This is a genomic window from Psychrobacter sp. Pi2-1 (assembly GCF_904846645.1).
GTDB lineage: Bacteria > Pseudomonadota > Gammaproteobacteria > Pseudomonadales > Moraxellaceae > Psychrobacter.
Genome location: NZ_CAJHBO010000016.1, coordinates 1 through 57,671, shown reverse-complemented (window position 1 = coordinate 57,671; position 57,671 = coordinate 1). Strand labels below are relative to the sequence as shown.

48 protein-coding genes, 2 tRNA genes and 1 other RNA gene (1 of these 51 running past the window's edge) are annotated in these 57,671 nt (G+C 43.2%); 27 read left to right on the top strand and 24 right to left on the bottom strand.

The genetic code is table 11. The annotated features are described in order from the left end of the window. From JMX91_RS09830 to mrdA, 5 genes are all read right to left on the bottom strand, one after another. Positions 1-882 carry the 5' portion of a lipid A biosynthesis acyltransferase gene (locus JMX91_RS09830; RefSeq protein WP_201548879.1) on the bottom strand. The gene continues 207 nt to the left of window position 1, outside the view, so 882 of the gene's 1,089 nt are visible here — the first part of the coding sequence; the start codon lies at positions 880-882; its stop codon lies off the left edge, out of view. 332 nt (positions 883-1,214) lie between these two features. After that, positions 1,215-1,601 (bottom strand): 30S ribosomal protein S9, encoded by a 387-nt coding sequence (gene rpsI / locus JMX91_RS09825; RefSeq protein WP_021813618.1) that lies wholly within the window; start codon positions 1,599-1,601, stop codon positions 1,215-1,217. Between the two features lie 10 nt (positions 1,602-1,611). Beyond that, the gene (gene rplM / locus JMX91_RS09820) at positions 1,612-2,040 is read right to left on the bottom strand and encodes a 50S ribosomal protein L13 (protein ID WP_057761004.1); all 429 of its coding nucleotides are present in this window, start codon (positions 2,038-2,040) and stop codon (positions 1,612-1,614) included. A 210-nt stretch (positions 2,041-2,250) separates the two neighbouring features. Beyond that, entirely contained in the window at positions 2,251-2,937 is a 687-nt protein-coding gene (gene rsmD / locus JMX91_RS09815) for a 16S rRNA (guanine(966)-N(2))-methyltransferase RsmD (protein ID WP_201548878.1), read from the bottom strand. Positions 2,938-3,036: 99 nt separating this feature from the next. Next, positions 3,037-5,022 carry a penicillin-binding protein 2 gene (gene mrdA, locus JMX91_RS09810; protein WP_201548877.1) on the bottom strand — a complete coding sequence of 662 codons (1,986 nt, stop codon included), beginning with the start codon at positions 5,020-5,022 and terminating at the stop codon, positions 3,037-3,039. Between the two features lie 493 nt (positions 5,023-5,515). On the opposite strand from mrdA, the gene JMX91_RS09805 reads away from it, so the two are divergent. The 6 genes from JMX91_RS09805 to adk all read left to right on the top strand — a co-directional run bounded on the left by JMX91_RS09805 (position 5,516) and on the right by adk (position 12,659). Continuing rightward, entirely contained in the window at positions 5,516-6,850 is a 1,335-nt protein-coding gene (locus JMX91_RS09805) for a hypothetical protein (protein WP_201548876.1), read from the top strand. A gap of 280 nt (positions 6,851-7,130) precedes the next feature. Beyond that, complete coding sequence (locus JMX91_RS09800) at positions 7,131-9,161, top strand: heme lyase CcmF/NrfE family subunit (RefSeq protein ID WP_201548875.1); 2,031 nt, start codon at positions 7,131-7,133, stop codon at positions 9,159-9,161. 1 nt (position 9,162) lies between these two features. Further along, positions 9,163-9,840, top strand: a complete 678-nt coding sequence (locus tag JMX91_RS09795; protein WP_201548874.1) for a DsbE family thiol:disulfide interchange protein — start codon at positions 9,163-9,165, stop codon at positions 9,838-9,840. After that, complete coding sequence (locus JMX91_RS09790; protein WP_201548873.1) at positions 9,837-10,394, top strand: cytochrome c-type biogenesis protein; 558 nt, start codon at positions 9,837-9,839, stop codon at positions 10,392-10,394. Before JMX91_RS09795 ends, JMX91_RS09790 begins: the two co-directional genes overlap by 4 nt. Continuing rightward, entirely contained in the window at positions 10,391-11,671 is a 1,281-nt protein-coding gene (gene ccmI / locus JMX91_RS09785; RefSeq protein WP_201548872.1) for a c-type cytochrome biogenesis protein CcmI, read from the top strand. Before JMX91_RS09790 ends, ccmI begins: the two co-directional genes overlap by 4 nt. 334 nt (positions 11,672-12,005) lie before the next feature. Then, positions 12,006-12,659: an adenylate kinase gene (gene adk / locus JMX91_RS09780; protein ID WP_180952604.1), complete on the top strand. Its 654-nt coding sequence runs from the start codon at positions 12,006-12,008 to the stop codon at positions 12,657-12,659. Between the two features lie 194 nt (positions 12,660-12,853). Here adk and secB read toward each other — a convergent pair whose 3' ends face one another. The 4 genes from secB to rsgA all read right to left on the bottom strand — a co-directional run bounded on the left by secB (position 12,854) and on the right by rsgA (position 15,902). Then, entirely contained in the window at positions 12,854-13,306 is a 453-nt protein-coding gene (gene secB, locus JMX91_RS09775; protein WP_057760989.1) for a protein-export chaperone SecB, read from the bottom strand. Positions 13,307-13,498: 192 nt separating this feature from the next. Further along, a complete protein-coding gene (grxC, locus tag JMX91_RS09770) occupies positions 13,499-13,762 on the bottom strand; it encodes a glutaredoxin 3 (RefSeq protein WP_201548870.1) in 264 nt (87 codons plus the stop codon). 359 nt (positions 13,763-14,121) lie between these two features. Continuing rightward, positions 14,122-14,577, bottom strand: a complete 456-nt coding sequence (locus JMX91_RS09765; protein WP_057760987.1) for a rhodanese-like domain-containing protein — start codon at positions 14,575-14,577, stop codon at positions 14,122-14,124. Between the two features lie 221 nt (positions 14,578-14,798). Further along, positions 14,799-15,902 carry a ribosome small subunit-dependent GTPase A gene (gene rsgA / locus JMX91_RS09760; RefSeq protein WP_201548868.1) on the bottom strand — a complete coding sequence of 368 codons (1,104 nt, stop codon included), beginning with the start codon at positions 15,900-15,902 and terminating at the stop codon, positions 14,799-14,801. 229 nt (positions 15,903-16,131) lie between these two features. On the opposite strand from rsgA, the gene orn reads away from it, so the two are divergent. Further along, the gene (orn, locus tag JMX91_RS09755) at positions 16,132-16,719 is read left to right on the top strand and encodes an oligoribonuclease (RefSeq protein ID WP_201548866.1); all 588 of its coding nucleotides are present in this window, start codon (positions 16,132-16,134) and stop codon (positions 16,717-16,719) included. Between the two features lie 128 nt (positions 16,720-16,847). Here orn and JMX91_RS09750 read toward each other — a convergent pair whose 3' ends face one another. Next, positions 16,848-17,735, bottom strand: a complete 888-nt coding sequence (locus JMX91_RS09750) for a UDP-2,3-diacylglucosamine diphosphatase (RefSeq protein WP_201548864.1) — start codon at positions 17,733-17,735, stop codon at positions 16,848-16,850. Between the two features lie 123 nt (positions 17,736-17,858). Beyond that, positions 17,859-18,374, bottom strand: coding sequence for a peptidylprolyl isomerase (locus JMX91_RS09745; RefSeq protein WP_058025915.1), 516 nt, complete (start codon positions 18,372-18,374; stop codon positions 17,859-17,861). Between the two features lie 314 nt (positions 18,375-18,688). Here JMX91_RS09745 and JMX91_RS09740 point away from each other — a divergent pair, with 314 nt between their 5' ends. The 4 genes from JMX91_RS09740 to JMX91_RS09725 all read left to right on the top strand — a co-directional run bounded on the left by JMX91_RS09740 (position 18,689) and on the right by JMX91_RS09725 (position 23,647). Further along, positions 18,689-20,428, top strand: coding sequence for a glutamine--tRNA ligase/YqeY domain fusion protein (locus tag JMX91_RS09740; protein WP_201548862.1), 1,740 nt, complete (start codon positions 18,689-18,691; stop codon positions 20,426-20,428). Positions 20,429-20,863: 435 nt separating this feature from the next. Next, entirely contained in the window at positions 20,864-21,502 is a 639-nt protein-coding gene (locus JMX91_RS09735; protein WP_201548860.1) for a peroxiredoxin, read from the top strand. Between the two features lie 218 nt (positions 21,503-21,720). Beyond that, positions 21,721-22,383 (top strand): glutathione S-transferase family protein, encoded by a 663-nt coding sequence (locus tag JMX91_RS09730; protein ID WP_201548858.1) that lies wholly within the window; start codon positions 21,721-21,723, stop codon positions 22,381-22,383. Between the two features lie 313 nt (positions 22,384-22,696). Beyond that, on the top strand, positions 22,697-23,647 hold the full coding sequence (locus JMX91_RS09725) for an META domain-containing protein (protein WP_201548856.1): 951 nt from the start codon (positions 22,697-22,699) through the stop codon (positions 23,645-23,647). Positions 23,648-23,808: 161 nt separating this feature from the next. Here JMX91_RS09725 and ruvC read toward each other — a convergent pair whose 3' ends face one another. Next, positions 23,809-24,393: a crossover junction endodeoxyribonuclease RuvC gene (ruvC, locus tag JMX91_RS09720; RefSeq protein ID WP_057760973.1), complete on the bottom strand. Its 585-nt coding sequence runs from the start codon at positions 24,391-24,393 to the stop codon at positions 23,809-23,811. A gap of 259 nt (positions 24,394-24,652) precedes the next feature. Between ruvC and JMX91_RS09715 the strand changes: the two genes are divergently transcribed. After that, entirely contained in the window at positions 24,653-25,285 is a 633-nt protein-coding gene (locus JMX91_RS09715; RefSeq protein WP_201548854.1) for an FxsA family protein, read from the top strand. A gap of 109 nt (positions 25,286-25,394) precedes the next feature. Here the strand turns inward: JMX91_RS09715 and ssrS are convergent. Beyond that, positions 25,395-25,590, bottom strand: a non-coding RNA gene (gene ssrS, locus JMX91_RS09710) — 6S RNA. A 247-nt stretch (positions 25,591-25,837) separates the two neighbouring features. On the opposite strand from ssrS, the gene gpmI reads away from it, so the two are divergent. Continuing rightward, positions 25,838-27,496 (top strand): 2,3-bisphosphoglycerate-independent phosphoglycerate mutase, encoded by a 1,659-nt coding sequence (gpmI, locus tag JMX91_RS09705; RefSeq protein ID WP_201548852.1) that lies wholly within the window; start codon positions 25,838-25,840, stop codon positions 27,494-27,496. Between the two features lie 234 nt (positions 27,497-27,730). Next, positions 27,731-29,200 (top strand): S41 family peptidase, encoded by a 1,470-nt coding sequence (locus JMX91_RS09700; protein WP_201548851.1) that lies wholly within the window; start codon positions 27,731-27,733, stop codon positions 29,198-29,200. A 74-nt stretch (positions 29,201-29,274) separates the two neighbouring features. Here JMX91_RS09700 and JMX91_RS09695 read toward each other — a convergent pair whose 3' ends face one another. The 3 genes from JMX91_RS09695 to JMX91_RS09685 all read right to left on the bottom strand — a co-directional run bounded on the left by JMX91_RS09695 (position 29,275) and on the right by JMX91_RS09685 (position 33,505). Next, entirely contained in the window at positions 29,275-30,999 is a 1,725-nt protein-coding gene (locus JMX91_RS09695; protein ID WP_201548850.1) for a sigma-54-dependent transcriptional regulator, read from the bottom strand. Positions 31,000-31,077: 78 nt separating this feature from the next. Beyond that, positions 31,078-32,835: a sensor histidine kinase gene (locus JMX91_RS09690; protein WP_201548849.1), complete on the bottom strand. Its 1,758-nt coding sequence runs from the start codon at positions 32,833-32,835 to the stop codon at positions 31,078-31,080. A 34-nt stretch (positions 32,836-32,869) separates the two neighbouring features. Then, on the bottom strand, positions 32,870-33,505 hold the full coding sequence (locus JMX91_RS09685; RefSeq protein ID WP_101206382.1) for a response regulator: 636 nt from the start codon (positions 33,503-33,505) through the stop codon (positions 32,870-32,872). 393 nt (positions 33,506-33,898) lie between these two features. Here JMX91_RS09685 and JMX91_RS09680 point away from each other — a divergent pair, with 393 nt between their 5' ends. Then, positions 33,899-34,981 (top strand): serine hydrolase, encoded by a 1,083-nt coding sequence (locus JMX91_RS09680; protein ID WP_057760963.1) that lies wholly within the window; start codon positions 33,899-33,901, stop codon positions 34,979-34,981. Between the two features lie 87 nt (positions 34,982-35,068). Next, positions 35,069-35,737 carry a thiamine phosphate synthase gene (locus JMX91_RS09675; protein ID WP_201548848.1) on the top strand — a complete coding sequence of 223 codons (669 nt, stop codon included), beginning with the start codon at positions 35,069-35,071 and terminating at the stop codon, positions 35,735-35,737. Positions 35,738-35,802: 65 nt separating this feature from the next. Here JMX91_RS09675 and JMX91_RS09670 read toward each other — a convergent pair whose 3' ends face one another. Next, entirely contained in the window at positions 35,803-36,132 is a 330-nt protein-coding gene (locus tag JMX91_RS09670; protein WP_102090459.1) for a TraR/DksA family transcriptional regulator, read from the bottom strand. Between the two features lie 504 nt (positions 36,133-36,636). Here JMX91_RS09670 and JMX91_RS09665 point away from each other — a divergent pair. The 5 genes from JMX91_RS09665 to ruvB all read left to right on the top strand — a co-directional run bounded on the left by JMX91_RS09665 (position 36,637) and on the right by ruvB (position 41,803). Next, positions 36,637-37,851 carry a phosphoglycerate kinase gene (locus JMX91_RS09665; RefSeq protein ID WP_201548847.1) on the top strand — a complete coding sequence of 405 codons (1,215 nt, stop codon included), beginning with the start codon at positions 36,637-36,639 and terminating at the stop codon, positions 37,849-37,851. Between the two features lie 257 nt (positions 37,852-38,108). Continuing rightward, positions 38,109-38,495, top strand: coding sequence for a hypothetical protein (locus JMX91_RS09660; protein WP_201548846.1), 387 nt, complete (start codon positions 38,109-38,111; stop codon positions 38,493-38,495). A 412-nt stretch (positions 38,496-38,907) separates the two neighbouring features. After that, positions 38,908-39,945 (top strand): class II fructose-bisphosphate aldolase, encoded by a 1,038-nt coding sequence (fba, locus tag JMX91_RS09655; RefSeq protein ID WP_201548845.1) that lies wholly within the window; start codon positions 38,908-38,910, stop codon positions 39,943-39,945. Between the two features lie 78 nt (positions 39,946-40,023). After that, positions 40,024-40,644, top strand: coding sequence for a Holliday junction branch migration protein RuvA (gene ruvA, locus JMX91_RS09650; RefSeq protein WP_201548844.1), 621 nt, complete (start codon positions 40,024-40,026; stop codon positions 40,642-40,644). 175 nt (positions 40,645-40,819) lie between these two features. Then, the gene (gene ruvB, locus JMX91_RS09645) at positions 40,820-41,803 is read left to right on the top strand and encodes a Holliday junction branch migration DNA helicase RuvB (protein ID WP_057760949.1); all 984 of its coding nucleotides are present in this window, start codon (positions 40,820-40,822) and stop codon (positions 41,801-41,803) included. A gap of 99 nt (positions 41,804-41,902) precedes the next feature. Here ruvB and JMX91_RS09640 read toward each other — a convergent pair whose 3' ends face one another. From JMX91_RS09640 to JMX91_RS09620, 5 genes are all read right to left on the bottom strand, one after another. Next, complete coding sequence (locus JMX91_RS09640) at positions 41,903-43,330, bottom strand: FAD-binding oxidoreductase (protein ID WP_201548842.1); 1,428 nt, start codon at positions 43,328-43,330, stop codon at positions 41,903-41,905. Between the two features lie 96 nt (positions 43,331-43,426). Then, positions 43,427-45,088, bottom strand: coding sequence for an ABC1 kinase family protein (locus JMX91_RS09635; RefSeq protein WP_201548841.1), 1,662 nt, complete (start codon positions 45,086-45,088; stop codon positions 43,427-43,429). Positions 45,089-45,192: 104 nt separating this feature from the next. Then, entirely contained in the window at positions 45,193-45,897 is a 705-nt protein-coding gene (locus JMX91_RS09630; protein ID WP_201548840.1) for an SCP2 domain-containing protein, read from the bottom strand. Between the two features lie 118 nt (positions 45,898-46,015). Continuing rightward, complete coding sequence (ubiE, locus tag JMX91_RS09625; RefSeq protein WP_413786791.1) at positions 46,016-47,119, bottom strand: bifunctional demethylmenaquinone methyltransferase/2-methoxy-6-polyprenyl-1,4-benzoquinol methylase UbiE; 1,104 nt, start codon at positions 47,117-47,119, stop codon at positions 46,016-46,018. An 87-nt stretch (positions 47,120-47,206) separates the two neighbouring features. Further along, on the bottom strand, positions 47,207-47,920 hold the full coding sequence (locus JMX91_RS09620; protein ID WP_201548839.1) for an FFLEELY motif protein: 714 nt from the start codon (positions 47,918-47,920) through the stop codon (positions 47,207-47,209). 320 nt (positions 47,921-48,240) lie between these two features. Between JMX91_RS09620 and JMX91_RS09615 the strand changes: the two genes are divergently transcribed. Together JMX91_RS09615 and JMX91_RS09610 are read left to right on the top strand one after the other, a co-directional pair. Further along, the gene (locus JMX91_RS09615) at positions 48,241-49,932 is read left to right on the top strand and encodes an ATPase (protein WP_201548838.1); all 1,692 of its coding nucleotides are present in this window, start codon (positions 48,241-48,243) and stop codon (positions 49,930-49,932) included. 572 nt (positions 49,933-50,504) lie between these two features. Beyond that, complete coding sequence (locus JMX91_RS09610) at positions 50,505-52,112, top strand: inorganic phosphate transporter (RefSeq protein ID WP_201548837.1); 1,608 nt, start codon at positions 50,505-50,507, stop codon at positions 52,110-52,112. 116 nt (positions 52,113-52,228) lie between these two features. Here JMX91_RS09610 and JMX91_RS09605 read toward each other — a convergent pair whose 3' ends face one another. Further along, the gene (locus JMX91_RS09605) at positions 52,229-53,881 is read right to left on the bottom strand and encodes an aminotransferase class I/II-fold pyridoxal phosphate-dependent enzyme (RefSeq protein ID WP_201548836.1); all 1,653 of its coding nucleotides are present in this window, start codon (positions 53,879-53,881) and stop codon (positions 52,229-52,231) included. Between the two features lie 443 nt (positions 53,882-54,324). Here JMX91_RS09605 and msrB point away from each other — a divergent pair, with 443 nt between their 5' ends. The 4 genes from msrB (at position 54,325) to JMX91_RS09585 (ending at position 55,786) form a co-directional block, all read left to right on the top strand. Continuing rightward, the gene (gene msrB, locus JMX91_RS09600) at positions 54,325-54,750 is read left to right on the top strand and encodes a peptide-methionine (R)-S-oxide reductase MsrB (RefSeq protein ID WP_201548835.1); all 426 of its coding nucleotides are present in this window, start codon (positions 54,325-54,327) and stop codon (positions 54,748-54,750) included. A gap of 137 nt (positions 54,751-54,887) precedes the next feature. Continuing rightward, the gene (locus JMX91_RS09595) at positions 54,888-55,373 is read left to right on the top strand and encodes a glutathione peroxidase (RefSeq protein ID WP_201548834.1); all 486 of its coding nucleotides are present in this window, start codon (positions 54,888-54,890) and stop codon (positions 55,371-55,373) included. A gap of 223 nt (positions 55,374-55,596) precedes the next feature. Continuing rightward, a tRNA-Val gene (locus JMX91_RS09590) sits at positions 55,597-55,672 on the top strand. A 37-nt stretch (positions 55,673-55,709) separates the two neighbouring features. After that, positions 55,710-55,786: transfer RNA gene (locus tag JMX91_RS09585), tRNA-Asp, on the top strand. A 371-nt stretch (positions 55,787-56,157) separates the two neighbouring features. Here the strand turns inward: JMX91_RS09585 and JMX91_RS09580 are convergent. Beyond that, positions 56,158-57,507, bottom strand: a complete 1,350-nt coding sequence (locus JMX91_RS09580) for an MBL fold metallo-hydrolase (RefSeq protein WP_201548832.1) — start codon at positions 57,505-57,507, stop codon at positions 56,158-56,160. Between the last annotated feature and the right edge of the window lie 164 nt (positions 57,508-57,671).

Genomic DNA, 57,671 nt, shown 5'->3' with positions numbered 1-57,671 from the left:
AGGCGTCTGCCGATAAGTATGCAGTGCCATGACAGCTGGTGGCTGTGCTTTGCTACCCAGTTTTGCCATGCGACGCGATGCAGTAATCGTTGCGGCAGGCACACCGAAAAATGGCGCCATCACCCCTTGCTTGAGACCGTAGTCTTGGTCAGGAGAGTACCAGATGACATGTCCGGCTTTGATAGAGGTAACTAAGCTACGCATATCACGACTAGAGATTTGCTTACCAAAAATATTGGTACGGCCATTATAAATAAACCAGTCTAATAAAGGGTTGTTTTGCGTACGATACATACAATCTACTGGGAAAAACTGCGCACATAATAGGCCACCCAAATCTAGCATCGTATAATGCGCACCGAGCAAGATAACTGGCCGCTGCTCATTTTGCGCATTAACAATATGCTGTAACCCTGAGATGGATACAGTTCTAGTAAATATATTGGGCCGGAACCAAGCGCATAACGTTTCAAACACACCAATGCCTTGATTGACAAATACTTGCTTGGCCATTAATTCACGTTCAGCTTCGGGCTTCTCTGGAAATGCCAACTTCAGGTTGATTAATGTATCGCGTCTACGTGAGCCAGCAACTTTATAAATCAATATACCAAGCTTACGACCTAGCCAAAACTGCCAACGTAACGGCAGATATATCATCGGTAGCATTATTAAGAATAATAACCAAATGCCCCAATTCTTTGGTGATAAAAACTGCCACTGAAATGGTTTGTGCTCTGCTTGCGCTGTACGCTTATGATTTTGGGTAATTGTCGGTGTGCCAGCCGGTATCGCAGGCGACTTAGCCGACTGTTTCATACTAGGCGGCACGCTGCTATTGGCAGATGGCTTGCTAGGGTCGAATTGTTCTGGCGCTTTCATAATATCCTTCTGCGGCACGGTTTGAGGCATCATGGCTAATAATAAAAAGTTACTGATATGATGGGGTAGCGTTTAATGCTTTGCAAGTTAGAATTTCTACAGACGCTCTATTTTGTAGTGTCGAAACAAGGTGCTCATGTTAGTTATTGCCGTAAAACGAAACTTGTTTGATGAAGACAATCAGATAATCAACACGCTATCAGTAGGCATAAAAAAACCTTATAAGCTGTGACCAGCTTATAAGGTTTTGCAAAACCAGACTCTTATTTAACTTTACTACTGAAGCTCTGAGAAAAAGACAACAGCAGCAAAAATATAAGAGATAGTTTTGATTAACGTTTTGAGAACTGTGGACGTTTACGTGCTTTACGTAGACCCAGTTTCTTACGTTCAACTTGACGTGAATCACGAGTAACAAAACCAGCTGCTTTTAGAGCAGGTTTTAAAGTTTCGTCAGCTTCGATTAATGCACGTGTGATGCCGTGGCGGATTGCGCCAGCTTGACCACTAATACCACCGCCTGCAACAGTTACATATAAATCATATGCGTTAGCAGAGTCTAGTAGTTCTAATGGCTGACGTACAACCATGCGTGAAGTTTCACGGCTGAAGTATTCGTCAAGTGGCTTACCGTTAACAACGATACTACCAGTACCTTTTGATAAAAATACACGAGCAGTAGACGTCTTGCGGCGACCAGTTCCGTAATTGCGTTCCATAAGTATATCCTTAGATGTCTAGTTCTTTAGGTTGCTGTGCAGTATGTGGATGATCAGTACCCGCATAAAGTTTCAGCTTCTTGATCATCGCATAGCCAAGAGGGCCCTTTGGAAGCATACCCTTAACTGCTTTGTGTAGAACATCTTCAGGCTTATGTGCAAGCAACTTATTGAAGTTGGTTTCTTTAATACCACCTGGGTAGCCACTGTGACGATAGTACTTTTTGTCTTGTGCTTTTTTACCCGTTACCGTGATTTTGTCAGCATTGATGACAACAATAAAGTCACCAGTATCAACGTGCGGAGTAAAAGAAGGCTTGTGCTTGCCACGTAAGCGAGTTGCGATTTGAGTGGCTAAGCGACCAAGGGTTTTGCCGTCAGCATCTACGACATACCAGTCATGGGTCACTTCAGCTGGTTTTGCACTAAGTGTTTTCATGATAAAACCTTAAAATTAGAATTCGTTGAGAGTTTAGCTGGGAACGGGGCTCTCAAAAAACAGACTGCACATTATAAGCAGTAGCGCCTACGCTTGCAAGCTGCATTGGGGTTTATTTTCGCCTTATATACATTAAACTGCAGCGTCGGCCAGTTTTTAGCGGTTCTAAACATTTGTAAAATACGTTAACGGCTTTCATTAACCCGACAATTATGACGATGATAGACGATAAAGTCCAGCGACAACTTGTCCGACTTTGGTTTGTTTCAGACATTCAAAAGCGATTGATTGCTGAGTAACGCTCGATTGGAGGTCTAGATTCTCATTTAGCGACGCTTCCAATTGCTTAAGCTGTGCTGACAAATCTTTATCAGCTTCTAAATAAATCAGTGTTTCAGTATTTATTAAGGTATTGGTAATAAGCGCAGTCAAAATAGGCTGCCATAAATCCTGAGCATAAGGCGGATCGATAAATACAATGTCAAAGGGGCGCGCAGTCAGATGCTTTTGACGCAATACTTGCTCAGCAGTGCCAGTGATAATTTGATAAGCAGCAGCCTCAATGTGCAATTGCTCAGCACTCTGACGTAGCATGTTGCTTTGTGCTGGATTGATTTCGATAAATGTCGTGCGGGCAGCGCCGCGAGATAGCGCTTCAAATCCTAGTACGCCACTGCCAGCGCAGCTATCGAGTACATGGGCGTCATGAATGTCAGCGAGTAGCCAGTTAAATAAAGTCTCCCGCAAACGATCTGGGGTCGGACGCAGGCCGTCTGCATCAATGAAACTTACAATACGGCGCTTAAACTGACCACCAATGATGCGCACATCACCCGCTGCCGTACTTTTCGCCTTACGGTTATTCTTTGGTGCGCGTCCATTTGAGGCTTTTTTCATTATCGTGTCTCGCTTACCAATTCTTTGCTGGGTTTTACTTTACTAGGCTTCTCTTTGTTAGGTTTTGCTTTTTATACTGTTAACTACTTAAACGTCTAGTTACTCAGATGTCGCTGCTGCCGCTTCGGCTTCCTCGGCTTCTTTCTCTTCCAATGCTTTTGCTTCTTTATCACGAATGGCATCACGCATCGCTTTTTCAAAAGCCTTTTGGCGTTTAATGACTTTTAGCTCATCAGCAGAAGGTGGCAACACAGGATCTGTCTTACGTTGTAATACCCAGTAGTCAAATAGAGCACGGCCAATAGGCGCTGCAACAGCACTACCACCGCCGCCATTTTCAACCAATACCGCAAGGGCAATCTGCGGGTCTTCTACTGGGGCAAAACCATTAAACCAAGCATGATCCCAGTGACGCTTATCAATCGCTGACTTGTCATAGCGTTTGCCCTGCGCGATAGATTTCACCTGTGCAGTACCTGTTTTACCAGCGATACGATAGCGCGGGGTATAGATACCGCGTCCTGTACCGTTTTCTACCACGCTTTCCATTGCATCATGCATACGCAACCAGTCAGACGGCTTACCGTTATAGTCGATTTTGCCATCTGGCTTAGTAATGACTTTGACGTCCGCGGCGCCGTCACTGCTCTTTAATAAGTGCGGGGTAATGTGCTGTCCTTTACTGGCAGTCATGGCTGTAGCGTTGGCAATCTGTAGCGGCGTTGCCAAGAAATACCCTTGTCCAATACTGACAGAGATCGTTTCGCCTGGTAGCCAGTCTTTATCGTAAGTATCTTTTTTCCATTTTGGCGATGGCATGATACCTGATTTTTCGTTAGGTAAATCAATACCAGTATCTTCACCAAAACCAAAGCGTACCATCCAATCGTGCAGACGCTGAATGCCCATCTCGTAAGCCAACTTATAATAATAAGTATCGACCGACATCGCGATGGATTTTTTTAGATCTACCGTGCCATGACCACCACGTTTCCAGTCGCGGAATCGATGGCTATCTCCAGGTAAGCTAAAATAACCAGGGTCATAGATAGTGCTGTTCCAATCGCGTAGACCATAATGAATACCGCCTAGACCCTCGAATGGCTTGATAGTAGAGCCAGGTGGGTAGGTACCTTGTAGCGCACGGTTATACAGTGGTTGATCCAAATCTTCACGCAGATCGTCGTAGTCTTTAAAAGAGATACCTGATATAAAAGGGTTAGGGTCGTAGCTTGGATTACTAACAAACGCCAAGACATCACCGTTTTTTGGGTCTATCGCGACGATTGCACCGCGGCGTCCATCAAGTTGCTGCTGGGCGATGGTTTGCAAACCATAATCCAAGCTCAACGTAATATCGTTACCCGCTATCGGCGGCTTGGTATCTAATTGGCGTAAGATATTACCATGTGCGTCTGTTTCTACCGATTGATAACCCGGTTGCCCAAGCAAAATATCTTCATAGTAGTCCTCGATACCGATTTTACCAATCAAGTCAGTACCAGCGTAACGGTCTTTATCAATACGCTTTGACTCTTTGTCATTGATACGTCCGACATAGCCAATGACATGGGCAAACAGCTCATCATAAGGATAAGAGCGCGTAAGCTTGCTTTGGATAGATACCCCGCGGAAGAATGGCTTACGTTCACTAAACTGAGCCAACTGTGCTTCTGTTAAATCAATCTTAATCGTTACCGGGTCGTTTTTATTTTTACTTAGACGCGCCAAGATATCAGTAATATCTGTATCGGTTAAATCAAAAATCGGCGCGAGTAGATGCAACGTGCGCTCAGGGTTTTCGACCTCATCAGGGCTGAGCATCGCTGTAAATACAGGCTGGTTGTCTGCCAGTATTACTCCGTTACGATCATAAATATACCCACGACTAGGCGGCGCAGATATCAGTTTGATACGGTTGTTATCGGCTTGCGTTGTGTACTGATCATAAGCGTAGACTTGCAAATACCCATAACGTGTTATCAAACCGCCCAAACCAATCAATATTATAATCCCAAAGATGATAATACGATTGGTAAAGGTACTGTTGACCTGTTCGGTATTGGGAGTTATCGGTTTATTCATAGAAGATCAGAGCCCAAACGGTCAGTGAGTCAATAAAAGAAAAATAAGAGGGCAGGTTGGTTAACCAAAGTGCGGTGAGTTTAAAAGATAATGCAAATGGTTTCAATCACATAGAAGGGTATGGGGTGAAATCGTTATGCAGTCATTTATACGCAGGTAGTCTTTGTTATTGCACTACAAATTATAACAGAACAAATGAGCAGGCGCAGTACTCAGTCATATATTTTGTCCTGATTATCTACCGACCAAGAACTGGCTTATATTTAGGTTTTTATTGGGGAGCAGACGATATGAACCATGTCATCTTTAGTCACAACTTGTCGCTGGTCTATATGTGCTAATAAATGGCAAGTATGCTAAAATCAGGCGATTTATTTTATAGTAGTTATTATGGGCGGAGCGTCTTTTGAAACGTTCTCATTTTGCTAAAGCCTCGCTATCAGTAGCGACAATATTAGCAACGACAACCAACCTGTCAGGGACTAGATAAGTCATGGACGTAAATTCATTATGGCAGACGATAGCTGAACACCCAGAGTTCTTTGCCATGCTGACCATTCCACCAGTGACGGCATTCGTCACTTGGGTACATGTGTGGATGGCGCTCAAGATGCTGTTTTACCCGGTCAAGTTTTGGGGTATTCGTATTCCTAATTTCCCATTTTTTGGGCTGCCAGGTATTGGTTGGCAAGGTATCGTTCCGCGCAAAGCGGGCAAGATATCAGGGGTTATCGTTGACCAGACGCTCTCAAAACTCGGTTCGCTTGATGAGTTTTTTAAGGCGATGGAGCCTGAGCAAATGGCGATATTTGTCACTGATACGGTAGACAAAAACCTTGAGCCATTGATTGATGAGATTATGTTGGATCACTCGCCAGCACTGTGGGGCAATCTACCTTACGCCCTAAAGCGCCGTGTCTATGCGCAAGCTCATAAAGAGCTACCCAGTATTATGCAGTCGCTTGTGACAGATTTGACTTATCATGTCGAAGATTTGGTCGATATGCGCAAAATGATTGTCAACACCATGGAAAACGATCGTCGCCTGATGGTCAATATGTTTTTAAAGGTCGGTCAAAAAGAGATCGACTTTATCTGGCACGTCAGTGCTTTGATTGGTCTGGTATTTGGTATTATCCAGATGTTTATATTTTTGGTGGTGCCGCAGCATTGGACCGTACCGTTCTTTGCTGCAATTTGGGGTTTTCTCACCAATTGGATTGCTATTTGGATGGTGTTTAATCCAGTAGAGCCGCACTTCATCCCTTATTTGAAGCTGTTTTCGGTGCAGAGTCGCTTTCCATTTATCAAACCCGTCATACCGCATATCGCAAAGTATCGTTTGCAAGGCGGCTTTATGAAGCGCCAAGAGGAAGTTTCTGAGGTTTTTGCTGAGATTGTGGTAAAGGATTTGGTCACTTTAGAAAACATCATGAGTGAAATGATGTACGGTGACCGCTCAGCGCAAACGCGTGATTTGATGAAATCGCATCTATATACGGTGCTAGAGTCACCAGTGATTAGCACGACATTACGTGTGGGATTGGGTCGCCGTGATTATGGACAGCTCAAAAATACTATTATCGACAAATCTATTGTCGCAACGATGGTGCCACTGCGAGATCCTGAGCTAAATGAAAGTCGAGCCAGTAAGATATTTGGTCTGTTTCGCGATAGAATACGTGCGCTCACGCCAAATGAGTTTCAGAACTTGTTGCGTCCCGCTTTCCGAGAGGATGAGATGACGTTGATTGTTTTGGGCGGTTTGACTGGTTTTCTAGCAGGTTGGTTGCATTTAGTGTTAGTATTTTTCCCCTCGATGCAATAATGCATGAATAAGTATTTTTAATTAGTCATGAACGGCTGTATTGAATAAGCTTTGAATAACTAAAAAATGTAAAATTAACACCAGATAAGCATTTTGTATCAATCATTCATATTGGTACGTCACAATGATAGTAGCGGGTTTTATGTGCTTCTACAGCAATTGAAACCTCAGTTTTTAACCGTAAACTATGACCGCATAAAGGACTATTAGCGTTTGCCAGTGGCTAGCAGTGCCATCGGTGAACCCTTAATTGTATCCAAGGTAAACAAGGTTAGACCGTATGTTAATCACAGAATTGGGTTATTTTGCCTTGCTGGCCGCTTTTATATTGGCGATTTTGCAGGTGGTACTACCAACCATTGGCGTCATGCGTGACCACGTCGCTTGGCAGCGTTTGGCGCCAAGTCTGGCATGGGCGCAATTTGCGGCAATGATTACCTCATTTGCAGCATTGATGGCAGGCTTTTATTACAACGATTTTAGTCTCGTCTATGTCACTCAGCATTCCAATACATTGCTGCCTTGGTACTACAAGCTATCGGCGACATGGGGCGGGCATGAAGGCTCGCTGCTGCTTTGGATGACCATCATGGCCACTTGGTGTGCGCTGGTCTCTTACTTCAGTCGTGGGTTACCGTTGTCGATGCGTGCGCGAGTGCTGGTGATACTGGCAGGCGTGCAGATGATGATGCTAGCGATGCTTATCTTTACCTCATCACCGTTTGATCGCACATTACCCAATTTACCTGTCGATGGCGCGGATCTAAACCCTGTATTGCAAGATTTTGGTTTGATTATTCACCCGCCGATGCTCTATATGGGCTATGTGGGTATGGTTGTGCCATTTGCGTTTTGTATGGCAGCACTGTGGGAAGGGCGTTTGGATGCGGTATGGACACGTTGGTCGCGTCCATGGGCATTGGCGGCTTGGGGTTTCTTAACAGTCGGTATCGCGCTTGGTTCTTGGTGGGCTTATTATGAGCTTGGCTGGGGCGGTTGGTGGTTCTGGGATCCAGTAGAGAACGCCTCATTGATGCCATGGTTGGCGGGGACGGCGCTACTGCATTCACTTGCTGTCACCGAAAAACGCGGTGTGTTTAAAGCATGGACTATTATGCTCGCAATCTTTGCTTTTGCGCTTAGCTTGCTTGGTACGTTCTTAGTACGTTCAGGTGTCATCACCTCAGTACATTCATTTGCCGCTGATCCAACGCGTGGTCTAGTGATTCTAGTCATCCTCGGTATCATCGTCGGCGGTGGTCTGTTGATGTTTGCGGTACGTGGCTGGCGTTTGACGGTCGAGAGTCAGTATCGACTCATCTCACGTGAATCATTTTTGGTAATTAACAACGTTATTATTCTAATTTCAACCTTAGTGGTACTACTTGGTACGCTATATCCTATTATTGCTGATGCCTTTAACTTAGGTCAGGTATCTGTTGGCCCTCCATACTTCAACGCTCTATTTGTGCCGTTGACATGGCTGCTACTGGTGGCGATGGGTATGGGCTCTAATATCCGCTGGAAACAAGACAGCCGCCCGTTATTGGGTGCTGGTATGGTTATCGCGGTGAGCAGTTTGGTATTAGCCGCTATTATCACCTATTTCACCAGTCCATCAGCGATGTTAAATATCGGTGTCACATTGGCCGTGAGCTTTTGGGTGTTGTTATGGATGGTTGTCGATTTCAAAGACAAGACCAAAAATGCACCAAGTCGTTTAAACGGCTTACGTCAGTTGCGTCTGAGTTATTGGGGGCAGCAAACCGCTCATATTGGCGTCATCATTGCGGTCATCGGCGTGGCATTTACCACTACGTTGAGCATTGAGCGCGATGTGGCATTAGGGCCTAATGACAGTGTCAATGTGCAAGGCTATGACTTTATGGTAAAAGGCTTTAGTGAAGTAAAAGGCAGTAACTTTGACGCTACGCAAGCAGAAGTAACAGTCAGTAAAGACGGTCAAGAAGTGACCACGTTATATCCTGAAAAGCGTAACTATATTATCAGTATGATGCCGATGACAGAAGCTGCGATTGATGCCAATTTGATGCGTGATGTCTACGTAGCACTTGGTGAGCCAATTGCTGAAGATAGCAATGAATGGGCTTTCCGTATCTATGTCAAACCGCTTATCCGCTGGATATGGTTGGGTGCGCTTATCATGGCGTTTGGCGCATTGCTCAGTATGCTAGACAATCGTTACCGTATCAAAAAAACCAAAACACCTGCGCAAATCGCGGCCAAAAAATCAGGCTTTGCGACGGTTGCAGATTTGGATACGTCAGCTACAAAGATAGGGGAGCGTTAATATGACTACCTCAAACAATGAATCTGATAAAAAAGCTCAGCAAGAGGCTGTCAACGACCCTAAAGTTGCGAGCAGTAATAAAGTAAAAACTAAGAAAAAACTTAAAATCGGATTTTTGATTCCGCTGGTTGTCTTTATTGGTTTGGTCGCTATGCTCTATATGCGTTTGGGCAAGCCGACTGATATCGTGACCAATACAGCGCTTGAGCGTCCAGTACCTGCTTTTGAGTTGCCATTATTATCAGATACCAGTCGTATCATGACCAATGACAACTTGCCAGATAAGCCATTCCTCATGAATATTTGGGGCTCTTGGTGTCCAACTTGTATCATTGAGCATCCTTTTTTGATGAAGTTAGAAGAGCGCGGTGTAAACTTGGTAGGCGTAAACTACAAAGATGATATTGGTGATGCGTTAGGGTATCTTAATCGCGGTGGCGACCCATTCTCTATGTCTATTCAGGACTTGTCAGGACAGTTCGCTCTAGACTTAGGTCTGACTGGTGCACCTGAGACTTTTATCGTCGATGGTGATGGGATTATTCGTCAGCATATCATCGGTGAGATCAATGAGAGCAATTGGCAAAGTCGTATCACGCCTTGCTTGATGGTGCTCAATGACGCTAGTAATAATGGTGTCAGTCCAGATCCGAGCCAAGTTTTGGAGGCGTGCAAATGATAGCCTACCAAATAAGAAAGGCGACCATAAAGTTAGCAAGCTTGTTAATTGCTTGTCTATTCAGTATGGCAAGCTTTGCTGCCATTGATGTCTACGATTTTGATTCTGTGCAACAAGAAGCCCAGTACCGCGGTCTCATCGAAGAGCTGCGCTGCCCAAAATGCCAAAACCAAAACTTGGCAGGGTCTGATGCGCCAATTGCCCAAGACTTAAAGCAAAAAACCTATGATTTGATAAAAGATGGTCGTAGTGATGGCGAGATTCGAGCCTATATGCAAGAGCGTTATGGCGACTTTATCAGTTATAAGCCACCAGTACGTCCTTCAACATGGATTTTATGGTTTTTCCCACCGTTATTATTGATCGTTTTATTGGTCGGTTGGTTTTGGCAAAGTAAACGCCGTCAGCTTGTCGCCAGTGGCGAGAGTGGTGTGGCAGTAGACAACCATGTCAAAGCGTTGTCTGCCGCTGAAAAAGCAGAACTTGATCGCTTATTGTCACAAGCTAACAGTGATGACAAAGACGACACTACAAGCCTTGGGGGCAAAAAATGACCATATTTTCTACTGTTGGCTTATTTATTGCGCTAAGTTTACTTGTCGCTTTGTTGTTGGGCATTATCACCATTAAGCCGTGGTTAAGAGCACCGCGTTCGCATAGTAAGCCTGTGGACAATCAACTGCTGGATATCAACGTTGCTGTGTTTCGTGAGCGACTAGCAGAGCTGAAAACAGATAAAGACAGTGGTATCATTGATGACCATCACTATCAAAACCAAAAGCTTGAGCTTGAACGTCAGCTTTTGGACGCTCAGCGTGAAGTGTCACCGATGATCACGCCAGGTATCAAAAGCCGATTGATTATTATGGTTTGGGTGCCTGTATTGACCGCCATGGCATATCTGATGGTCGGTGATCGCACACCTGTCTTTGAGCTGTGGGCTGCTGAGGACAAAGTCGGTCAAGTGGCGGACGATCTATTAACAGGTAGAATCGATCAGCCACCTGCTTGGGCAATTGAAGATGGTAATCAGCTGATCAGTGCCATGCAGACTAACGTCTATCGTCATGCCAGTGACTACAATCGCTGGATGCGCCTATCAGAGCTATTCTTGTCATTAGAGGCGACTGATTCGGCACTAGAAGCGTTGTCGCGCGCTTATCGTCTATCGCCTGACAACGAAGAAATTGCGACCACTTATGCGCAGATTAGTTTCTTTGCTAATAAGGGTCAGTTAGATGCCAATAGCCGCCGAGTGTTAGAAAACATACTGGCCAAAAACCCAGAGCATGAGGGCGCACAAATGCTTATGGCGATGGGTGAAGCCCGTGCTAGTAACTTCGATCAAGCGCAAGGCTGGATTAAACGTCTGCGTGACAGTATCGCGGCCAAACCAGGTGATCATACGCAAGCGCTATCAAGTCTAGATGAGCTTAGCGCTAATGTGGTAATGCAGCAACAGCAAGCCTCTGAAGGCGTCGAAGTGACAGTCAAAATAAATGCTAGTCTGTTACCATTGGTAAAAGCTGACGATACGCTGTTTGTAGCGATACGTGACGTGAAAGGTGGTCCACCATTTGCGGCTAAGCGTCTACCGATTAGCAATATCAAACAAGGCGAAGCGGTTATTAGCCTAAGTGATCTTGATGCTATGATGCCAGAGCGTACCCTAGGGTCGGCTCGTTCTGATAAAGTACAGCTAGCGGTCATCGCTCGTATCAGTCATAGTGGCAATGCTACCGCAGAGTCAGGCGACCTCTCGGGTAATCCAGTGGTTATCAGCGCAGAACAAAATCAGGTCAACGTGGAAATAAATCAGCAAGTTCCATAGCCATAGTAGTAATATAAATACTGGACGCTAATGGTATTTATTATATAGACGCTGTTGCTCAGTATGGACGCGAGCAGCAGTGTTATGATTGACTTGATTAAAAGAGATATAAAGGTAACCCAGATATATAAATGGGCACTCCAAACGCAGTCAATACTGCTGCTTTTTATCTTTAATTGACCATGTATGAACAGATAAGTCATGCCAACTTGTCACATCAATAATGAAAATACTTGAGCTTTGCAGGGCCACAAGGTAAGGTAGCTTTGCAAACAACTAATCCCAGAGTTTTATTAATCCCAAAATCCTATCTATTAAGGAGAGTCGTGTAATGATGCGTATTATTTTACTAGGACCACCAGGCGCCGGTAAAGGTACCCAAGCCCAGTTTATTTCTAAAGAATATGATATTCCACAGATCTCAACTGGCGACATGCTACGTGCAGCAATTAAAGAAGGTAGCGAGCTTGGCAAAAAAGCCAAAGATATCATGAATGCTGGTGGTTTGGTTTCTGATGACCTCATTATCAACCTAGTGAAAGAGCGTATCGCTAAGCCTGATTGTGTGAATGGTTGTATCCTAGATGGTTTCCCGCGCACTATTCCTCAAGCGCAAGCACTTGCAGACGCTGATGTTGCTATCGACCATGTTATCGAAATCAGTGTACCTGATGACGAAATCGTGAGCCGTTTGTCTGGCCGTCGTCAGCATCCAGGTTCAGGTCGTGTTTATCATGTCGATCACAATCCACCAAAGGTTGAAGGCATCGATGACGTTACTGGTGAAGCGCTTATCCAGCGTGAAGATGACCAAGAAGCGACTATCCGTGACCGTCTATCGACTTATCATGAGCAAACATCAGCATTGGTTGGTTTCTACCAAGACAAAGCCAAAGAAGGCGATGATGCGCCTAACTATGACAAGTTTGATGGTACGCAAGGTATCGATGACGTTAAGCAGCAAATTTTGTCTGCACTAAAAGGCTAATTATCGAGGTTAGCTAAGTAATTTAGCCAGTCGATGTAGTCGTTGAAGACCCTGTTTAATAGCAGGGTTTTTTTATGGCTGATGATTTTATGCCTTATAAAAACATACCCACAAAAAAACCGCTTACTCATTATAAGTAAACGGCCTTTTATCAAATATACGACTGGTAGAGCTCATATATTTTTGGTTAGCGCTTAAGCATTACCTTGAGCATCAACTTGTGCTTGCTGCTGGCTCTGTGCATACGCTTGATCAAAGTTCACAGGTGCTAGTAGCAATTGTGGGAAGCTGCCACGTGTCACGATGTCACTGATGACTTCACGAGCATATGGGAACAACACGTTAGGGCAGTATGCACCCAAGATTTGACCGATTTGATCTTCTGGAATATCTTTTAGTAAGAAGATACCTGCTTGATGCACTTCAGCGATAAATGCTGCTTCTTCCGCATTTTTGGCAGTAACGCTCACAGTTAGGATGATTTGATAATGATCGTCATCTAGTTTTTCAGCGTTGCTAGACAAATTGATATCAAGCTCTGGGTTCCACTCTTTAGTGAATACGCTAGCGCCTGGGACTTCAAGTGACATGTCTTTTACGTAGATGCGTTCTAGTGCCAATTGTGGTTGTGCTTGTTCTTCAGCCATGGTAAATCCTCTAAAATTAAATCAAATGATTGGGCAAATCGTCATTTTAATAAAAGTTCATTGTAATATAAATCGAGACTATTTTTTGGTGTTGTCTCGATATTTTTTATTATTACTTCTTACTGCTCTATTAAAACGTGCCACTGCCTATCTTTACATAAATAAAGACAGACAGTAAAGAAAGGTAGCAGATTAACCAGCCAATAGCTCGTCAAGTTTGCCTTGTTGGTTTATTTGGTTGAGTTCATCAAAACCACCAACAAAGGTTTCACCAACGAAGATTTGCGGCACAGTGCGGTAGTTATTAGTCTTTTTCATCAACGCTTGGCGCTCTTCGCTGCTCATATCGTGCATGCCGATTTCTTCATAATCAACGCCTTTGGTTTTTAGTAGTTGTTTGGCGTTTGAGCAGTATGGGCAGATAGGGGTAGTGTAAACTTTCACAGATACAGTCATGGTAAATCCTTATTTATAAATTTATGGGATAACAAACATATTATAAAGAGCATGATAAATTATCATAGTCTAAGCGTTGGTATAGTCTGTTATCAATGAGTAAAGCAAAAATGCATTCGGTGATGCTCATTACTAAAGTGGGGATGGGCATAGCAAATTCAAGCCGTTTTGGCTCAAAACGTATCTTAGGGCTGTAAAACATAATAAATAGAACATGAAAAATGAACCACAAAAAAAGACACCCAATAAAAAGGTGTCTTCTTGATAGCATTAGTAGCACTGATAACGTTAGTCAGGTCACACAAACATCAGCTAAGTGCTGTGTATAAACGCTTCACTTAAGTGCCTATACAGGTCTATTACTTGCTTAGACTTGGTTTTGTTTTACCTTTAGCCTTTGCCTTGGCGTCTTTTACACCAACCAATGGCATGCCAGCGCCTTGCCAGCCGCCAATACCGCCCTCTAAGCGATAGACACTATCTTTACCAATCATCTGAATCGCAGCACCTGCTTGTACGCCCATGTCGCAGATGATAATCACTGGCTGCTCAATCGCGCGAATCTCTTCTAAGCGGTCTTTAAGGTCAGTGAACGGTATGTTACGGCTGCCTTGAATATAGCCTGATTCAAACTTCTTCTTAGCGCGAATATCGATAAGTTGCGCGTTTTGAGAATTGACCATCATGCCAAGCGTGTTAGGCGATATTTTTCTACCGCTACGTTTGTTTTCAATCGTAAAAAACAGTATAGCAAGTACGGCTAATATACCAAATAAAAACGGGTGGTTGCCCACAAATTCCAGCGCACGATCCAAACCATACCTCCAAAAAAATAAGTGTTCTATTAAGCTGAGAAGACAGCCCAATGATAGTGAACAAGGCGCTATTATACCGATAAGGCCATCTATAGTAAACGGGCGATAACATAGGCAATAATTGGGCGGTTATTGTACCTATTTATGGATCTTCTCAGCCTAATAAAAGTATCTACTCACAAGACCGTTTTTAATTAGAGCGGACACTAACAAGCCAAATATTAATAAGGCTTCGTATCTGCCTCTTCTCGTAGCGTGACGAGGTTTTCAACGCGGCGCTGCAATACCTCACCATCAGCTACCGCTTGCCATAGTGCACAGCCTTTGCTGTTGTGAGTATGGCGACAGTCACGGAATTGGCAGTCACCGGCCAATGGTGCTAGCTCAACGAAGCCTGAAATAATATCGTCAGGAGTAAGGTGCCAAATACCATACTCACGAATCCCTGGTGTATCAACGATACCGCCTTGAGTGAGGTCTTCTGGGTTAAATGGCAGCAGTCGACTGGTCGTCGTGGTGTGCTGACCGAGCTTGGAGTTTTGTGAGATGATATTGACACTCTGTCCAGAGTCAGGCAGAAGTGCATTGATTAGGCTGCTTTTGCCGACGCCAGATTGACCCGCGAAGATCACCAGCTTTTTATCTATGTAGCGTTTTAGTTCATCAAGGCCTTCTTGCTCATCGCTCTCAGCGATATTTTCAGGGCAATCGACCGAAGTCAGAACACTTTCATAGCCAAGCGCGGCATACTGCGCCAATAATTCATTGGTATCTACGCCATTTTCTTCTGCTAATAAATCAGCTTTATTGAGTACCAATAGTGGTTTGACACCTGCATGATGGCATACCACGAGATAGCGATCAATCAACGTTGGCGCGGCGGCAGGTAATGGCGCAAAAACAATCGCCAAAATATCGACATTGGCGGCAACAGGTTTGAGCTTATGATAGCGGTCAGGACGAGAAACTAGCGATGTACGCGGTTTGACCGCTTCGATACGACCAAAGCCAGTATTAGAGTCGGCATTCCAGCGTACTTGATCACCAGCAGCTAGCATCGGTAGATTGGTACGCACATGACAGCGCCAAATATCATTCAATTCAAGCGCTTGCCAAAATGGCTCTGGATCATCAGGCGCAATCTCTGGCTGCTCAGGTATCATTGCAGGTAGACTTGTGACTTGTACTTCTAATTGCTTACCGTAATGCGCCATGACCACGCCATCCATCAAGCTATCATCGATGCTGTCTTGACTTAACAATTGCTGCTTGTCGATGCGACGAATCTGTTGTTTGGTCAGTTTGCGTTGCCGGATTAATGCCATGGGTTTTGACCTATTATAAAAATATTGCTAAGTGTAGCGTGAAAATTTGCTAACATACAGCCTAAAGCGTCTGCGGCAGACAGTGGTTTTGTAATATTTTGGCCGCTTGCTAGATTTTTTGAATCAATCAGTGCATTGCAATGCTGCCTGAATATGAGTATTCAACCGCAATACGTTTTTTAAATTATGTTTAAAACTGTCCCAAAATTTAATGACCATAGGATATTGTATGACTACCGGTGACCATCCCAACAAGATTAAAATTAAAAATCAAGGCAAAAAAGGGCTGGTGTGGATTGATTTAGAAATGACCGGACTTGATACCTTAAACGATGAGATTATCGAGATTGCTACTGTCGTTACTGACGAAGATTTGAATGTACTTGCTGAAGGGCCTGTGTTTGCTATCAAGGTATCAGATCAAGTCTTAAATAAAATGGATGACTGGAATACCAAGCAACATGGTCAGTCAGGATTGGTCGACCGTGTGCGTCGTAGCACGGTGACATTGGCGGAAGCGGAAGCTGAAACCATTAAGTTCCTAAATAAATGGGTCGATAGTGGTAAATCGCCAATGTGCGGCAACTCTATCTGTCAAGATCGCCGCTTTATGGCGCGCCAAATGCCAGAGCTTGAGCGCTTCTTTCATTATCGTAACCTTGATGTATCGTCAATTAAAGAGCTGTGTTTCCGCTGGCGTCCTGACATTCTAAAGAACTTTGAAAAAGGGGGCAGTCATCTGGCCTTAGACGATATCCGCGACTCTATTCGTGAGCTAAAGCATTATCGTCAGCATTTCTTTAAATTGATGGATTAGATAGCGAGCGATAAGCAGTTCAAGATTGTAGTAAACGTAAAAAGGGTCTGTTGAACTATCAACAGACCCTTTTTGAACTGAAGAGATATTTTTTAAGATACGTTGTCTAAAAATTTGTCAAACGTTCTTTAGCGAATAAGACATTCAAACTCATATAACTCAAACTCAGCATCATCACTGCTTAAATTATTACTATTCAAACGGTCATTTAAATGCTGGTCGTCTGTCACTGCACCAATCACAGCGCTTACTTTCGGCTGGCGAGTGTCTTTATCTAGCAAGCGCCAATCACCAAGCACGTAGCGCTTCTTATCAGCAGTCGCCTGATGAATATCTGGACGATGCGTATGTCCGTGCAATAAAGCATCGCTGTCAGTAATGGCCTGACGTACGGCCTCATCATTCACATCCATGATATAAGCCGCTTTAGTAGCATTGTTCTGCTGGCTTTTTTTGCGCATGTTGTCTGCGATGGCTAAGCGTTTCTCTAACGACTTATTAAGCAAATACCACTGAGTCAGACGATTACGCATAATTTTGCGAAAGAGTTGATATTTCTTATCATCGGTACAGAGTGCGTCACCGTGCTCTAAACGATAATTCTGCTGACCAACAGTCAAAGTATACGGCTCGCTTATCAGCTCACCACCGAACAGATTGCAAAACGGCTGTCCTAACAAAAAATCACGGTTGCCGTGCATGACTAATATTTCACAGCCATTGATACGTAGCTGTTTTAGCTTTGCAATCAATGGGGTTAGCCAATGCGCCATCTGCTCGTCTTCTGACCTTTTTCCTTTTAATAGGGATAAATACATATCATCACCCAGCCACACCTCAAACCAGTCGCCCAATATAAAGAGGCGTTTGAGCGCGGGCAGAGCAAGACAGTCATCGAGCAGCGCCAAAAAAGCCTGCACTAAGGCAGGCTCCTGAGGCGATAAATGCAAATCGCTAATCAATACTTGCCGCACTTGATGAGGGCGGGTCGTGATTAAGTGATTAAAACGTTGCATTTATCTTGATCCTCGTGACTTATCGTATGGCGAGCATTACTTAATAAATTCTACTAGAAAATGCTCGCTCATTCACAGCTATCGCTAAGTAACTATTACTGACTAGCTGCTATTGAATGACTATTACTGAGTAATGATGGTTGCTGAGTTGATAACAACTGGCTCTTTTGGCACATCAGCATGCATGCCGAAACGACCAGTTGGAACGCCTTTCATTTTTTCGATCACATCCATACCGCTGGTGACTTTACCAAATACAGTGTAACCCCAACCTTGCATATTTTTGCCAGAGTGGTTTAGGAAATCGTTGTCTTTTACGTTGATGAAGAATTGGCTAGTTGCTGAATGTGGATCTTGGGTACGCGCCATTGCGATAGTACCTTTGTCGTTTTTCAAACCATTGTCCGCTTCATTTTCGATAGGCGCGTTGGTTGGTTTTTCATTCATCTCAGCGTCCATTCCGCCGCCTTGAATCATGAAACCATCAATAATGCGATGGAAAATCGTACCGTCATATTGACCAGATTTTACGTAGTTCAAAAAGTTTTCTACGGTCTTTGGTGCTTTTTCTTCGTTGAGTTCGATAACGATCGCACCCATATTGGTGTCAAGTTCTACTACTGGTGGCATGTCTACCATGGGATATTCCTTTTTGATTGCAGCGCCTTAAATGATGCTGTCAAGTGGTGGTTAAAAGTTGGTGGTTAAAAAGTTACGGGTAGTCTAACGGCTTTTTTATCCCGTGTCATGTATCAGGCTGTTAATGCGTTTGCAAAAGCTGATAGAATAACGCAACTTTAGCCATTTTTGATCAGCTTTGACAAATTGTGATAATGCGGACGCGTTATCTGAGTTTTTATATCCCAATTTATTTTAATAATTTATTTTGAACGTTTTGTGATGCGTGATGGCACGTATCACAAATTGACAATTTGCGTTAGGAGCAATACCCGATGAGTGAGCACTCAAGCAACAATGCACAAAAAGACGAAGTAAAAAACGACTTTATTCGTAATATCATTCGTGACGATGTCAATGCGCAAAGATACCAGCAAATTGTCACACGTTTTCCGCCTGAGCCAAATGGCTACTTGCACTTAGGTCACGTAAAATCTATCTGCCTAAACTTTGGTGTGGCCAAAGAGTTCGGCGGTGTGTGTAACCTGCGTTTTGATGACACCAACCCAACTGCCGAAAAGCAAGATTACATCGACAATATTAAAAACGATGTGCAGTGGTTAGGTTTTGAGTGGGCAGGAGAGGCACATCATGCCTCAGGTTATTTTGATCAACTGCATGCATGGGCAATCCAATTGATTGAGCAAGGCGACGCTTATGTTGATTTGCAAACCCCTGAGCAAATCAAAGAAAACCGTGGTTCATTCAATGAAGCGGGAACGCCTTCACCATATCGTGATGCCAGTGTTGAAGAAAACCTAGCGCTGTTCAACGATATGAAAGACGGTAAATACGCTGAAGGAAAGGCTATTTTGCGTGCCAAGATTGATATGGCTAGCCCAAATATGAACCTACGTGATCCTGTCATCTATCGCGTGATGCATCAAACGCATCATCAGACTGGTGATAAATGGTGCATCTATCCAATGTATGACTTTGCTCATCCACTCTCAGATGCGTTAGAAGGGATTACCCATTCATTATGTACGCTTGAGTTTGAAGATCATCGTCCATTCTATGATTGGGTTATTGCAAAAATCGGCTTTGACGTACCGCCACATCAGTACGAGTTTAGCCGCTTAAACGTTGATCACACATTGACCAGTAAGCGTAAGCTTAAGCAGCTAGTCGATGAAAGTATCGTAAGCGGTTGGGATGATCCCCGTATGCCGACTGTCGCTGGCATGCGCCGCCGTGGTTATACGCCAGAGGGCTTGCGCGATTTTTGTGAGCGTGTGGGTGTGACCAAAGCGGATAGTGTGGTTGATTTCCGTTTGCTAGAGTTTAGCGTTCGTCAATCGTTAGAGACGACTACTGGTCGCGGTATGGCAGTCCTAAAGCCACTGAAGGTGACCATCACTAACTTTAGCGAAGCGGTCAGCAGCTGGGAGTCGCAAAAAGCCGATAGCGTTAATGCACGTTTTGATGATGCGACTCAGACGCTTTGGTTGACTCAGCCAAACCATCCTAACGTCGATATGGGTGAGCGTGAGATTCCATTTACCGAGACGCTATACATCGACCAAGGTGATTATGAAATTGAACCGCCAGCAGGCTACAAGCGTCTCTCTCCAGAAAAGCCAGAGATTCGTCTGCGTAACACCTACGTACTAGCCGTTACTGAACATATCACTGATGAAAGTGGCAATGTCGTTGAGCTAAAAGCGACGATTGACCCTGCTACTTTGGGCAACAACCCTGAAGGACGCAAGGTCAAAGGCGTGATTCATTGGGTATCAGCCAGTCAAGGTGTGCCAGCGACAGTACGCATGTACGAGCAGCTATTCAGTGCTGAAGATCCAAGTGGCGTTGCTGATGTTCATCAAGCGCTAAACCCGAACTCGCTCACTGAGCTAAATGCAGTAGTTGAACCATCTTTGGTCAATGCAGATGCTGGCACGCGCTTCCAGTTTGAGCGTGAAGGTTACTTCATCTCTGACAGCGAAGATCACAGCACTGATAAGCCAGTATTTAACCAAATCGTTAGCTTACGTGATAGCTATAAGCCAGCTTAATTTATGTTGGCTTAGTATTTAAAAGTATCCTTATCCAAATGAATATTTTGAAATAATACTGAACAATAGTAGTTTGCAAGTTAGCCTATTTCTAGTACGCTAGGGATGGGCTTTTTTGTGTGTAGATATAAAGTTAAGTATGATTATAGTGCGAATTTTGCTTATGGGATGCAGGTATGGTGGTTTAATTATTTATTTATCAAAGCTACCTGTCCATAAAATTCATTAAAAGATTTGTCCATCAGCTTAGAGTTAAACGGAATAACTGCATTACAATCCGTCACAAGACATTCATAACCAGTTTGTTAAGATAAAGTCAGTTTTTACGGATGTGCTTTATGTTATATTTGATAACTGAGCACGTCGATGATAATAATAGAACGCGAGGCCGACGTGTCGATATAAGCGTTCATTCACATAGCTAAGGAATCAAGCATGGCACATTTACGTTTAGGTGATACCGCACCAAATTTTGACGCTACAACCACAGAAGGTGACATCAATTTTCACGAGTGGGCAGGTGATCATTGGGTCGTGTTCTTCTCGCATCCAGCAGACTTTACGCCAGTATGTACCACTGAGCTTGGTCGCGCCGCTGCACTAAATGGCGAGTTCCAAAAGCGCAATGTAAAGCCGATTTGTATTTCTGTTGATAGCCTAGAAGATCATAAAGCGTGGGCGAGCGATATCGGTGAGACTCAAGGCACAGATATGAATTTCCCAATCATCGCTGATCCTAATAAAGAAGTCGCTGAGCTATATGACATGATGCATCCTAATGCCGACAGCACTCATACAGTACGTAGCGTCTTTATCATTGATCCAAGCAAAAAAGTTCGTCTAACGCTGACATACCCTGCCAGCTGTGGCCGTAACTTTGATGAAATTATCCGCGTAATCGACGCACTACAGTTGTCGGATGAGTATAACGTTGCGACACCTGTAGACTGGAAAGATGGCGACGATGTGATCATTCCACCAAGTGTGAAAAATGAAGATATCGCTGCAAAATATCCAAAAGGTCACAAAGAGATTAAACCGTATCTACGCACCACACCTGCACCAAACAAATAATTAGACTGATGTATAAATGTGATTAAATAAAGCCCCATGACTCAAGGTTATGGGGCTTTTATTATTTCTATTTTATGATTAATAAGACTTTGCCATGATGGCCAGATTAGGCTATAACTGTGGTATAGCGTATCAATATTTGTGCTTATCAGTACAACACCATAATAAAGCGTATCAGCGCCCAATCGCTGTCCAATCATTCTTACAAGGAGTTTGCTATGAAAAAACTATATATTACCCGTACAGCGCCCAATCCACGTAAAGCGCTTATCTTATTGGCTTCAAAAGGTATCGATGTCGATGATATGGATGATGTCGATGTGATCGATATTGATTTTGCTGCAAATGAGCAAATGTCAGAAGCCTTTACACAAATGAACCCAATGCAGACCGTACCCGTCTTAACACTAGATGACGGTACCGTGCTCAATGACTCACAGGCAGTTTGCGAGTATTTAGATCGCGTTTATGGAGAGCGTTCAGTCATGGGTAATGATGTGGTACAACGTGCGCAGGTTTGCTCTATGCGCCGTGTTGCAGAGTTTGAAGTGATGTATAACTTGATGCTCGCGTTTCAGCACAGTCATCCATCTAAGGCACAACGTGTTGAGCAAGTGCCAGAGTTCGTTGCACCATCAATTGCTCGTGCTGTTAAAGCCATGGCATATTTTGAGACGATATTAGAAGGTCGTGAATACCTAGTAGGTGAACAATTAAGTTTTGCGGATATCGTGCTATATCTAAGCTTGGATTTTGGTAAAGTATTGAAGATTAATCCTAATGAGCAAGGCGAAAACCTGGCTCGCTTTTATCAAAAGATGAATGAACGTTTCAGTATTAAAAATATGGCTAAAGCCAAACATGCCAGTGTGAATGACTAAAAGGTTCTAGAAAAATAGTTTAAATCATAAAATTTATCTATTAACCTATTTGGTAAATTGATCGCTATAAAGCAAAACAGCTAACCTCAATCGTTAGCTGTTTTTTTATGAAATATAATAAAAATCAACATTTCGTTACATAGGTTAATAGAGCCAAGGTTATAGTGGTTAATCTAGCTTAGTTATATCAATTATGTTTCTTACTTATTCATTAAAGAGGAGTGCTTTTAAATTATGACTTCTTTTGAATAGGTTTTTAAAACATAGATGGTACGCGAGATAAGTTGTACAAGCTTACTAAGAGGTATGTAATATGGTAGGTAGCCGAAATAAGCCAACGTTAAAATTACTGCTATTACCCAGTATGATGGCAGTTAGTCTGATGCTAAGTGCGTGTCAAAAAGAAGCGGCGTCTAGCGAGAATGATACAACGCAGGGTGCTGAAGCTGGCGAAATGACAGACTTAACCGTAAATGAAGATCTGGTATCTATTATGAGCCCTACATCAGACGAATCTGAACCTGTTGAATTAACCGCTCAAGACAAGCTGAAGACCACCTTATCTCATCATCGTTGGACGTTAGTAAATGCTGTTGACGCCAATGAACAACCTATGGCTAAATTTGCGAATATCAACAGTCAGGTAACGCTTGCATTCAACCAGTATCAAGGGCAAGACACGTTAAGCTATAGCGTAGGCTGTAATACGATTAGTGCTGGCTATCAGTTAAAAGGGCATACCGTAACCACTGAAGAGGGTATGAGTACGAAGATGTCTTGTGGCGAGCTAGATGTGGCAGAAAATACCTTAAACACTTTGATGCAGGGCAGTAGTGAGTTCAAAATTGATCAAGGCGATAATCCAGTATTAACCCAGTTTACCGACGATGATGTAACTCTGGTTTGGAATGGTAGGCTTACTGCACAAGCGAAATATAACAGTAAGGGTGAAACGGTGTTTTGGGCAGTAAACTCCGAAACAGTACCTTGCGAAGCAGGTAACTCTGAGCAGTGTTTACAAGTGAAGCCTATTACCTACAATGATCAGGGCATTAAAACTCACGAAGGACAGTGGCAAGTATTCGTTGGTGAGATCGATGGCTATCAGCATGACAGCAAACACGAAGAAGTATTACGCTTACAACGCTATCCGCTAAATATCGATGAATTATCAGAGACTAATGAGCCAACTAAAGATGATACTGCTGATGAAAAGTATGCTTATATACTAGATGCTGTCATTGAAAGTGCAGTTGTAGAGTAGCCCATTATAGTTTGAGCATTTGAAATGCTCATAGTCATAAAAAACACGCGTCTAGTAACGCGTGTTTTTTATGGGGTGTCTACTTTGCTGTTTATCTATTTTGACGCTTTTCTGCTTCAACACCTCGCTATCTTAACGCCTCGCTATTTTAAAGCTGATCTTTAACGTAAGTTACCTAAATCTTCTTCGGTCAAACGCCAACGGCCTTTCTTCTTGGAAGCACCGCGGCCACGCATGGCGCTATTCAATATCAGTTTGTTCATGGAATGGCTTGAATGAGCATGACAGATGGCGCAGGCAAGTCCATCGGCAGCATCTTGTTGCGGTACGACTTCTAACGCTAATATCCGGCAGACCATCTCTTGTACTTGTTCTTTGGCCGCCGCTCCGTAGCCACAGACGGCTTGTTTGATTTGCCGAGCCGTATATTCTGACACTTCTAAATCTAAAGCCACCATCGCGGCAATCGCTGCACCTCGTGCTTGCCCAAGTTTAAGTGCAGAATCAGGGTTTTCTGCCATAAATACTTGCTCAATTGCCGTATAGATAGGCTCGTCTGCGTATTTTAAATGATGCTGTGTGATGCGGGTTAGTCCATTAAAGATACGTTTGAGGCGTTCAGGCATCTCTTTGGTATCTGTACGAATCGTTCCTGCATCGATATAGGTCAGCTTGTCACCTGTCTGCTGTACTATCCCATAACCGGTCATGCGTGACCCTGGATCAATGCCTATAATAATTGCCATAATATTCCGTCTTGCTTACCTGTCATTTTATATTCAATCCTATATAAATTGGATACGGAGTCAGACTCGCTTAGCCTACGATTCGTAGTACTGTCGCTCACTTTCCTTGTAGCCAAATTATATTGTACCGACTATATGGCTTAAAAATTAGCCTTAAGTTTGATAGTATAGCAACCAATCCCCATATACATCATATGTTAGCCATTTTAATTTTCATGGCGCTCAATTTATTGGTTTTTATTTTATAGGACGACACTTTATGGGTCAGATAGTTGGTATAGCCATCGTTTGGTTTATTATCGAGATGCTACTGTGGTATTTGCTTGCTCAGTTTATGAGCGGCTGGTGGGTGTTTATGTGGTTTATTATCGCTGCGGTTATCGGTATCTCTTTGATGCGCAAAGGTATGGCTGCTCTTAATCCAATGGCACAGCAAATGAAAGCTGGTGGTATGATGAACCCTGCGATGCGTCCGCCAGAGACTACGATGATTAAGAGTATCGCGATGGCAGCTGCAGGTATTTTATTGCTTATTCCTGGGGTGCTTAGTGATTTGATGGCGCTGTTGGTAGTATTGCCACCTGTGCAGAAAAAGCTAAAAGACTTGGCCAATAATTACGTCATGAATAATCAGCAAAAGATGATGGAAATGATGGCCAAGCAGATGGGTGGTCAAATGGGCGGCGGTCAAAATCCATTTGGAGGTGTTGGTGGTATGGGCGGTCAAAACCCGTTCGGTGGTGCAGGTGGCATGAATGGCCAGAATCCGTTTGGTCAACAGCAGCAAAACCCATTTGGTGATGTGTTTAAACAGCATACTACGGTTGATGGTACTGCCAAAAACATCCCTAAAGATGTAAAAAAGATTACTAAATCTGCTAATGACGAATAACCATTCAGTTAAATCATAAGCATAAAAAAGCCCCTCTCGTCGATGACGAAAGGGGCTTTTTAGTGGTCGTAAGCATACTATTTATAGGAAATATATTTACTAACCGAATGAAACAACCGAAGTGCCGCTGTAAGATGGTGACCCATGAACCGTGAAGTTCAGGGCGGATGCGTCATCATCTCTGCAGGTTTCCTGATACACCGCAAGCGGTGCAGGCATACACAATGAGACAATAGGTACCACATCCTGGTAAAGCATTATCGGCTCAGGGAATAAACATCTACTAGCCAACACTTCAGAATAGTTTTATCTTAACCAATGAAAAGAGTGATTGCAAGTCTGAATTACAGATTGATACGTAGCTTGGTTAGTTGGCCGCATTTATATTGCATTGTATAGAAAAATCATCGCAAGATAACCCTATAAAATTATTCATAAACTCACGAAAAATGCTCAGTTTTTCAGCTATTTCAAGATGTGTGTTAATATAGAGGGCTTTATATTCCCTTACACAGCATTATAGGCGTTCATTCACTCGAGGAGCGGTAATATATGACCAGTACCCAACAAGCATCAGACTCTATTGATAATAATAAAACACAGCTTAGCAATAACCAAGACGGTGCACAGAATAAAAAAATACCGCATGTCTTGATGATATTGGACGGCTTTGGTCATCGTGAAGAAGATAAAGATAACGCCATCGCTGCCGCTAATATGCCAAATTTAGACAAGATTTATCAGCAATATCCTCATGGGCTGATTTCAGCTTCAGGGGAAGATGTTGGTTTGCCAGATGGTCAGTTTGGTAACTCAGAAGTTGGTCACATGAATTTAGGGGCGGGACGTGTTCTTTATCAGGACTCAACTCGTATCTCAAGTGAGCTGGCCAATCGTGAGTTTTATAAAAACGAAGCATTGGTCAATGCCGTAAAAGCGGCTAACGAGCGTGGCGGTAATGTCCATATTATGGGCTTGCTCTCTGATGGCGGCGTCCACTCACATCAAGACCATATCGAAGGCATGTGTCACTCAGCATTGGTCCATGGTGCCAAGAATGTCTTTATTCATTGTTTCTTAGATGGCCGTGATACCCCGCCTAAATCTGCTGATAAGTACATCAATCGTCTGCGTGATTATATCAATAAGTTGAATGCTCATTACGAAGGTGGCCGCGTACAGATTGCAAGTATCATCGGTCGCTACTATGCAATGGACCGCGACAATCGTTGGGATAGAGTACAAAAAGCCTATGAGCTGATTACTGAAGGCAAAGCTGATCGTCTATCGACACGGGCCGATGGCGCTGTCCAAGCCGCTTATAAAGCGCGTGAGACCGATGAGTTTGTCAGTCCAACGACCGTAATTGGACGTGATGAAGTGCCATATACTGTCAATGATAATGACGCACTTATTTTTATGAATTTCCGTGCTGACCGCGCTCGTGAGCTTGCCCAAGCGTTTGTATTGCCAGACCATGAGTTTTCTGGATTTGCGCGTCAAAAACAGCCAAAACTGGCAGCGTTTGTGATGCTAACTAAGTATTCAGATGTCCTAGCTGACAATCCAAAAACCAGCATTGCTTATTACCCAACGTCTTTAGCCAACACATTGGGAGAGTACCTGCAGGATCAAGGTAAAACACAGCTACGTATCGCGGAAACTGAAAAATATGCGCATGTGACGTTTTTCTTTAGCGGTGGCCGTGAAGAAGAGTATGAAGGCGAGACGCGTATCTTGGTACCATCTCCAGATGTGGCAACTTATGATTTGAAGCCTGAAATGAGCGCACCCGAAGTCACTGATAAGTTAGTAGAAGCGATTGAATCTGGCAAATATGATGTGCTAGTAGTCAATTATGCCAACGGTGACATGGTAGGGCATACAGGTATCTTTGATGCGGCGGTACAAGCCGTAGAAGCCTTGGATGTCTGTGTGGGCCGTATCGAGTCAGCAGTGCGTGCTGCTGGTGGTGACATGCTTATTACAGCCGATCATGGTAACTGTGAGCAAATGCAAGACTACGAAAGTGGTCAAGTACATACACAGCATACGACAGAGCATGTGCCATTGATTTATGTGGGCGAGCAAAAGCTACAAGTACGCCGTGGCGGCAAACTTAGTGATGTGGCACCGACTATTTTATCATTGATGAATGTTGATGCCCCTACCGAAATGACAGGTGAAAGCTTATTGGTTCCAGCAGTCTAGGCCAGTCGAATTAAAACACAGTACTTAAATGACTGTGGTTTATACTGACTTGACAGCTGTACCAGAAGATATCAAAAAGGAAAGGATAACCTATTATCCTTTCCTTTTTTTGTGATACATTTTACTTAATTTACTTGCAATACTATGCTAGTTCGAAATATGCGTTTGGTGCTATCTTATAAGTCGCTATATAACGATAAATTCGTATTCTCTATTATTCAAATGAGTTCTTTTATGCAGCCTATTTCTTTTGCACGTTCTTTTTTATCCAAAGGGTTAAGTAAATCAGTAGGGAAGGCATCAGTCGCGTCCAAGATTTTGCAGCCTGCAATTTTAATAGGTGTGCTTGGTTGTGCGATTAGCGTAAATGCACAAGCAGCAGTGGGAGCTTCTAAAAATAATGATAATCCTACAAATGGTCTACAGCTCATCAGTTTGAATGCAGATGAGATAGCGGATGAAAACGACGCTGATAATTTATCGAATATTGCTGATATGTTAGATGTCGCCGATGAGCCAGATGACTCGATAGATAGTGTGCCAGATGAAAGCGCGCTGACGGATGATGCTGATGATATTGATATGGAGATTCCAGCAGAAGTTGCACAAGTATCGCTAAATGCTATCTCTCCTGAGACGCTAAAGACATTTGTGGCTGTGGTGGATTTAGTACGTCGTCAATACGTTGATGCGGTCAATGATGAAGAGTTATTTAGCAATGCGATGAGCGGTATGCTAACCAAACTTGATAGCCATGCTGAGTTTTTGGACGCAGAAGCCTATGAGAACCTGCGTGCTTTTACTGAGGGCGACGTTGGTGATATTGGTATTAAGGTTAATTACCGACCAGAGGCAGGTTATTGGGTCGTGACAGAGGTTATCGATGATTCACCTGCAGACAAAAAAGGCATCGCAGTTGGTGATTATTTGCATCAGGTTGATGAGTTTAAGCTAGACGAAGGGCGACAGGTTAATGACGTTGAGCAGCTTTTGACAGGTATTGCCGGTACGCAGGTAGATATCATTACTTCCAAAGCTGGCCGCCGTAAGCACACGACGACGTTGCAGCGTAATAACAGTCATCCACAGATTATCGAAACCAAACTGGTTGATGGTATTGCCATTGTCAAATTACCGGCGTTTCAAAACAACAGCCGTGAGAAGTTACTAGAAGGTTTGATTAACCTAAACGCTCCGATATCAGGAATTTTACTAGATATGCGTGATAATCCAGGTGGCGTACTGACATCAGCAGTGAGCGTGGCCAGTTTATTTATGGATGATACTGATGTGGTGCAGGTGCAAGCACGTCAAAATAAATCACGGGTACTATCGACCCAAGGTGATGCGATACTTAAGCCTTTGCCTTTAGTAGTATTACAAAACCGCTATTCAGCATCAGCAGCAGAGGTGCTTGCCAGTAGTTTACAAGCACAAAAACGCGCTACTATTATCGGTGAAGTTAGCTATGGTAAGGGCTCAGTACAATCAGTCATACCGTTAAACGATGAGCAAGCCGTCAAATTGACTGTGGCCAATTATATGACGGCAGTAGGCAAACAAATAGACGAGATCGGCGTAGAACCTGATGTGACTTTATCAGGCAGCGAGAACACGTGGGAACAGCAAGCATTAGAATTAGTAAAGGCGCGCGCGCTTGATTCGGGTATTCGCTTTGTTAGAAAAAATGCTACGAAAGAATAGATTTTCGTAGCAGTCAATTAACCGCACATACCATTCAACGTTTAAAAATATTTGAAGATGACGTTCAAAAGAAACTAGTCGAACGCATCTTCAGAAATTTCGAGCTTTTTCATACGGTAGCGTAAAGAGCGAAAGGTGGTTCCTAATAATTCAGCTGCTTGGGTTTTGTTCCAGCCAGTTTGTTTGAGTGCCGTGATAATTAGCTGCTTTTCTTGTTCCTGCAAATAATGCTCTAATCCTTGAGGCGGTAATTGACCGTCGAACAATTTTTGTAAACCTGATATGTCTTTAGAAGTTTCTTGAGCGCTTTCTTGTTGGTCGGCGGAGTCAAGGACCGACTCTTTGTCATAAGTATTTGCTACGTTGGTTGACGAACTGTTATTACTAGCTGACGAATGCTGCACCATTGAAGGGTAGTGGTTGGTGCTAGTACGATAGGGATGTAAATTGGTCACTCTTTGCTCAACCTGCGTCGCCATATTGCTAGATTGAATGACTTGCTCACCGTCCTTTGTTGATTGGACTGTAGATTGAACGTCTATTTGATTTTCTACGTTGCGAGCAGGTGGCTCAGAGCTATCGATAGCTGAGCTATGATTTTGCTCTTGTGTATTTACAAGCTCAGGTTCAATGTCAGGAAGACCTAAATGACTAACGTCTATATATGAGGTATCAGCTAACGTAACTGCACGCTCCAATAAGTTGCGTAGTTCACGGACATTACCCGCAAAATCGTGGCGTTGTAAGCGTTCGCAGGCTTCCATCGTCAATGACGGCGGTGACTCTAATTGCCAGTCATCAGCAATCATCGCTAAAAAGTGGTCTGCTAACACAGGGATATCATCACGGCGTGTGTTAAGCGTTGGAAGCTTTAGCTCAATGACATTGATGCGATAATACAAATCTTGTCGAAATGCACCATCTTGTACCAATTGGCTCAGGTCTTTGTGAGTAGCAGACAAAATGCGGATGTCTACTGGAACTTCTTTTGTATCACCGATTGCCCTTACTGTTTTTTCTTGAATAGCACGTAACAACTTAACTTGCATGGCTAACGGTAAGTCCGCCACTTCATCTAAAAATAACGTGCCGCCATTGGCTTGCTGGAATAATCCCTGTTTATCAGCGACAGCCCCTGTAAAGCTACCTTTTTTATGACCAAAAAACTCCGACTCCATTAACTCCGATGGTATCGCACCGCAGTTCACTGGTACAAAGCTGCCATCACGCCGTGGACTTAAATCATGGATCAATCTGGCGACCACTTCTTTACCTGTGCCAGAAGCGCCCGATAAAAACACAGGTGCCTGTGAGCGTGCTAGCTTTAAAATAGTATTTTTGAGGGGATGCATGACAGCAGAATTACCAATCAATCTACTATCTAGCATTTTTTGTTCAGGAGAGCATTCCGGTGCGGCCTGTACTTCGTTATCTTGATGAATAACTTTTAGGGCATTCTCTACCAGTTGGCGCAAACGTGGTAGTTCTAGCGGTTTATTGACAAAATCGAAGGCACCAAGCTTTAATGCCTCAATAGCTAAATCCATGCTGCCATGAGCCGTAATCACTGCTATTGGAATATTAGAGCTATTGCTAATTTCTTTTACCAGTTCAAGTCCCGAGCCATCTGGCAGTTTTAAGTCCGTCAGACAAAAATCGTAGTCGTTGTCTTGCCAAAACGTTCTTGCTTGCGACAATGTATAAGCCACATCACTTTTGATACCCATTTTAGTCAAGGTAATTTGCATCAATCGACATAAATCTACTTCATCATCGACGACTAGCGCGGTTGTTGTCATACGTCATCTCATCGTATTTTATGGCTATAAAATCAATAGCTGGGTCTAAATGGGCGTAATAGCTTTCAAAAGATAAATTTAGGTAAGATTTTCTTCGATAGTTTGAAATTTATTATCAGATTTAATAGAAGGTACAATTAATCGAAAACATGTTTTCTCATGTTCAGGAATGTAGAGTAAACGCGCTTGATTGGCTTCACAAAATGCTTGTGATAAATAGAGCCCCAGTCCTGTACCAGCTTTATCTGTTGTAAAAAATGGATCGAACAAAAGTTCTAGATTTCCAGCACTAACACCATTACCATTATCTAATATATCGATTATAACATCGTTGTCTGCGCAGTAAATGTCGATTTCTACATAAGCGTGGGGATGAGCATAGCTGCTATAACGCAGGCCATTGTTGATTAGGTTGATCAATATCTGCTCTAACTGATGAGTATCAAATGATATGATGGGTTTGGTTTTTATTCGTAGAAAAATGTCGTGTCCTTGGAAATAATTCTCCAAAAACGATGGCATCCATTCAGCCAATTCGAGCACCTGCTGGGTAGCCGTCTGCTGACGAGACAGCTTTAAAATATCTTCGATGATACGGTTTACACGCTTTGTCTGTGAAAATATCATTTCATAAAGCTCATGGTTGCCGGTCATGGCAGCATTCGATTCACTTGTTAATGCACTGTCATCTTCCATTTGTTCTGCAACATCTTCCATTAATAGCTGGCTGGCTTGCGATATCGCTGCTAATGGGTTTCTGATTTCATGGGCAATACTGGCAGTTAATTGCCCTAGAGAAGCCAGTTTTAGTTGTTGAGCATTAGCTTGCTCACGGCGTAAGTCTTCTAATATGACAAGTTTGCTATCGTCTTTTAGTGGAATAATCTGTACACGTAATTTGCCAAATATTGAGGCATTTGCCACAGCTGGCACATCGTAGGTAAAAGCGCGTGACTGCCCAGATGCTACTGACAAGCAGGCATGAAACAACTGGGAATGCTGTTCATTGAGTTGCTGCTCAAAATTAGAGAGAAGTGCTTTGTTATGAGTCTCTTTTGTATCGTCAAGGGTATTCTGTGCTGTAGTAGGCGTGACAAGCGAAAGGCTCAGCAATTGATGTGCTGCAAGATTTGCTAAGACAATATGTTGCTTATCGATAACGATAACACCATTCACCATCTGCGTGATAACTTCTTGATTAATCACGTTAAGTCGCTCGACTTCCTTAGCATGGTTTGCCGCGACTTTCTCAAGCTGTACTAATCGCTGAGAGATAGACCAGCTCAAACCGCCCACTGCTAAAAAACTCGCTGACATCAGTAGCGCATCACCTAGATTGGCTAGACTCATGCTATTAGCAATAGCGTAGAAAAATTGCTGATAAATAACGAGAATGATGGCAAGTAACGTAATAACCAGCGCTTGTGAACCATGTAGTAGCATAAAGCTAGCCGCGACGACTACCATGTATAACATGGTTAGCTGCAAATCAGGGTTGCCTGTCGTGTAGAGCAGTAGACTTAATATAATAACGTCTAAGGCCAGTCCGAATGCCAATTGGCGGCGCATATGTTTTCTAACGACATAAAATAATCCAAGCAGTATCAAGCTTAGAAGTACATAGAAGCTTAGAGTCGTTTGTTGTAAAAAACTCGGTAAAGACGCGCTATCACCGGTACGAGCAGAGATGTATAGCATGAGCATAGAGAACAGGCTAACGACGAAACGATAGCTGCTATAGATCAACCCCAACTTACGCAACTGCGGCAGAGGAAGCGTATCGTCGTGATGTACATAACGAGTAATGGCAGAGCTAAGGTTGGTAGCAGGGTTCATAAACTGGCCGTAATAAAATAAACGCTAAAATGGTTTATGGTTGAATCAGACCATGACGAATGGCCAAATGAGTCAGTTTAACATCACTATCAACCCCAACTTTTTCATAAATACGGTAGCGATACGTATTAATAGTCTTGACGCTAACAAATAATTGATCAGCTATTTGCTGAGGGCTCTGACAATTAACAACCATCATCGCCACTTGTTTTTCTCTGTCACTTAATAAGTCAAAAGGGGAGTTTGCGTTATCAGATAATAAAACGTCTGCTAACTGTTCAGCAACATCTTGGCTGAAGTAACGACCTCCTTGATAAATCTTTTTGACCGCACGTATCATTTCATCAAGCGGCGTGCCTTTGGTAATGTAACCATTCACACCTGCTTTGATCAGCATTGAGGGATAGGGCTGTGCAGACATACTACTGACCGCCAAAATCTTGATACCCATGTCGAGTTGTATCAGGCGTTTGGTTGCTTCGAGCCCGCCAATATTCGGCATATTGACGTCTAGCAAAATCACGTCAGGATGTAATTGTTTGGCCTGTTTGATAGCCATGTCACCGCTGTCTGCTTCACCTACTACTTCAATATCGGGGCTGTCTGACAACATACGGCTAATACCCATCCGTACCAAATCATGATCATCTACCACTAATACTTTAATCATAACCATACTCTTTATTGATTGTCAGAATGAACGCTTTATTAGGTCCAAATAGTATAAAAAACGAATATATTTCAACCATTATTGTCATCTTCGTATATTCAAAATACCGCTGATTAATATAACAAAATACGAGTAATCATAACATTCGAAGTTAAATTATATTGCTGCAGTGTGAATTGATGTTTCTGTAATATAAATTGGTTGTAGTAAAGTTTGAACGAAACCAAAAAAAACTACTAAATCAGTTTGATAGATTAAACTTAAATGTAAACCATGATACACTAAAAATACAAAAGCTCTATGTGAGTACTTACAAACACATCTATAAACGCTACGTACGTTTTTGGCGTCAGACAATATGTAACTGGCGTAATAGCGACAGCAGGAGGCATAATGAAGCAACTACCATTAACCAAACAGCAATTGATCGCTGCTATGATTTCATTGAGTTTGGGCAGTGTTGCACAAGCCGCACTTACAATTAATGGTAGCACTGACACTGCCTCTAGTGCACGCCTGAGTTGGGGCGGCGCTGATAGCTTGTCTGAAGCTCGCAACATTATGTACAAGTCTAATGGCTCTGCTATTAAGAAAGTCGATAATGGCTACGGCACTACTAACATCACGAATACTAATAGTTTTGCTAGTAGTAATAACACCAATAGTGCTCGCTATAATACAACCTATCGTGGGGCTTTCGGTAGCAGCGATATGATTCCGATTAGCACTGATTCACGTAGTGTTGCGGTGATCGATGCTGAAACTGGCGAGTCTATCTACGAAAAAGATGCTGATATCGCGCGCCCAATGGCCAGCATCACTAAAGTTATGACGGCTATGGTGGTGTTGGATGCTGGCCTTGATATGCGTGAAGAAATCACGCTTGATCCAGAAGATTTCGTTGGTCCTAAGCGTGCAAGCTCGCGTTTGAAATCAGGTGATCGTTTAAACCGCGCTGAGATGCTATTGATGGCGTTGATGAAGTCGGAAAATCCAGCAGCAAAGAGTCTAGCGCGTAATTACCCAGGTGGCTATGATGCCTTTATGCGTGCGATGAATCGTAAAGCGCAAGACTTGGGCATGAATACGGCATTTTTTGGTGATCCAACTGGACTTGATAAGCGCAACGTAGCTTCGTCAAAAGATTTGGTCAAGATGGTACGTGCTGCTGGCAACTATGATGTGATTCGTCGTTTTTCTACCACTAAGAGCTATGACTTTTTTGTCTCAAATTACTCAAGTGGTAACCGCACCTATAAAGCCAGTAATACCAGTACATTGGTTCGTGACGGCAGCTATCCAATCGGTATCTCTAAGACAGGCTTTATCAATGAAGCCGGACGTTGCGTTGTGATGGAAACTCGTGTCAATAATCGTCCTGCAATTATTGTTATCTTAGGAGCAAATAGCTCAGCAACACGTTGGGGCGATGCTAAAAATATCTTAAATAGTTTGGCTACACGCCGTACAGTGTAAGCTATCTGTTCTAAATGTATAAAAAAGCTGTTATATCGTATAACGGCTTTTTTATTGTGTTGAATTTAAGAATTAAGGATAAACGCTATGAGTCGTTCATCATTTTCCTCAGTTATGCCTAAGCTATATTTGTTGACCAACGATGATGAATTTGAGCTGTTATATCAAAAGCTAGAGGCAGCCTTATCGACAGGCTTGATTGCGCTATTACAAATTCGTCGTAAGCAGGTTCTTAGTCTACCTGATGGAGCTTTGAAGCTTTTTTATGAGGCGCAAAAAATCGTTGAGTTAGCTAAAACGTACAACGTGCCAGTTGTTATTAATGATGACGTGAAGTTGGCTGAAAAGCTTGGCGTTGGGGTACACCTTGGTCAAACAGACGGCAGTATCGGTAATGCTTTGCAATCCCTTTCACCGCATCAAATCATCGGTCGTACCTGCCATGGTGATGTAGCGCTGATTAAAGAAGCAAAAAATGACGGCGCAAGTTATGCTGCGATGGGTGCTGTATTTACTTCTACAACTAAGACAAATGCTAATATCATTTCGCGTCAGCAGCTTGTGGAAGGGTGTCAGCAAGGCATACCAATATGTGTGATAGGGGGGTTAACCGCAGAAAATGTCTCAGAGCTGGTAGATTTACCCATTGCGCTTGTAGCAGTAGTCGGGGATATTATGGACTTGCCAGTAGCGGATATAGCTCAGCGCTGTCACGAATGGCAGCAGGCATTTTCTAAATGGAAAATACCTACTTGAAGTACTCTTATTAGAGAGGTTTTAGGGTAGAAATAGTCTTACAATAGAGTATTAATATGAAAGTGCTACTCAGCGTGTTCCATACATAAGGTAGCATAGGGCAGCGCTTCTAAGCGTTGCTCTTCGATCTGTTCACCGCAGACTTCACACTCGCCATAAGTACCATTTTCAATCCGACCTAATGCATTCTCTACATAGATTAAGCTTTGACGCGCTTCGCTCATCAAGTTTTTGCGCATGTCATTTTGACGATAGGATATGGCCTGATCTTCCCAATGTTCATTGAGATCATCTTGTGGATTTTGGATATGATCTTCTATCTTATCAATTCGAGATTCGTACTCATCTTTTAATTTTAATAGGTTTTGTTTAGCAGTGTCTAAGTTGATGCTCATTATTTTCTCCTAATGGATTATTTTCATTGTCAATGTTTCTATCATAAAGAGCTTGACTGCTGAGTACCACCACGAAATGTTACGGTTTATTGACTATGCTTAAAGCTAGCAACTGCAATTGTTGCCATCGAATAACGGTCTGAGAATTTAGACTAAATATTTTAAACGTGCTGAAATTTGTGTCAGGTTGCTTGTGAGACTGCGGTAGAAAACTGGTAGAATACACCGCCGCTAAATTCTGTTTACTTGAGCGACTCATCAGAGTGGTTTGATAGGTGTCAGAGCCAAGCGTTAAAAATATTAAAAAGCAATAAAGCTGATAGTTACTATATAGCACGGGTATAAAATAGCTTGGTTATATGGCAGGCGAGCGAGAATGCTACAAAATAGTGGATTGATCGAGCTTAGCACTGAATCTGATTTATATAGAGCTGACTATAATAGTCATATCAGTAATGACAGTAATCGCAAATTAACAGATATATTGATGCATAGGAGCAGGTAATGAATTTTTTGCGTATGAGTGAGTTGAACTTAACGGATAAAGTGGTCTTAATCCGAGAAGATTTAAATGTGCCTATTAAAGACGGTAAGGTCACGAGCGATGCGCGCTTGCAAGCCAGTCTTCCTACCATCAAGATGGCGCTCGAGAAAGGCGCTGCGGTAATTGTTTGCTCACATTTAGGCCGCCCAACAGAAGGCAATCCTGAAACTGTATACTCATTAGCGCCGGTTGCTGATTATCTGACGGACAAATTAAGCTCGCAACTATCGACACCTGTACGTCTTAATACTGATTACCTCACCCAAGGTGCCAATGTGAAATCTGGCGAAGTGGTTCTATTAGAAAATGTACGCTTCAATGACGGTGAAAAGAAAAACGATACCACACTAGCGAAAAAGTACGCTGATTTGTGCGATGTGTTTGTGATGGACGCTTTTGGTACAGCGCACCGTGCACAGGCATCAACAGAGGGTGTTACACAAGCAATGCGTCAAGCAGACAAAACTGTGTGTGCAGGGCCATTGTTAGCTGCTGAGCTTGATGCTTTGAGCCTAGCGCTTGAAACACCAGCACAGCCAATGCTCGCTATCGTTGGTGGGTCAAAAGTGTCTACCAAATTAGAAGTGCTACACAGCTTGGCTGAAGTTTGCACACAGATTATCGTTGGTGGCGGTATAGCCAATACTTTCTTGGCAGCACAAGGTCATAGTGTTGGTGCTTCATTGTACGAAGCAGATTTGCTCGATACTGCACGTAATATTATGACCAAGACTGAAATCTTACTGCCTGAATACGTCGTAGTCGCTGATAAAAATGACATCGATTTCGCTGACTTTACTGGCTCATTGCAAAAAGCCACTGCAACGATCAAATCAGTTGATGCGATCGGTGACAATGACATGATATTGGACATCGCACCAGAAAGCGCAAAACAGCTTGCCAGTGCCATTATCAATGCAAAAACTATCTTGTGGAATGGTCCAGTGGGTGTCTTTGAAGTCGATGCTTTCGGGCAAGGCACACAGATATTAGCTACTGCTGTAAGAGATAGCGATGGTTTCTCTATCGCGGGTGGCGGTGATACGTTAGCGGCTATCGATAAATATCAAGTTGCTGAAAGCGTGAGTTATATGTCAACAGGTGGCGGTGCGTTTTTAGAGTTTGTAGAAGGTAAAGCACTTCCAGCAGTTGCTGCACTGCAAATAGATGCCTAACTAATTAACGATACTCTGTAGCTTAGTAACATTAGACGTACAACTAACTCTAAATAACTAAGGTAGTCTGTAAAAATAATATTTTGGCTGTTGATTTACTTGTTTTTATTGATATAAGTAAGCGCAATAGCCATCGATTATTATTAAGCAGTAATTATTTATTTATATACTGAAAATTATTATTGCATGTCTGATTCGCACTCTATAAAATAGCGCGACCATGTATTTTGACATGCATTATTTACGAGAGGTTTATTATGTTAAAACGTCATTTATTACTTGCTAGCGTACTTGCTGGTACCTTTGCAATCACTGCATGTAGCCAACAAACAGAAGAAAACACTGAAGCTGCTGTTGAATCTGCTGGCGATGATGCTGCTGCAAACGCTGATGCTGCTGCCGCTGAAACAGAAGCTGCTGCTGCTGAAGCTGAAGCTGCTGCTCAAGACGCTGGTACAGAAGTCGCTGAAGGCGCTGAAACTGCCGGTGCAGCTGCGACAGACGCTCTAGAAAACACTGGCGATGCTATTGCTGAAAGCACTAACACAGCGGTTGAAAATACTGCTGAAGCTGTTGCTGATGGCGCTAACGCTGTCGCTGATGGCGCAAATGATGTTGCAGTTGATGCAGAGCAACAGTACTAAGCTACGCGATAACTAAGCACCATAATGACTGATTTGCTGGGATGCTATTGATTGATAGATAATCATCGGTAAATAATATCTAAAAAGGGTCGTTGCTTTATAAGCCTCAAAATACTAGAAAAGCCTTGGTGATTGCCAAGGCTTTTTGCGTTGTATGCCATTGTTACATTTTATAAAGTATCAGTTTATAAAATTAAACTGATATCAAGAGACGGTATAGACTGACAAATAGTCGGTCAACCGCTACGAAGACAGGACAATTTTTGCTATAATCACCGCGTGGTAATCATATCCAATAGCATTCAGATTTTTACTAGCCTGTGTACAGTCAGTATGGTCGAATATACAGTGAAATGATTGCTATCAAGCTGTTTTTTAAAATACTATTCAAAATCTAATCAGAGAGCGTCTTATGGCCCTAATATCCTTACGTCAACTTCTAGATCATGCCGCTGAACACAGCTATGGTGTTCCTGCCTTTAACGTCAATAACTTAGAGCAAATGCGTGCAATCATGATGGCTGCGGATGCTTGTGATTCACCTGTCATTGTCCAAGCCAGTGCGGGCGCACGTAACTATGCAGGGTCAGCATTTTTGCGTCATTTGATTATCGCTGCGATCGAAGAATGGCCACATATTCCAGTAGTAATGCATCAAGATCACGGTATGTCGCCAGCTATTTGCCAACGCTCAATCCAATTAGGTTTTTCATCAGTGATGATGGACGGATCACTTGGTGAAGATGGCAAAACGCCAATGGATTATGATTACAATGCTACCGTCACGCGCGAAGTCGTTAAGATGGCACACGCTTGCGGTGTCTCTGTAGAGGGCGAAATCGGTTGCCTAGGTAGTCTTGAAACTGGTATGGCTGGCGAAGAAGATGGCTCTGGCGCTGAAGGCGTATTGGATCATGAGCAGCTTTTGACTAGTGCTGATGAAGCTGAGCAGTTTGTAAAAGATACCAATGTCGATGCGTTAGCAATTGCTATCGGTACTAGCCATGGTGCCTATAAGTTCACACGTCCACCGACAGGCGATATCTTATCTATTGAGCGCGTAAAAGAGATTCATGCCCGTATTCCTAATACTCACCTTGTTATGCATGGTTCCTCATCAGTGCCACAAGAATGGCTAAAAGTTATTAATGAAAATGGTGGTGATATCGGCGAAACTTATGGCGTGCCAGTTGAGCAAATCGTTGAAGCGATCAAACATGGTGTGCGCAAAGTAAACATCGATACGGATTTACGTCTGGCATCAACTGGTGCTATCCGCGAATTCCTTGCAAAAAATCCAAGTGAATTTGATCCACGTAAATACTTTAAAGCATCTATGGTAGCGATGTCAGATATCTGTACCAATCGTTTTGAAGCGTTTGGCTCTGCAGGTCAAGCACATAAAATTCGTCCAACCAGTCTTGAAGGTATGGTAAATTTTTACCAATAAGACTGTGTTGTAGAACGTAGTTGTTAATCATGAAGTAGCAGCTGATTTTATAATATTTTACATAAGAGGTCGTAAATAATGATTGGATTGATTACCGGACAGGTGCAGTACTTGATGGCACCGACGGCTTGTATCATGACGACCTCTGGTGTGGGTTATGATATCGAACTGCCATTGCCTTCATTTTGCCAGCTGCAGCTTAATGAACAAGCCAGCATTTGGACACATTTCCATGTTCGCGAAGATGCCCAATTGCTATACGGCTTTATCGATCGAAAAGAACGCGATGTCTTTCGCCAGTTAATTAAAATTAATGGGGTTGGGGCAAAAATGGCTTTGGCAATGTTGTCTGCAATGTCAGCAGCTGAGCTAAAGATGCACGTCGAGCAAGAGTCGGAGACGGCATTAACTCGTATCCCTGGCATCGGTAAAAAGACGGCGCAACGCTTATTGATTGAGCTAAAAGACAAGTTAAAGAATATCGACGTTGATAGTGGTGCATTTGAATTGACACCTCAGGAAACTACGATTTCTCACGAAGGTAGTATTATTGCTGAAGTGGAAGGCGCGTTGATTAGCTTGGGCTACAAAGAAAAAGAAGCTCAGCTAGCGATCAAAGCTGCTAAGAGTAAAGGAGATACTTTTGCTGATACTCAAGGCTTGTTAAAAGCTACTTTACAGCAGTTATCTGGCTTTTAATTTATATTAACTAGCCATCTATCGATGACAACCACATAGTATATTAAATTAATAAGCGACATTAAATGTCGCTTATTTTCGTTTTAGTGCTCGCTTAATAAGGTTTTACATGACTTATGCGCAGCGTTTGGTTATGCTATTTGTTAACTAATTTTTTAATATAATGATAAATTCTATGACGCAAGATCGTTTAATTAATCCGCTAGAAGGTGCAAGTGATGCTCCTGATGCCAATATCCGACCAGCATTATTGGCTGAGTATATTGGTCAGCCAGTGGTACGTGAGCAGATGGAAGTGTTCATCGGTGCTGCTCGTGGCCGTGACGAAGCGCTAGATCACACACTTATATTTGGTCCACCGGGTCTAGGTAAGACGACCCTTGCCAATATTATCGCTCGTGAAATGGGTGGTAATCTGCGTTCTACTTCAGGGCCTGTGCTCGAGCGCCCAGGAGATTTGGCGGCCATGCTGACCAACCTAGAAGCAGGTGATGTGCTGTTCATTGATGAAATTCACCGTCTAAGCTCGGTCATTGAAGAAATACTTTATCCAGCGATGGAAGATTTCCAATTGGATATTATGATTGGTGAAGGGCCTGCTGCGCGTTCTATCAAGCTTGATTTACCGCCGTTTACCTTGGTAGCAGCAACAACTAGAGCAGGGCTGCTAACCTCACCACTACGTGACCGTTTTGGTATTGTACAGCGCCTTGAGTTTTACAACATCGCTGATCTAACGACGATTGTCAGCCGAGCAGCACGTCTAATGCGCGTACCAATGAGTGAAGATGGCGCTGTAGAGATTGCCCGCCGCGCACGTGGTACACCAAGGATTGCTAACCGCCTATTACGCCGTGTGCGTGACTATGCCGAGGTAAGAGGCGACGGTAGTATTAATGGCGCGATTGCTGGTAGCGCGTTAGATATGTTGGCAGTGGATAGACGTGGTCTTGATCATCTAGATAGACGTTATATCGAAATATTGCACGAGCGATTTGATGGTGGTCCTGCTGGTGTTGAAGCAGTGGCAGCAGCGATGGCTGAAGACCGTGGTACGCTCGAAGATGTGATTGAGCCGTATCTGATTCAACAAGGTTATGTGCTGCGTACCGCTCGTGGACGGGTGCTAACACAGATGGCAATTGATCAAATGCTATAAAGATAAATATTAAAAAAGCGCCTACTTTTGATTGAAAGTAGGCGTATTTTTTTTGGCTATTGGTTTGATTTTAGTATGGTCTTAGTCTTTATAATAGTATTAGGAAATAGATAAAGCCTCAGGCCATATTTTCCCTGGATTAAGGATGTTTTTAGGATCGAGGGCTGCCTTGATAGCTTCCATAAGTATCAGCGCATTACCATGTTCTTGCTGCATATACTTTTGTTTGCCTTGTCCGATCCCGTGTTCACCCGTACAAGTACCATCCATCTCGATAGCCCGCGTGGCGAGACGACCGATAATACCCTCAGCAGTAGCTACCTCTTCAGGATTATTGGTATCGACCAATAATAAAACATGAAAGTTACCGTCGCCTACATGACCTACAATTGGTCCAATCATCCCTGACGCTTCGATATCTTTTGCAGTGGCGCTGACACATTCTGCCAAGCGCGAAATAGGTACGCAAGCGTCAGTCGATAGGGCGCTTGTCTCAGGACGTAACGCACAGCTAGCATGATAAGCATTGTGTCTTGCCTGCCAGAGACGTTTACGCTCAGCTTCATTGGTATCCCAAGCAAAATCACGACCATCAAACTCTTCGATAATATCAGCAAACATTTGCGCCTGTTCAGCAACGCTTGCCTCTGTACCGTGAAATTCGACAAATAGCGTAGGCGTTTCGGTTAAATCAAGATTAGCATATTGATTACATGCTTTGATTTGCATTGCATCAAGCAGCTCGATACGAGCAATAGGTAAGCACATCTGAATCGTTAGCATTACTGCCTGGCAAGCATCTTCGATGGTCGAAAAATGACAAATGCCGCTGCCTATACACTCGCTAATACCAAATAGTTTCAGCGTGACCTCAGTGACAATACCAAGTGTACCTTCTGAGCCTATCATCAAGCGTGTCAAATCATAACCGGCTGCAGACTTCTTAGCGCGTGTGCCTGTTCGTACGATATCGCCACTTGCGGTTACTACTTCTAGTGCGAGTACCACATCTTTCATAGTGCCATAACGTACTGCATTAGTACCTGATGCACGAGTGGCGACCATGCCACCAATACTGGCATTGGCGCCGGGGTCTATCGGAAAAAACAGCCCTGTATCGCGCAGATAGTGGTTTAGCTGCTCACGCGTCACGCCGGGCTGAACAGTAACAGTCAAATCTTCATTATTGACCTGTAAAATAGCATCCATCGCATGCATATCGATGCACAGTCCACCATAAGGAGCATTTAATTGTCCTTCCAAAGAAGAGCCGATACCAAAAGCAATCACTGGCATCTGATGCCGATGGCAAATCTCAACGGCCGCAGCTACTTCCTGTTTGTCCTGTACTGTTAATACTGCATCTGGCGGCTGATTGGCTAACCAGGTCATGGTATGGCCATGCTGCTCGCGCACTGTAGCGTTCAAACTCAGTTGCTTGCCAAAACGTTCTTGCAAAGCTGTGATAGCCTCACTATAGTCTGGTTTACTAGTGTTATGGGTCTGTGACAGTGGTAGCGCTGACATGAGGGTTCCTATAGATAACGAGAATATTTAGCATTAACTTAGCATATTCAATATCCATTTGATATGCTTTAACAACAGACATTTGTTCTGTTATAACTAAGTTAGGATGCGCCAAACTACTACCAAGATAGCCAGTATATAAAATATAGGTGATAGCCAGCCGATAACTTGCGTAGCGATAGCGATAAAAATAGCAAACCCTGCAAGTGCCAACCAATCGCGGCGACGGTCGTTTAGCATGTCAGCGCGAATCTGTTGTATCTCGCGTAGTTGACTGTCCTGACGAGAGCCCTGTGAGGCAAGGCTTTGTAGCCCTTGATCTAATAGTTTAGGAATATCGGTAGTAGACAGAAGCATTTCAGGCAGTTGTTGACGCAGTTGCTGTAGATTACGCATAGGATCTAACTGCTCTTTAATCCAACTGCTTAGAATTGGCTTGGCAAGTGACCAAATGTCCAGGTCAGGATACAAATCACGACCAAGTCCTTCCACATGGACCAAGGTTTTTAGCAGAAGCATCAGCTGCGGTGGGATACTCATATGGTGTCTACGCGCAATGTCTAAAATCTGCATCAGTACGCCAGCAAAGTCGATATCATCGATCGACTTCTGTAGCATAGGACCAACGGTACGTTTCATATCACGCATTAGGGCATGCTTATCAGCATTTGGTGGTATCCAACCTGCACGGCTCACAATATCGACTACAGCGGTAAAGTTATTATTCATTACGGCAAGTAACATCCGCGCTACGATGAGCTGATCGTCTTTTGATAAAGTGCCCATGATGGCGCAATCAAGCCCGATATAACGTGGTTCATGACCTAAATCAACTGCGGCCATACCTGCATGTAGAGTTTGCACAGGTGGCGTCTCCACGAACACATTGCCTGGATGCATATCAGCGTGAAAGAAATTATCACGGAAGACTTGGGTGAAAAATATCGTTAGGCCTTTTTCTGCAAGCGCTGCACGATCATAACCTAACTGATCAAACATCTCAACTTGTGAGATAGGGACACCTTGGATACGCTCCATGACCATCACGTTTTTGGCAGCGTCATAAACTTCAGGGACATACATCAGTGCTGAACCCAAGAAGTTATTACGCATCTGAGTAGTATTATCAGCCTCAAGCGTTAAATCTAGCTCGTTGAGCATGACTTGCCGATAGTCTTCGACAATATCAATGATATGGACGGCACGTGCTGCTTCAATACGTGCAGATGCCCAACTTGCCAATTCTCGCAGTAGCTCAAAGTCAGAAACAATCACAGTGCGAATATCGGGGCGAACCACTTTTACCACGACTTCACGCCCATCATGTAGAGCAGCCGTGTGTACTTGAGCGATAGAAGCGGCCGCTAGTGGTTTGATATCGAATCGGGCAAACAAGGTCTCAATAGACTGGCCAAGACCATGTTTAGGGTGTTGAATTTGAGCGACAGCAATATCAGCGTCAAAAGGCTTAACTTTGTCCTGCAATTGAATCAATTGAGCGATAATCTCAGGCGGTACCAAGTCGCGACGCGTTGAGAGTAACTGGCCTAGTTTCAAAAACAGCGTACCCATATCCTCAAGCGCATACTTAATCGCATTTGGTTGGTGCTTCTTGCCCCATGCTGCTGGATGCATGCGAATCAATCGCGCTAAAGGTTGCAGCTGCGGTGCTTCTTCGATAGAAAAATGGGTATCAAGGCGATACATTGCGGCGATACGCCAAAGCTCAATTAGACGAGCGCGGTGCGATAATAGCATGAGGTTAGGTACTCTAAACAAAGACGAAAATGGGGTAGGCGCTGTGCTTAATCATAAATAGTGCCACATCGGTAATAGCGTTCATTTATGATGGATGCAATCGGCTATTGATGAAACGAGTTATTAAGAAACTGCGCTTGCTCTTCTTTGATAGCAGCAAGTTTGGCTTCTTCTCGTTCGACGTCAGCACGTAATTTTAACAATAGCTGCTTAAGATCATTTGCTTCAGCCACCTCGATAGGGTCAGGTGTGCTATTACCAGCCACTTCATTGGCCCAATCACTGACGTCATCAAAAGCACGTTTGGCACTATGACGCCAGCTACCTTTAAGCTGGGAGATAAGAAGGTGTAACTGGCTAGCCATTGGTTTACCAATAAATGGTTCAAGCTGTCCAGCCACGTCAGGATCAAATCCTGCAACCAGTTGTTTGAGCTGCATTAGCACCTTGTAATCACCAGCGATTGGCAGGTTACCTTCTGCGCCACGCATCAGATTAAGCAGTTGAGCGGCATTGTCTACGGTGATGGTACAGTCTGGACGACTATGACCAAAACGTGCGCGTTCCATGCTGGCTTTTTGGCGCTCATTCATCTGGCCACTTGGTTCAAATACGCTCTCCGTCGTGACCGGCTCAAAGCGCAAACGCTCATGAGTGAACAAGATGTCTAAATGAATCTCCGGCAGTCCCATATTAAGACGTAACACTTTACCTGCAAGCGGCGCTAAACCTGCTTTGGTAATCTCATCACTAGCAATGGCAATGTTGATTAGCTTTTCGGCACCAGCTAATAGAAGGACAGTCAGCATAAGGCTCTCGCATCGTTAAGTGAGCGCCTTCGCATTAGCTGCATCAGCGCATCATGTGTTCGTGTTAGGTTCAATATAGTCTATTAAACGTAATAGTCTTGCCAATCGTACTTTGTCGTTACGCTTTAAATCCGCGATGGACAGCCACGATGCCAGCAGTCAAGTTATGATAATCGCAGTTCTCAAACCCAGCTTGTTGCATCATTTGCTTGAGTGTCTGCTGATCAGGGTGCATACGAATTGACTCAGCCAAGTACTGATAACTTTCAGCATCATTAGCAATTAGCTTACCCATCACTGGCAATGCAGTAAATGAATACAAATCATAAGCCTTAGATAATGGCTCAAATACTGGCTTTGAGAATTCTAAAATCAATAGACGACCGCCTGGCTTCAGGACGCGATACATAGACTTTAGCGCGGCATCTTTGTCTGTGACGTTACGCAGACCAAAGCTAATGGTGACCAAATCAAAGCTTTCGTCATCAAAAGGAGCTAATGTCTCAGCGTTTGCCAATACAAAATCAACGTTATTACAGCCTGCATTGATTAGGCGCTCACGGCCCACTTCTAACATCGCAGCATTAATATCAGATAGTACCACGTGGCCATTTCTACCAACTTCACGGCTAAATACTTTGGCCAAATCGCCTGTACCACCAGCAATATCAAGGACATGCTGACCAGCACGCACGCCTGATAGACTAATCGCATAGCGTTTCCACAGACGATGAATACCGAATGACATCAAGTCATTCATGATGTCGTATTTTTTGGCAACAGAGGTGAATACGTCAGCCACACGTGCTTGTTTTTCTGCTTTATTGACGGTCTTATAGCCGAAATGCGTCTGCTCATTACCATCTGTTTCAGGCGTGTGCGGATTATTGATATCATCACGCTGATTGAACAGGGTTTGTTTTATAGTTTGCTCTGAAGTATTTGTGCGAGTCGTTTTATCGTTGTTTGGCATAGTAGTTTGTTGGCCTTGCGGCGTCCCAGTTGGTAAATCTTGAACTTTAGTAAAGTCGCTATTGTCGTCATTAGCAACGCTATTATTCTTGCTCGGCACGACATTGGTTGTTTGGTTACGTAATATCTGCGCGCTAATCTGTTGGTTATGAGCAATACTGTCTTTTACCAGCTTGTCTTGCAAATGACCATTGGTCGTTGTGGCTTGATTAGAAAGGGCGCTGCTATCTTTTGAATTATCAGTCATCATGTTGTCCTAGAATTTATTTTTATGATTGTCTTTATCGGAGGAAATCGTTAAATAGTAAGCGTCAATTAGCTATTTAGCATATTGACCTTATGATACACCAAACGCTACTGGCTTACTGCCATTATCCGTATCATGAACCTGATCGATAATGGACAGTTCACGCTCGCAGAACGGCTCAATAAAATCGCTGACGCTGCTCAAAGGTTTCATGGCCTTAAAGCCTGTATCAATAAAATCATAAAGCGGCTGGTAACCATGACGATAGGCTGTGCTTTTTGCTAGTGCAAATGCTTTTTTGAGCATAAACGAATTTAGGTGTTTATCCGTGCGATAACAGACATCTTTTAAATTGGCAATCTGAACTCGTCGCTCATCTTCTTCATCGACAGTACGATAGGCGGTTAGCATATTCTCTTCGTTCACTGGCAAATCTTGAGTGAGTAACCACTGGGCTAAATGAAGATCTAGCTCAATGGCAAAAATCGCCGCTTGGATGCCCATGCTACCAGCCTCTAGGGCTGACTCTTTAGCAAGACGTTCTAGCTTTTTCGCTTTTGGCAAGATACGTGCTAACTGCTCTGCTAATAATTTGAACTCTTCGCCACCATATAGTTGGGTGAGAAAGTAATCTGCCATTAGTTGGTTTTTGGGTTGTTCAAATAGCTCGCGATGCGTCTGCTGGAGACGTGCTTGTTGCCATGATTGTACTTCTTTGAGCTTAGCATTTAATGCATCATTTTGGTGATAAGGCATCGCCCAAAAACGTGTCAAATGCTGTTGTAAATCAGCTAAAGCGGTCATGGCAGTGAATCCTGTAGAAGTAAATAGGGTAATCAAATTTGAGTATGGTTGTTTTGAATATAGTGGTTCAGGGTTATAAGGTTTTCAACAACTGTTCTACCCTATACCCAAAATTGTGTTCACCTTAAAAGAAAATAATTAAGAATACAAATACCAATCTGTTACACAGCAATATTATTTACTCGATTGGCGCAGTGCTATGATTAAATGAGATAAATATGAGCGATGAGATAGAACTATTGAGAGTTATCTTATCGAGAGCTATCCCATAAGTCATTCATTAGTAAAGCCGCCCAATAACAATAATAGCGAGTGTAATCATGTCTAAAAAAAATGATACTACTGAACCAAAAGCACCACAAGCGGTAAGTACACAATTTAGCGAGCAAGTTGTGGAGCAGCGTCTAAAGCCCAATCCTTTGAGTCAGTTTTCTCTGGACGAGGATTCGCTTAGATTAGCATTGGTAACAGCTCAGTATGCTTTAAAAGCCACTCGCCAGCAAACGCCGCCGACCCTCAATAAGCCAACAGGTCTATTGGTGCTGGTTAATGGAATGGAGCAGGCAGGTAAAGGTACCGCCGTTAAGCAGTTACGGCAATGGGTAGATCCAAGGCTACTTAAAGTTGAGGCTACCATTGGTCATTCGCCATTGAGTTATCAACCTATTTGGCAAGCGCATACCAGCGCCATGCCACGCTATGGTGATGTCATGGTGTATTTTGGCAACTGGTATGCTGATTTATTATACAATGTCATGCGACTAGCGACATCAGATAGTGAGAACCTTGAAGCATTATCAAATAATAAAGGTCAAAAGAGTAAAAATTCGCTTCCTATCGCTCAGTGGCAAGACTATCTACAGCAGCAGTTAGACACGCTAAAGGCATTTGAAAACGATCTCATTGCCAATCAAACCAAATTATTAAAATGTTGGTTTCATGTTGATATCGAAACGTTGCACAGTCGCTTAAAGGACAATGAAGCAGATCCGCAGTTTCTGTATCAAATTGACTGGAACAACAAGCAAGTCATCGAGAAGTTTAATGAGGTGGCTGCGACTTTGCTGCGTCAACAGGATGACTGGGTCATCATCGATGGTGACGATAAGTTAGAGGCCGCTGATAACTTTTGTCATTTGGTGCTACATGCTATACAAACCGCGTTGGCGAGTAGTCAGACAGATAGCAATGACAATAATAATGAAAAATCAAAAAACCATTCTCAGTCCGAGACACTAAAACTTAACTCAGATACTAAACAAAAACAGTTTGAACCTGTACCAATACCTAAGCAGCTGACATCTATTAAAGATAAAAAAATCAGTAAATCCGACTATCGTGAGGCATTGGCAGAGAAGCAAGCGCGGCTTGCTGAGTTGCTACGTGCACGCCAAGGTCGGCATGTGGTGTTTGCCTTTGAAGGAATGGACGCTGCTGGCAAAGGCGGTGCGATCAAAAGGTTGGTCGCACCGCTAGATCCTCGCGAGTATCAAATTTATAATATTGGCGCGCCGATGTTGTATGAGACTCAGCATCCTTACTTGTGGCGATTCTGGACGCGATTGCCTGACGAGCAGAAAAATCGTATCAGCCGTATCGCTATTTTCGATCGTACTTGGTATGGGCGCGTGTTGGTTGAGCGCATCGAAGGATTTGCGTCTCCTGATGAATGGCAACGAGCATATGATGAAATTAATCGTTTTGAGGCGGACTTGGCAGCAGCAGGAACGTTGGTTATCAAATATTGGTTAGCGATTGATAAAAAAGAGCAGCTTAAACGGTTTGAAGATCGTCAGGATACACCGCATAAGCAATTTAAACTGACAGATGATGACTGGCGTAACCGTGATAAATGGTCAGACTACGTGCAGTCTGCAGCAGATATGCTGGCACGTACGGATACAACGACAGCGCCATGGTGTGTTATTGCGACCAACGAAAAGCGGCAGGCGCGTTTAGACGTGTTAGATCATGCTATCGAGCAGTTGTCTGCATTTGCTGGAAGCAAATAGCTGTTAAAAAATGCCTGAAGTTCAAGGACTGTCATAGATTTATATAATTGTATTTTCCACGTATCTTCTAAATAGGATGGCTCGAAACATATTTGAGCCATCCCGCCTTTTACAGAGTGTGGTCTTGTCCGTATACACTCGCAGTTACAAATTTCGCAATATCATCATGCATTATGTGCTCATATTTAATATAATAGAGCGCAAAACAGCTCCTGCTAAATAATAGTTTTAATTTAGCAAACAACGTGTTTTGGTTATTTAGTATAGATAACTTAATAATTACGACAAAAATTGTTACAATAGCTGTTAGTAGTACCACAAATATTGCTAAGAAACATATAAGCCGCAAGATGCTGTAATCAGACGATTTGGCAATATCACTTGCGGCTTTGTGACATGTTGAAAGATGTGTTTTTCCTTGCCGTTATAATAATCGGTTCAAAACCTTCTAACCGCATGTTGTATATTTTCTATTGCTACTTCATTAGATGCCGTAACAAGCACTGTGAGCAGCAGCGCGATATTATCAACCTCATATAATTTTAATCAGCTTACGCAGGACGTACTAACGTATGGGTATTAGCAGCAGTTCTACAGAGTCAATCAAGCCAGTTGGCTCTATGAGAATAAATCTATTTTTTGCCATTTTACTGATTGCGATGACTTCCTACTTTTTGTGGTGGGGTTTAGATTACACCATGCGTCAGCAAACGACGCTATTCATCGTGGCGACCGCTTTTGGTGTCTTTATGGCATTCAATATCGGTGGTAACGATGTCGCCAACTCTTTTGGTACGTCGGTGGGTGCAGGGACGTTGACTATTCCGCAAGCATTGGGTATTGCCGCGATATTTGAAGTATCGGGAGCAGTTCTTGCAGGCGGGGAGGTGACTGATACGATTCGAAGCGGCATCGTCGATCTAGATGGTTTATCAGTGACGCCCAATCAGTTCATTTATGTCATGCTCTCCGCATTGGTTGCAGCAGCATTTTGGCTGTTATTTGCGACCAAAAAAGGTCTGCCCGTTTCGACCACTCACTCCATTATTGGCGGTGTGATTGGTAGCTCCATTGTTTTAGGTATCACGTTAGGTGGTACGGACATGGCGCTATCAACGGTAGACTGGGGAACGGTTGGAACTATCGCTATTTCTTGGGTGCTGTCACCGCTACTAGGTGGCGTGTTGTCTTATCTTTTATATGGACAAATCAAGAAAAACATCATTGAATATAATGATAAAACTGAAGCTTATATTGCTACGCTAAAAGGCAATAAAAAAGTCTTAAAGCAAAACCACAAAGAGTTTTTGGATGGTTTGACAGAGTCTGAGCAATTGGCCTATACGTCAGCGATGCTACGTGATCAGGAAATCTATAAAGATGATGATTGTAACGTTGAAGACCTAGAAACTGATTACTACAAAAAGCTTTATGATATTGAGAATGAGCGCAGTAGCCTTGATACTCTAAAAGCACTTAAGCAGTGGGTACCTATCATTGCTGCCGCAGGTGGTGCGGTGATGACTTCTCTAGTCGTCTTTAAAGGTCTTAAAAATGTTAATAGCGGCCTGACCACACTGCAGGGCTTCTTGATTATGGGTATGATAGCGGCGCTAGTATGGTTAGCGACCTATATCTATACCAAGAGTATCCGCGGTAAGCATAAAGAAGATTTGACCAAAGCGACGTTCATTATGTTTAGCTGGATGCAGGTCTTTACCGCGTCAGCTTTTGCCTTCAGTCATGGTTCAAACGATATCGCCAACGCGGTTGGTCCTTTTGCCGCTATTATGGATGTGATTCGTACTAATAGTATCGCTACTGAAGCTGCGGTGCCACCTGCTGTCATGCTGACCTTTGGTGTGGCGCTAATCGTTGGTCTTTGGTTCATTGGTAAAGAAGTGATTCAAACCGTTGGTACCAATCTAGCGAAAATGCATCCAGCTTCAGGCTTCTCAGCTGAGCTAGCTGCAGCAGCTGTTGTGATGGGTGCATCGACTATGGGTCTACCTGTATCGAGTACTCACACGCTAGTAGGCGCGGTATTAGGTATCGGTATCGTCAACAGAGATACTAACTGGAAGCTTATGAAACCGATTGGCTTGGCTTGGATTGTGACGCTGCCTGCAGCGGCTACTATGTCTGCTATCAGTTATCTCGTATTGAGCAATATTTTTTAATATGCTGTTTTTATCAGTGAATTATGATAGTTGAGTTTGAATAACTAGGTTCAACGCAATAAAAAACGCTTATCAGCATCATGCCGATAAGCGTTTTTTTAATGATATATAACGATTTACTCGGTACCAAATTGCTTACGTTTTTTGGCAAAAAATCTGTCCAATCTATCCATCGCATTCTCTAGGTCAAGCAAGTTAGGTAAGAACACCAGACGGAAATGGTCGGGTCTATCCCAGTTAAACCCAGTACCTTGAACCATCAATACGTTTTCTTCAACGAGCAAGTCCATCATAAAATCCATATCATCGGTGATAGGGTAAACCTCTGGATCCATTTTTGGAAAGCAGTAAAACGCGCCTTGAGGCATGGTACAAGAAATACCTTTGATAGCATTAAGACGTGAGACTGCCATTTCACGTTGCTTATATAGGCGACCCTTTTCAGAAGTCAGGTCTTGCATGCTCTGATGCCCACCCATCGCTGTTTGAATAGCGTACTGTCCTTGCACGTTAGAGCAAAGGCGCATAGATGCGAGCATATCTAAGCCTTCAATAAAGTCAGCTGCGTGCTGTTTGCGGCCCGATACCATCATCCAACCTGAGCGAAATCCTGCAATACGATGTGACTTTGACAAGCCATTGTAAGAAAGTACCAGTACGTCGTCAGTTAGGGTGCTCATTGGGGTATGTACATTATCATCATAGAGAATACGATCGTAAATCTCATCAGCCATGATGATTAAATCATGCTCTTTAGCAACTTCGATAATTTGCTTTAATAACTCATCGCTATAAAGGGAGCCTGTCGGGTTATTTGGGTTAATAACCACGATACCTTTCGTTTTGCTCGTGATTTTAGACTTAATATCTTCAATATCAGGGTGCCAGTTGTCTTCTTCATTACAGCGATAGTGCACAGCAGTACCGCCAGCGAGGTTGGCCGCGGCAGTCCAAAGAGGGTAGTCTGGCATCGGAATCAGGACTTCATCACCATCATTCATCAACGCCTGCATAGTCATGACAATAAGCTCAGAAACCCCATTGCCCAAATACACATCACGTACGTCAACGGCTGATAACAAACCTTTAGACTGGTAATACTGCAAAATGGCTTTACGTGCTGAGAAAATCCCTTGCGAGTCTGAATAGCCAGTTGCCTCAGATAAGTTCATAGCGACATCGCGCAAAATCTCATGCGGGGCTTCTAAACCAAAAGGCGCTGGATTGCCCACGTTTAGTTTTAATATGCGTTTGCCTTCTGCTTCCATCTTATTAGCAGTCTGCAGTAGAGGACCACGAATGTCATAGCAAACATTTTGTAATTTATCAGATTTTTTTATGGTGTTCATAGCAGGACCGTTTTTCGGATTGGTTGTCGAATTGGTTTTTGAGCCTTTACCAGCAGTAAGAGATTCCGTGGACTGAGCATCAGTTGTCTTAATATCTGGATGGGTGTAAGAAGTTGTGCCTAGCTCTTGATGTTTACTGCGCTCTACAGATGATGTCGACTCGTCTGCATCAATAGCCTCATTATTAAGGTCGCCGCGCAACAGATATCCTTCACTACAGCCCAAAATACGTGCGAGTGTAGGCAGCTTGGATGAGACAATGCCGTTGGTACCACGCTCCCAGTTTGAGATAGCACCACGGCTCACTTTTGCACCAGCGGCTGTCATTGCCTGTGCTAGCTGCTCAGCAGTGAATCCTTTGTCACGGCGCAACTGTACCAGTCGTTCCGCTTGCGTACTTTTGCTATTGTCGTCAGACATTGTTGTTTGAGCCTTTATTAATCATTAATTATTCAATGTAGAGATATATTAAACATTTTAATTAAGCACTAATGCAAGATATTATTGCATTGATAGTTAATTTGCAAATGATTTTACAAGCAGTTTTATTAGTATTTGCAAGTATATCTTGCATTAATATTTGGCTTATATTCATACAGCTCTAAATCTCTTATATAGACTATAAAATGTTTGGATATTAAAGTTATATCTTTGCCTATCATTATCTAAAATTAGTTTGCTATATTTAACTCAGTTAATCGCTTCAATCCTGCTGTCTATCTCCCAATATAGAGAATACTTTTCTTATATATGCCTTGAATAGTGCATCGATAACCAACAGATAGAGCACGTCGTTTTCATAATCATATGGCGATAAAATAGTTACCGAGATTAGATAATAAATACTCGAATAAGGATAAATTATGCAAGACAATCAACTAAGCAAAGAAGAAATCAGCCAGTTGACTGAAGCTGACTGGAAAGAGCGTTTAACCGCTGATGAGTATCATATTATGCGTGAGAAGGGCACTGAGCGTCCATTTACAGGTGTATACAATGATGCAACCGATGATGGCGTTTACCGCTGTAAGGGCTGCGGTGCAAGCTTATTTGACTCAAGCAATAAATTTGATGCGAGCTGTGGCTGGCCAAGTTTTGATCAAGGTATCGATAACAGCGCGATTGAAGAGCACGTTGATAACTCGCTAGGCATGACTCGTACTGAAGTCACTTGTAGCAACTGCGGCGCACATTTAGGTCATGTATTCCCTGATGGTCCTATTGAGACAACAGGCATGCGCTATTGCATCAACTCAGTATCTATCGATTTAGATAAGTCTGAGAAGTAAGTAGTCTAAGTAGTATTAGAAACGTGAAAGGGAAGTACACGGTGCTTCCTTTTCAATAGTTTTATTATGTGTATGATAGAAAAAGAAGTACTGCATAGACACCCAAAACAATAAAAACCTCAATTTAAGGATAAATGATGAGTACAATTTATGATTTTACGGCTGAGCGCATGGATGGTAGCTCGCAAGCGTTTTCAGATTACCAGGATAAAGTATTATTAATCGTCAATACCGCAAGCAAATGTGGATTTACGCCGCAGTTCGAAGGCTTGGAATCACTATATCAACAGTATAAGGATCAAGGACTGGTTGTCGTCGGTTTTCCTTGTAACCAATTTGGTAGCCAAGACCCAGGTAGCAACGATGAGATTGGCGCGTTTTGCCAAAAGAACTATGGTGTCAGCTTTCCTATGATGGCAAAGACCGATGTTAATGGCGCAGATGCTCATCCTATCTATGAATGGCTCAAAGAACAAAAGGGTGGCGTACTGACAGATGGTATTAAGTGGAATTTCACCAAGTTCCTAGTCGATAGTAAAGGCCAAGTTGTTGACCGTTATGCACCAACGACCAAGCCAGAAGCCATTAAAAACGACATCGAGCAAGCACTGGCTAACAAATAAGTATTAAATTAAAAAATATTGGTTTTGTATGAAAATATAAAATCAATAAAAACAAATGCTTGCTAGATATTCTAATAAAAATCGAAAAAATATCTAAAAAAGTGGTAAATACTGTTTGACACCCAACAGTAAATCTATATAATACACACCCACAGCAGCAGAGCTTAGTGACAAACTAAAGAGCTCAGTTGATGTTGAATAAATTGCCTAGCAATTGTTCGAAGGGTGATTAGCTCAGTTGGTAGAGCGTCTGCCTTACACGCAGAATGTCGGCGGTTCGAATCCGTCATCACCCACCACTTCTTAGCAAGTGGCTAAACAAGCTAAGAGACCTAAGCAGCGGTAGTTCAGTTGGTTAGAATACCGGCCTGTCACGCCGGGGGTCGCGGGTTCGAGTCCCGTCCGCTGCGCCATATTTAAAACGAATTTAAACTTTCGAGTTTAAGCAAGTTTCGCCTCAAGCATTAGATTGTTTGAGGTTTTTTTGTGTCTGTTTTTTATGTATCTATGTTTTATGAGTTATAAGTCAGATAAGGAAATATAGTAAGAGTTAGAACCTAGTACTATGACTTATATTTACTCAAGTCATATCACTTAAAGGTCAGCTAAAACGACAACCCTTCTTTTATATCAGTCTTATACTGAATAAAAGAAGGGTTGTCGTACTTATTTTAGGTATAGCATGTCTTAGTTACAGCACTTTAAAATGGCTTTGCTTAAAGCTTATTGTTTAAAACTTGAGACGCGTTTTAGCTCATTGCAAATTTTAGCTACGAATAAAGGGTTACTCATGCGTTGCTTGCCATGCGCCCATCGACCCTAGATAGATATCAACGTTCTCAAAACCTCGACTAGCGAGCCACCCTGCTGCTATTGTTGCTCGAGCACCACTGGCGCACATCAATGTATAGTGGCGACTTTGGTCAAGCTCATGCCAACGCTCATTCAGGTGACCAACATAGATATGCTGTGACCCTTCAATCGCACTAGTATTCCTCTCATCAATATCGCGCACATCGAGCAATGTCCAATTTTGAGCATTATTAAGACGACTTTCTACCTCAGTTGTATCGATCATAGGGGTTTGCTGCATCTGCTCACCTTTGGCAGCGGCAGGGACGACACCCACATAGCCACCTATAACATTATCAAAAGCAATACGTACCAGATGCTCCATCGCAGTCGCCAGTTGCTCTTCATCAGAGGCAATCAGGGCCAAGCTTTGTCCTTCCTCGATAAACCATCCAGCAAACGCAGGTAGCATGTTGACAGGTAAGCTCATAGAACCGGGCAGGTGTCCTGACGCATACGTCATTGGTTCACGAATATCGATGAGATGATCAGCATCGCAGTCATGCAGCTGTTTGAGCGAAAGGTTGCGTGGACGCATAACGACTGGAGGCGCTTCACCACCTTCCATATTAAGGCGCTCCATCAATCTGAAATAGGGTGGCTGATAATGGTTTTCGCTAGTCTTGAAGTCAATAAATGTCTCACGATCGGTAATCTGTAAACGTGGGTTGTTCATTCTTTCATGACCGACTGTAGAAAACTCTCGCTCCGCCATGCCTGAACCACAGACGGAGCCTGCACCATGAGCTGGATAAATAATCGCCTGATCACCGAGCGCTAGAATGTCTTGTAACGAATCATAAAGTAGACCTGCAACTTCTCTACGACGCTCAGGATAGAAGTCAGTACGACCGACATCACCTACAAAGAGCGCATCCCCAGTAAAAACGCCAACCGCCTTATCTGGGTACGCCGTGTCAAACAGCGCATAAGCAAGGTGATCATCGGTATGACCAGGCGTTTCTAGGACGCGAATTTCTAATTGGCCAATTGGAAAACAATCACCATTACGTGCGGTCTCAGCGTAGACAACAGGTTGTTCTGGATTAGGGCCATGTAAAACTGTTGCCCCTGTCATTGCGGCCAAGATAGGTGCTCCAGAAACCAAATCCTCATTACGATGTGTCTCAAAAATATGAGTAATCTCAAGCCCTGCTGCGCGCGCTTTTTCTACATATATTGCGCAGTCACGACGTGGGTCAATTACCGCTGCTTGACCACCAGAGCCTACCAAATAGGATAAGTGCGAAAGTCCGAGTGTTTTGATTTTTTCTAATAGCATGTCTTGTCCTTATTATAGTTATGTCAAATGAGCTTTTTGAACCGCCCCGACTTTATCGGAGACTTATTTACTTGAGTCAGGCAGCAATACCTGACAGGATTAAATTATCATAATACCGCTTTTCAAACTCAAAGGGTGACACATATCCAATCGTGCTATGCAAT

Coding starts and splice junctions, on each gene's coding strand:
- ruvC (WP_057760973.1), bottom strand. CDS start 24,393: ATGGCAATTATTATAGGCATTGATCCAGGGTCACGCATGACCGGTTAT.
- JMX91_RS09700 (WP_201548851.1), top strand. CDS start 27,731: ATGCAGCCTATTTCTTTTGCACGTTCTTTTTTATCCAAAGGGTTAAGT.
- JMX91_RS09690 (WP_201548849.1), bottom strand. CDS start 32,835: ATGAACCCTGCTACCAACCTTAGCTCTGCCATTACTCGTTATGTACAT.
- JMX91_RS09750 (WP_201548864.1), bottom strand. CDS start 17,735: ATGCAACGTTTTAATCACTTAATCACGACCCGCCCTCATCAAGTGCGG.
- JMX91_RS09715 (WP_201548854.1), top strand. CDS start 24,653: ATGGGTCAGATAGTTGGTATAGCCATCGTTTGGTTTATTATCGAGATG.
- JMX91_RS09615 (WP_201548838.1), top strand. CDS start 48,241: ATGTCTAAAAAAAATGATACTACTGAACCAAAAGCACCACAAGCGGTA.
- JMX91_RS09790 (WP_201548873.1), top strand. CDS start 9,837: ATGATAGCCTACCAAATAAGAAAGGCGACCATAAAGTTAGCAAGCTTG.
- ubiE (WP_413786791.1), bottom strand. CDS start 47,119: ATGATGACTGATAATTCAAAAGATAGCAGCGCCCTTTCTAATCAAGCC.
- JMX91_RS09670 (WP_102090459.1), bottom strand. CDS start 36,132: ATGAGCATCAACTTAGACACTGCTAAACAAAACCTATTAAAATTAAAA.
- JMX91_RS09605 (WP_201548836.1), bottom strand. CDS start 53,881: ATGTCTGACGACAATAGCAAAAGTACGCAAGCGGAACGACTGGTACAG.
- JMX91_RS09675 (WP_201548848.1), top strand. CDS start 35,069: ATGAGTCGTTCATCATTTTCCTCAGTTATGCCTAAGCTATATTTGTTG.
- JMX91_RS09660 (WP_201548846.1), top strand. CDS start 38,109: ATGTTAAAACGTCATTTATTACTTGCTAGCGTACTTGCTGGTACCTTT.
- ruvA (WP_201548844.1), top strand. CDS start 40,024: ATGATTGGATTGATTACCGGACAGGTGCAGTACTTGATGGCACCGACG.
- JMX91_RS09680 (WP_057760963.1), top strand. CDS start 33,899: ATGAAGCAACTACCATTAACCAAACAGCAATTGATCGCTGCTATGATT.
- JMX91_RS09795 (WP_201548874.1), top strand. CDS start 9,163: ATGACTACCTCAAACAATGAATCTGATAAAAAAGCTCAGCAAGAGGCT.
- ccmI (WP_201548872.1), top strand. CDS start 10,391: ATGACCATATTTTCTACTGTTGGCTTATTTATTGCGCTAAGTTTACTT.
- rpsI (WP_021813618.1), bottom strand. CDS start 1,601: ATGGAACGCAATTACGGAACTGGTCGCCGCAAGACGTCTACTGCTCGT.
- JMX91_RS09665 (WP_201548847.1), top strand. CDS start 36,637: ATGAATTTTTTGCGTATGAGTGAGTTGAACTTAACGGATAAAGTGGTC.
- rplM (WP_057761004.1), bottom strand. CDS start 2,040: ATGAAAACACTTAGTGCAAAACCAGCTGAAGTGACCCATGACTGGTAT.
- JMX91_RS09595 (WP_201548834.1), top strand. CDS start 54,888: ATGAGTACAATTTATGATTTTACGGCTGAGCGCATGGATGGTAGCTCG.
- JMX91_RS09640 (WP_201548842.1), bottom strand. CDS start 43,330: ATGTCAGCGCTACCACTGTCACAGACCCATAACACTAGTAAACCAGAC.
- JMX91_RS09800 (WP_201548875.1), top strand. CDS start 7,131: ATGTTAATCACAGAATTGGGTTATTTTGCCTTGCTGGCCGCTTTTATA.
- JMX91_RS09630 (WP_201548840.1), bottom strand. CDS start 45,897: ATGCTGACTGTCCTTCTATTAGCTGGTGCCGAAAAGCTAATCAACATT.
- ruvB (WP_057760949.1), top strand. CDS start 40,820: ATGACGCAAGATCGTTTAATTAATCCGCTAGAAGGTGCAAGTGATGCT.
- JMX91_RS09730 (WP_201548858.1), top strand. CDS start 21,721: ATGAAAAAACTATATATTACCCGTACAGCGCCCAATCCACGTAAAGCG.
- JMX91_RS09725 (WP_201548856.1), top strand. CDS start 22,697: ATGGTAGGTAGCCGAAATAAGCCAACGTTAAAATTACTGCTATTACCC.
- secB (WP_057760989.1), bottom strand. CDS start 13,306: ATGGCTGAAGAACAAGCACAACCACAATTGGCACTAGAACGCATCTAC.
- JMX91_RS09805 (WP_201548876.1), top strand. CDS start 5,516: ATGGACGTAAATTCATTATGGCAGACGATAGCTGAACACCCAGAGTTC.
- msrB (WP_201548835.1), top strand. CDS start 54,325: ATGCAAGACAATCAACTAAGCAAAGAAGAAATCAGCCAGTTGACTGAA.
- adk (WP_180952604.1), top strand. CDS start 12,006: ATGCGTATTATTTTACTAGGACCACCAGGCGCCGGTAAAGGTACCCAA.
- mrdA (WP_201548877.1), bottom strand. CDS start 5,022: ATGAATAAACCGATAACTCCCAATACCGAACAGGTCAACAGTACCTTT.
- gpmI (WP_201548852.1), top strand. CDS start 25,838: ATGACCAGTACCCAACAAGCATCAGACTCTATTGATAATAATAAAACA.
- JMX91_RS09740 (WP_201548862.1), top strand. CDS start 18,689: ATGAGTGAGCACTCAAGCAACAATGCACAAAAAGACGAAGTAAAAAAC.
- JMX91_RS09685 (WP_101206382.1), bottom strand. CDS start 33,505: ATGATTAAAGTATTAGTGGTAGATGATCATGATTTGGTACGGATGGGT.
- orn (WP_201548866.1), top strand. CDS start 16,132: ATGACTACCGGTGACCATCCCAACAAGATTAAAATTAAAAATCAAGGC.
- rsmD (WP_201548878.1), bottom strand. CDS start 2,937: ATGAAAAAAGCCTCAAATGGACGCGCACCAAAGAATAACCGTAAGGCG.
- JMX91_RS09635 (WP_201548841.1), bottom strand. CDS start 45,088: ATGCTATTATCGCACCGCGCTCGTCTAATTGAGCTTTGGCGTATCGCC.
- JMX91_RS09695 (WP_201548850.1), bottom strand. CDS start 30,999: ATGACAACAACCGCGCTAGTCGTCGATGATGAAGTAGATTTATGTCGA.
- JMX91_RS09620 (WP_201548839.1), bottom strand. CDS start 47,920: ATGACCGCTTTAGCTGATTTACAACAGCATTTGACACGTTTTTGGGCG.
- JMX91_RS09745 (WP_058025915.1), bottom strand. CDS start 18,374: ATGGTAGACATGCCACCAGTAGTAGAACTTGACACCAATATGGGTGCG.
- rsgA (WP_201548868.1), bottom strand. CDS start 15,902: ATGGCATTAATCCGGCAACGCAAACTGACCAAACAACAGATTCGTCGC.
- JMX91_RS09610 (WP_201548837.1), top strand. CDS start 50,505: ATGGGTATTAGCAGCAGTTCTACAGAGTCAATCAAGCCAGTTGGCTCT.
- JMX91_RS09735 (WP_201548860.1), top strand. CDS start 20,864: ATGGCACATTTACGTTTAGGTGATACCGCACCAAATTTTGACGCTACA.
- fba (WP_201548845.1), top strand. CDS start 38,908: ATGGCCCTAATATCCTTACGTCAACTTCTAGATCATGCCGCTGAACAC.
- grxC (WP_201548870.1), bottom strand. CDS start 13,762: ATGACTGTATCTGTGAAAGTTTACACTACCCCTATCTGCCCATACTGC.
- JMX91_RS09580 (WP_201548832.1), bottom strand. CDS start 57,507: ATGCTATTAGAAAAAATCAAAACACTCGGACTTTCGCACTTATCCTAT.